The organism is Marinomonas epiphytica (genome assembly GCF_054780655.1).
Genome location: NZ_BAAGVX010000009.1, coordinates 1 through 57,671, shown reverse-complemented (window position 1 = coordinate 57,671; position 57,671 = coordinate 1). Strand labels below are relative to the sequence as shown.

The following is a 57,671-nucleotide window of genomic DNA, read 5'->3' as shown; positions in this document are numbered from 1 at the left end:
ACTGGCGAACGCACTTGAGTACGCGACACTTTATCTTCTAAGGAGACACTCGATTCTTTAATTTGATCCAGTTTACCCCGAACATTCGTCAGGTCTTCTTGGGCCTCAGCACGAAACTTAGCAGCACTTTCTTTAAGCTTATTCTGAGCTTCTTTTAAAGCTGACCGCGCTCTTGGAATTGCCAGTTGCGTGGCTTCAAGATCACCTTTCAATTGGTTTACTTGACGTTCCAATTGCAACAATTCAACCCTTGAAACAGCCCCTTGTTCAAAAGCTGGGCGAGTCAAGTTTAGCTCTTCTTGGGAAAGTTCAAAGCTTTGTCTTAAGTTAGCAAGCTTAGCTTCTTGTTCTACAATCTCTTGGCGCTTTTGCTCAATCTGCTGTTGAAAAACCAACTGATTCGTTTCTAAAGAAGCCAAACGGTTGTTATACAGATCAATTTCACGATTCACAACATCGGGATAGAGGGCCCTTAATTCTGGATCAAATTCCGGTTCATCACCACTTGATTCTGCTTCCAAACGTGAAGCCCTAACCCGCAAGCTAATGGATTCTGCTTGCTGTTCTCGCAAAGAAGATAAAGCCTCTGTGTTTTCAATGGTCATTAATAGTTGACCACGCTCGACTGTTTGTCCCACTTGGGTGTTAATTTCTTTTAAAATCCCCCCTTCAAGGTTCTGTATTTCCTGAACCTGGCTTGAAGGTATGACTTTACCATCACCAACGGTGACTTCATCTAAAGCAGCGTGATTGGCCCAAACTAGACCCGCTATAACAAACAATAGAATGCACCAAAGAATAATACGCCCTCCTCGCGGAGACTTAAGCATTAAAGCCGCATTTCTATCACTTAAAAACTCTAAATCGTTCTGCGGAGTGCTCATCTTAACTTACCTTCAACTTGCCTTGGCGTAATGCTTCATGTACATGAGCTTTTGGCCCATCTGCAATGAGGCGTCCATTGTCCATAACGATGATTCTATCAACCATATCAAGCATCGACGCTTTATGGGTGATCAATATGAGCGTTTTATCCTTAACAGCCTCCATGAGACGTCTCTTCATACGTGTCTCAGTGGTGTTATCCATAGAAGCAGTTGGCTCATCCAGTATCAATATTGGCGGATCAAATAATAACGCACGAGCGATAGCAACACTTTGACGCTGACCTCCTGATAGTAAGGCGCCACGCTCACCAACAATACTGTCAAGACCACCAGCCTTACGGTTAGCAAACTCCGACACACCAGACAAATCAGCAGCTCGAATAATGGCTTCGTCTTCCATATAAGGGACGCCCATTACTATGTTATCTTTTATGGATCCATAGAAAAGAGTGACATCTTGTGACACAGATCCCACACTTCGACGCAAATCCGTAGGGTTTACCTGTCTTAGATCAACACCATCTATACGGATTGCACCACTCGATGGGGTGTATAAGCCCGTCATCAATTTGCCTAAGGTCGATTTACCAGACCCAATACGTCCAATAATGGCCACTTTTTCGCCTGGCTTAATATTGATATTAATATCATTGATAGCGACTTGCTCTTGTTCTGGATAAGCAAAGTTCACCCCTTCAAATTGAAATTCACCATCAAATTTAGGGCGGTGAACAAACTTCACATCATCTGGGTTTTCAACCGGTGAAGACATGATTTCATTCAAAGAAGAAAAAGCAGATTTCGCTTGGTTATAACGGGTCGCTAAACTCGCAACTTGCGCCATAGGACCAAGAGCTCGGCCAGTAAGCATAACCGCAGCAATCAAAGCCCCCATACTCATGTTACCTTCTGCAATCTGATACACTCCAACAATAACAATGATTACAGTAGTTAGCTGCTGGGCGACCATGGCAAAAGATGAGCAGGATTGAGAAAGCTGGCGAGTCTTAACACCCCAGTCTGCGATATTGCCAACGGCACTTTCCCATTGAGTTTGTAACACCCCTTCTGCATTGTTCAATTTTACGCTCTCAGCGTTGTATAAGCTCTCAATTAGCACCGCGTTTTTCTGTGATGCTGTTTTTTGGCTCTCTTCAATGGATTTGCGTAAGGGAATTTGAATAATTAAGCTATAAGCGACAATTAAAAAGATGGTCACTATGGGAATAAAACCAACTGGTCCACCAATTAGCCAGATCACGCCCACTATCAAGAACATAAAAGGGATATCAACGAGAGTAGTGATGGACGCAGACGTAATAAAATCTCGGATACTCTCAAACTCTTGCAAGTTTTTTGCAAAAGCACCTACCGACTTAGGTCGAGCTGCCATAGTGATATTACTGACTTTCGAGAAAATTGTTGCAGAAACCAGAATATCAGATTTTTTCCCTGCTATATCAATAAAATACGATCTAAGAGTACGCAACAAAAAGTCGAACAAATAAACCACAATAGCACCAATAGCCAATACCCAGAGGGTATCAAATGCACTATTAGGAACCACTCGGTCATAAACATTCATGACAAACAGAGGACTGGCTACGGCAAAAATATTAATTAATAACGAGGCAACAAACACATCTCGGTAAATACGCCAAGACTGGGTCACCGTTCCCCAAAACCAATGGCCTTTTTTTCGTTTTTGGTCAGATTTTTTCTCAGTGCGTTTATCGAACTGGTATTGAGGTTTAACAAAGAAGCAGTAACCGTGATAACTCTGCTGCAATTGATTTAATTTTATGAAAATTTCCCCTTCGCCGGACTCTGGTCGAAGAATTTTAGCCACGCCTTGCTTGGCGTCTTGTTCTAATAAAATGCAGACCTGCTGATCTTCTAACAACAGAACAGCTGGAAGCACCATGTCAGGAATTTTTTTCAGCGGTCTCTTAACCAAGCGCGAGCTAATGCCAATCCGAGAGGCAGCTCGCTGGAAAAGCTCGGGAGTCATGGCGTTGTCGGTAATAGGCAAACCAGCTGCAATCGCATCGGCCGTATAAGGATTGTGAAAATACTTACTCAGTAAGACCAAACAATCTAACAAAGGATTCGGGTATTCTAAGCTTGCAGCATCAATTTGCCACGTCGCTTTGGCTTCATCTTGCATAGGGACGTCATTAGGCAGCTCATGCTCATCATATTCAGACGCAGAAGCCATTTGGCCGTCCGCCAACTTTTTATCTGAATGACCTGAGTCAGACATGCTCTTTTCTCCTATAATATAGAAAAATCTATAAACTTTATGAACTTATGTTCGATTAACTCTAGCCTAGCATAATGTTTATTAAGTAAGATGGGAAGATAACAGGCGCATTGCTACAAAATACTACACAAATAAGGAAAGCATCATGCTGTATGCAAAAGTTAACGAAGAAGGGGATATTCTGGATGTGTCAACCACACCATCCGATGAGTATCAACTCTTGGTCGCACCGGACGACCCGATTGTTGCACTAATTCTTGATGACAAACTCAATAAGAAGAGCGAAGAGAAAGCCGATACCCAGCAAATGCTTTCCAGATCTGATGCAGACATGATGAGGGTGTTAGAGGATTTGGTTGAACTGCTTATTGAAAAGCGTTTAATTCAATTTACCGAGTTGCCTCTTCCTGCTCAGAAGAAACTGCTGAGCCGTAAGTGGGTTCGTGGCATGCACAGCGGCCAAGAAGAAAACTTAATGGCCGATGATGAGTTCGGTGGCGGAGATAGCTTAATTTAATTAAGTTATCTCGCCCCTCTTCAACAATCTTTGCTTAAAACTTACATATCCTGAGCTCGACCCGCTACATACCCTTGACCCGCAGAGAGGTCAAAGCGCTGTAACGCCTCTTGCTGTTTATCACTCTCTATTCCTGTAGCAATCACTTTTATACTTAGGCTGTTAAACATTTTACACAAGGTATGCATAAAGAAAGCCTCAGAATCCTTACCAATAACCATGCGCGTATAGGAAGGATCGACTTTAACATAATCAGGCATAAGGCTTTTAAGATATTGAAATGCTGAAAACTGCTTACCCACATTATCTATACCAAACATCACACCGTGCTTTTTCAACATACCCACCAGTTCAATAGCTTGTTCTTCCGTAGCAAGTACACTTTGCTCAGACACTTCAAAAATCAGTTTCGTTTTAACTTTTTGCTCTAACTCACCAAGCCTGCTATCCAACCAAGCAACAAAGCTTGTTTTTATATAAGCGGATGCCGATAAATTAATCGCCAAAGGTGCTTGATTTGGATGATCAACCAAGTATTGAATGACCTCGTCTATGATCACTTGGTCAATTCGATCACCAATATCAAACTGCTCAGCTAAGCCAATAAAATACCCCGCATGGTAAGTTTTTCCACCAAAGACCAAACTTGAAAACACTTCTTCATGCAATGTCGGTCGATTCTCTTCAAAAGCAAAGACTTTTTGTTTCCTTAAAGAAAATTCTTTATGCTCAATGGCATAGTTAAGAACGTCTTTCCAAGCCATACGACCTAAGGAGAACTCCCGTGTTTCTTTCAGGTCATAGACCTGTACAGTATTCGGCCCCGCAGTCTTAGCTGCACGCAACGCGGTATCAGCCTGAGCCATAATGCCCGACTTATCCACATCACCATCTATGGTGACAGCGCCGATATTGGCCACATGCTCACAATAGCTTATTTTCGCTACATTCAGTTCTAATAAATCTTCCATGAGGGTTTCGACGGCGACTTGCAGTTGGTCCTGGTCAAAATCAGGAATCAAAACTACGAAGTCCGCTCCTGATAAGCGAGCTAATGTTACGTTAGCCGATAACATCGCCACACGTTTGGCAATCACCTCCCCAGCAGAGCGAATAAACATATCAGCGGCTTCATAGCCTTTTTCATTATTTAGTTTGGCAAGATCCGCAAGACTCACCAATATCAAACCATCAAGGGATCTCTGGCGCTCAGCGAAATGTGCCGTCATTTGGCTATCAAAGAAATTACGATTCCCCAAACCACTAACAGGGTCTTTAAAGGCTTTTGCTTGCAACCATTGCGCCGTTTCAACTTCAGAAGCAAACTCTTTCTCAAGCTTGTCTGCCATTCGATTCATGGACTCAACAACAGATTTTAGTTCTCTAGTTTTAGGAATTTTATCCATTTTGACAAAATGACGCTGTTGAATCTGCTGAGCTTGCCTTTCAACTTCTGCTAGTGGCTTAAACAACCAACGTAAAGCGAAGCTACCAATCAGTAGAGTCACTGCACCTATGCACAAGAACCAAGTTAAAAGGTTTTTAGAAGCTAACCACAATTGATAATAGCCATAACCCGCACTACCTGTAATATAGACTTGGCCCAGCTCACTCCAACCATTTGATATCACGGCACTGGCTTCTGGCACTTCAAAATCAATTAGTTGAATAAACCAACTAGGAACACCAATAATATTCATTTCATTGGCACGAACGATATCGCTCTCGGTATCGTAAACATGCACCCTCACCTTCGAGAAATAGCCACTATCAAATACGGCGTTAACACTACTCTCAACCGCGGCATAATCTTCTAGTGCCATAAAGTCTGATATCGACATGCTCAGCGAGGTTGCAGAATCTTGTGTAGTGGATTCAAGCTGACCGATCAAATACCCCTTTGTGGTATTGAAATTGATCCCCATCACTACCACCAGCATGACGGAAAAAATGACCACAATCGTCATCATGAGTTGGCGAAATAGTGTCATCCTGTTCTCCTAATTCTTAAATGTGTCGAATCGATTATTCAAATCTGTCCATAAGCTCAATCGCGATGAGCCCCCTACCAATACACCACGCCCCTTCTCTTTCGATAACCAAAGCTTGGATGCGTTAAAAGAGTATATTGGCAATAAATCTCTACGTTTGGTCGCGGGTTTTAACGTTTTATCAAGGTTATCTAACAGAACAGGAACAGATGTAGGTTTATGATAATAAGCCAGCACCATATGGTGCTCATTTAAAGTTAATGCTTTAACATATACCAAGCGGAGCTTGTCATCTGGTACGCCTAATTCCCGTAATGTAAAGTATTTTGCGATAGTGAAGTCTTCACAGTCGCCAGCTTGTAGACCAAGAAACTCAATTGGGGTTGCCCAATAGTCTTCTTTGCCCCAAATTTTAATGTCATCAGTAAATTCCATTTGATTAAAAAAATCATTCACTACCCGCAGTTTATCTACCACAGACAAGTGCTGAGATTCTTCAATCAGTTTACGCCAGGCTAAAATACGTTTTTCTGCGTATGAGCCATGCTCTAAACCTACTTGATGAGCAATTTTTTTGTACTTATCTGACACATCCGCATGCAAAAGCATGACAGGCAACACCATAGCAATGCACACCATCAAAAAGACGCTACCCATTCGAGATAGTGGTAGAAAAAGGCGGGCGAGGCGGAGATTAGTTTTTATCGAACTGACCATGAAACTTAGCTAAGGCCTCTGGTGACGATGAGGTTTGATACTTGTTCTTCCATTCGCTGTAGGGTTCACCGTAAACAACCTCTCTAGCCGCCTCATAGTCAATATCTTGACCACGCTCTTGAGCTTCAGCCGCATACCATTTACTTAAACAATTGCGGCAAAAACCCGCTAGATTCATCAGGTCAATATTCTGTACGTCTTTTCGACTGTCTAGATGATCTAGCAGGCGACGAAATGCTGCAGCTTCTATTTCTGTTTTGCTGTCCATTTACTAATTGGCCCCATTAATATGTTTATGTTCACTTGGTTGATGCCGCCATTGAAAGCGCTGAGCTGTATACATAAATTGTCTTAACTCGGTCATATCTTGCTGGGTTAATTCTTCTACAGTATAAGCACAAGCTTCCAAAGTAGACAACGCTGTTAGACTAGGCTTTTTTCGTATTTCATAATTGGACACTGGCGGCTCAGAAAAATTCAATGTTTTGAATGAATGCCAACGAGCATCAGACAAATACATTTTCTTTGCTTTACGCCAGGTAGCATCGATAAATATGACGCCTTTTATGGTGTTTTTCTCCTCGGGCTCTAATCCTTCTATAGCTTTAGAGTCCTCACTTGGAAAGATTAAGCGCCAATCTTGATAGTCAATACGACCAAAAAACGCATCCAGTTCCTCTTGGTTAGAACTTTCAATACAATGAGTTTGGGGCAAAGCCAGTTTCAGTAATGACACTGTGTTTTTTGCGTGCCGCGCTTCCTTTGAGTCTTGTACAACTAAGATCTCAAGAGGGCTGAACAAGGTCGGTAACCAAGAGCAAACACACTGCGACATCAAAAAATCGCAGTGCTGACAACGTGGCCTCGAATGTTGCTTAGCCGCGCTCAAAATTACGCTAGCCTTTCTAGGTAAAGGCCTACTACACCATCCCAGCCATATTCTAAAGCTTCAACGGTAAGAGCATGACCAATTGAGACTTCACTAATCAAGCCATTGTCGCACAGCGCTTTCACATTCTCTAAATCCAGATCATGTCCCGCATTGACTCCCAACCCTGCGTCCACAGCAGCTTGAGCAGCGTCAGTATATTGACTCAGCACCTCCTCAAAGCCTTCCTTACCATAAGCATTAGCATAAGCCTCTGTATAAAGCTCTACTCGATCCGCCCCCACTTCTTTCGCTAATGCCATGTTATCAGCATCAGGATCCATAAAAAGAACCGCTCTTATGCCTTTTTCTTGTAGTTTTTGAATAATAGGACGTAGTGCGTCTTGATCACGAGACAGATTCCAACCATGGTCGGACGTAAGCTGGTTAGGATCATCCGGTACTAACGTGCATTGATGAGGCATTACTTCCAGCACGACTTCTAAAAATTTAGAGTCTGGGAAGCCTTCGATATTCAGCTCCGCCTCGGGAAAGCGCTTTAGTAGCTCTTTTAAATCATAACAATCCTGGTAAGTGGCATGACGCTGATCCGGCCTAGGGTGAATGGTTATACCAAATGCACCAAGTGATAATGTACGTTGCGCCATCGTCACCATATTAGGATAATCACGGCCCCGTGAGTTTCTTAATAAACCAATTTTATTTAAATTTACACTCAGATGTGTCATGCCACTTCATTCCAGTATTTTGTGATTTTGTCATTATAAAACAAAGCGATGCTCACCAGAACAAAAAATAGCGGTAATAATAATTCTGCCTCAGGCTATGCTAAAATGCCTCGATTAAAGGAGACCTCAATGCAATACGAAAAATTTGCATCCATCTATCAACGCGCTGCCACTCGGGTAGGCGGCGAAGCGCTGCTTGAGCACCGGCTTCCAAGTACGGCGACTATAACAGAGCTGGAACAACTACCTGATCACCTATGGTTAGCCGCTTTTAGTCAAAAAGTTTTTCAAAGCGGCATCAGTTGGCAAGTGGTTCGTAATAAATGGCCAGGTTTCGAAGACGTTTTCTTTGATTTTGATATCGAAAAAATGATCTTAATGCCTGATGAAATGTGGGAAGAAAAAGCCAAAGACACACGTATTATTCGACACCTAGGAAAGGTTTTAACCATCCGCGACAACGCCTCTATGATTTATGCCTGCCAACAACAACATAAGAGCTTTGCTCACTTTGTGGCTCATTGGCCAACCGACAACATTATCGGGCTTTGGTCTTTTCTAAAGAAACAAGGAAAGCGCTTAGGGGGAAACACCGGCCCTTACACTCTAAGAGTGATGGGGAAAGACACTTTTTTATTAACGAAAGATGTGGAAGGCTATTTGCGACAGCATGATATTATTACCACAGGAAGAGACACTCTCAGTGCCCACCAAGCGGCGCAAACTGCCTTTAACCACTGGCAACAAGAAAGCGGTAGAAGCCTAGCACACATCAGCCAAATTCTAGCCCTGGGCGTTAATTAATTTATTTATTTTGAGGAGCCAACATGGCCGACCTACGCATTGATATTATTTCTGATTTGGTAAACCCATGGTGTTACCTAGGCTACACCAGACTACAACAGGCAATTGAGCAACTAGGTGATGATTATCGCATTGACATTCGCTGGCAGCCTTTTGAGTTACACCCTGATATTCCCGTAACCGGAGCTGATAGAGAAGAGTTTTTAATACCTAAGTTTGGCTCTCCAGAAAAGCTCAATGAATTCAGCCATGCTATTAGCCACGTTGGCAGCGAAGCAGGACTTGAGTTTAATTTTTCTGAAAAAGACAGGTTGCCAAATACAAGGCTAGCCCACCAATTTATATTAGCAGCTGGGCGCTCTAATTTAGCAACTGCTTATGCTCTAGCCGTGTTTGAAGCCTACTTCACCCATGGTAAAGACATTGGCTCGCAGGCCCTTCTTACCAGCCTTGCCAAAGGTTTAGGAATCAAACAAGAAGACATCGATTTTGCAAGAAGCGTTGAAGCGAAGGAAGCAATAGAAAAAAAACTAACCCATTTACGCAGCCTTGATATTCAGTCTGCACCAACCTATGTCATAAACGACAAATACATGATACATGGCCCTCACGAGCCCAAAGACTTCTTCAAAGTATTACTAGACGTCGCTGAAAAAAAATAACAACCAGCCCAACTTGTGTTGGGCTGTATTCTCTTTAATTCACCTTAAAAACATCCCACACCCACTCCACTACAAATCTTTGGAAAAACCTATTAATAAACCAATCTAAATAGTTTTATTGTTGTTGATAATGATTAGCATTAAAAATAGAATCAAATCATAAGAACATTAGTAAGAGTGATTTTCATTTATGTATGTATGTTTATGCAATGGCGTGACTGACAAAGAGATCAAAAGCTCTATCAGAGAAGGTGCGACTACAATGCGTGATCTATATAAAGAGCACAGCATTGGCAGCCAGTGCGGCAAGTGCTGCCAATGCGCAAAGAAAATACTCAATAACGAGCTAATTGAAATCGCTGAAAGCCAATTCCAAGTAGCCTAACAACATAGACACCATTACATTTGCGACTGTAAGTAATTCTCAATACCGGCACTGGTAATCAAGGCCTGCTGTGTTTCCAGCCAATCAATTTGTTCTTCTTGCTCGTCCAGAATCGTTTCTAATGAATCACGGCTCATAAAATCTAATTTTTGCTCACATAATTCAATAGCGGCTTTAAGATCTTTGCGAGTATCAAGCTCAAGCTCTAAATTGGCGCCAATCATTTCTTCGCTGTTTTCGCCAATCCGCAAACGACCTAGATCCTGAAGATTGGGCAGTCCTTCTAAAAATAAAATACGCTCAATCAAACGATCCGCATTTTTCATTTTCTGTATAGAACACTTATAATCCGCTTTATCCAATACGCTAAAGCCAAAATCTTTAAACATGCGGGCATGCAAAAAGTACTGATTGATCCCAACCAGCTCATTAGCAAGAACTTTATTTAAGTGCTTAATAACGTCTTTATCACCTTTCATAGCAACCCCTTACTTTCCAATCTGAGACTGGTGGTAGTTTTGCAAACCGATTTTCTCCATCAAACCCAATTGCTGCTCAAGCCAATAAACATGGTCTTCTTCTGTGTCAAACAAGAGTTTTTCCAGCACTTCACGTGTTTGGTAGTCACCTTCTTCTTCACAGATCGCGATCACTTCACGCACACAAGCAACAACCTCCAACTCTAAGGTAAGATCGTTTTGCATCATAGAGCGAACATCAGAGCCGATAAGCAGCTCACGGCGTTTTGTCATGCAGGGAACACCTTCCAGAAACAAAATTCGCTTAATCAGCCAATCTGAATGCTGAGTCTCTTCTTCCATTTCATGATTCAAGCGCTCATATAGCTTATCCAGCCCCCAATCTTCATACATGCGTGAGTGGATAAAATATTGATCGATCGCGGCTAATTCGTTTTCTAACAATCGATTTAAACTATCGATAACTCGTTGACTGCCTTTCATTTCATCTTCCTCTGTTAGTAATATGATTAGTATATTGACTATGCACCATCATTGAATCTAGACCATCGTCTAAAAATAGCAATTTAGGCTATTAAAAAAGCACACTATTACTTGTATCGCTCGCATGCGCTTTACCCTCTCCAATCTTTACCTCTAAGGAGTCTATCCTCTGGAAACCTCTTGGCAATTTCAAACCACGGCGGCCGCGCTCGCCGAGGTAATCGGCTAAGTCTTTTTCCATAAACGAAATAAAACGTTTACCTGAATAAGCTAATAATAGATCGTTCGGCTGTACACATGCTATGGCAATAACCAACTCTTCTCTTTGTTGTGCCCTAGCGGCTGGAATGCTCAACATTTTATTGCCCTTACCTTTTGCCATTTTAGGTAGAGATGAGACATCAAAAGCAAGCATTCGTCCTTCGTTTGATACTGCTACAACTCGGCCTTGTTCAGGATTATCTACAGCTACAGGAGGAACAATTTGCGCGCCTCTTGGTAAGGTTAATGTTGCTTTACCTGCTTTATTCTTGGCATATAAGTCTTTCAACTGAGCAACAAAACCATAGCCGGCATCACTGGCTAACAGATAATGCTTATCTTCGTTATCCAAGATGGCAGCAACAATAGTCACGTCCTTCTCTAACGAAATTCGACCGGTAATCGGCTCGCCCTGCCCCCTCGCTGAAGGTAAGGTGTGCGCCTTGATAGAATAGGTTCGTCCATTGGAGGCAAGCAAAACTAAAGTCTGGTTAGAGCGCCCTTTGGCACTGATTGAGTACTCATCCCCCGACTTGTAACTCAGTCCTTGCACATCAATATCATGACCTTTGGCAGCTCTTATCCAGCCTTGTTTAGAGATAACAACCGTTATAGGGTCATTTGAGAGTAAATCTTCTTCACTAAATGCTTGCGCTTCTTTACGAGCCACAATAGGCGTGCGACGTGCATCGCCATAATCGTTTACGGCTTGCTGAATTTCATCACTAATCAGCTTTTTCAACTTACGGTCTGAGGATAACAAAGCTTCAAGAGACTGACGCTCTTTCTCCAGCTCATCTTGTTCGCCTCTAATACGCATCTCTTCAAGCTTTGCCAAGTGGCGTAGTTTCAGTTCTAAAATGGATTCAGCCTGAACATCTGTCAACCCAAAACGAGACATCAGTTCCACTTTAGGCTTATCCTCATTACGGATAATTTCGATCACCTCATCGATGTTCAAATACGCGATAAGTAGACCTTCTAGAATATGTAGCCGGTTTAACACCTTATCGAGACGATATTGCAAACGTCTTCTCACCACGTCAATTCGGTAACGTAGCCATTCTGTTAAAAATTTCTGTAATGGTTTGACCTGAGGCAACCCATCCAAGCCAATCACATTCATATTCACTCGGTAGGACTTTTCCAGATCCGTAGTCGCAAACAAATGCGTCATTACAGCATCAATATCAACACGATTGGATTTGGGCACTACAACTAAGCGAGTGGGGTTTTCATGGTCGGACTCATCTCGTAAATCCACTACCATAGGCAGCTTTTTGGCCTGCATTTGAGCAGCGATTTGCTCTAAAATTTTGCTACCAGATACTTGGTGAGGCAATTCACTAATGACTATTTCGCCCTCTTCAAGCTCAAATTTAGCACGCGCTTTAACTTGCCCTTTACCGGTTTCATAAAGCTTTTTAAGGTCAGCCTTAGGAGTAATGATCTCACCGCCAGTAGGGAAATCTGGGCCTTGTACGTATTCTAGTAACTCATCTAGGTCAGCCTTGGGATTAGCTAATAAGTGAATACAAGCTTGACCGATCTCTGTGAGATTATGGGGCGGAATATCGGTAGCCATACCAACCGCTATGCCGGTTGTGCCATTTAACAAAAGGTTCGGCAGTCGAGCTGGAAGCACAGCAGGTTCTTGTATGGTGCCATCAAAATTAGGCACCCAATCTACCGTACCCTGATTCACTTCTTTTAATAGAACTTCTGAATAGCGTGATAGACGAGATTCTGTATAACGCATGGCAGCGAAGGATTTCGGATCATCAGGTGCCCCCCAGTTACCCTGTCCGTCAACCAATGGGTAACGGTATGAGAAAGGCTGCGCCATTAGCACCATGGCTTCGTAACAAGCACTGTCACCATGAGGGTGGAACTTACCCAGCACATCACCCACTGTACGGGCAGATTTTTTGTATTTTGCAGTCGCTTTTAGTCCTAATTCACTCATGGCATAAACGATACGACGCTGTACGGGCTTTAAACCATCGCCTATGTGAGGTAGAGCGCGATCTAAGATCACGTACATGGAATAATTTAGATAGGCTTTTTCCGTATAGTCTTTTAATGAAAGGGTTTCATTAGACTCAAAATTCATCAATTCGCTCAAGGAAAGCTTCCTTCTTCAATCGCATTATTCACTTGGGTTAGCATACCCCAAAATGATTAAGTAATTATGATAACGTAAAAATTATAGCGGCTAACATTAGCACGAATAGCCTTATGACAATACAATCAACGCAAAACTAACGCAGTTAAAACATGATCTTCCCACACTCCATCGATCTTTAAGAAGCGTTTCGCATAGCCCTCTTCAGTAAATTTGAGTCCATGCAATACTGACGCGCTTTTCTTATTCCTTGGCATATAATTCGCTTGGATTCGATCAATCCCCATGTGTTTATGCAAGTACTCAATGCCGTTTTCTAACGCTTCTCTCATCAGCCCCTTACCCTGTTCTGCTTCACGGATGCTATAACCCAAGCTACAAGAACAAAGCACGCCTTTGATCAGGTTAGAATAATTTGAATAGGCCAGCATACGGGTTTGATCTTGATTCAATAAACAAAATACCACTGCTTTTTCTTCTATGAAGTCTCGACGCATTTCTCGAACTCGGAGCTCACAGGTTTCCATAGAATAATAGGCATCACTGCGTTTTGGCTCCCAAGGTTTTAAAAAAGACCTTTCTTCGTTTACATAGTCATAAAGTAAACCGGCCTGCGATTCCTCAAGAATTGTCAATACACCTCTAGGGGTGTTTATTGAAGGAAAACGAGATGGATTAGATACAAGGTGCTCTTGGGCGTAATATTTCTGTGCCGTGACTTCTACGAGCCTTTTAGAATAACTTTGATACCAAAGCCTTTCACCAATCAAACAAGTTTGTGTCTGCATCGGGTGAGCTAACCAAGCTTGAGCTTGATCTTTGGTCTGCCAATAGGTAATAAAAACATCGGTTTCTCCTGACGTCCAACTCCCTTCTATAAAGCCTGATTGCTCTTGGGCCAAAAGCAATAGCTTCTCTATCATCACTCGATATAAAACATCATCAGACAGAAGTTGACTGGTTTGGATTACAGCGTAATAAGGTGCTTCAGGAGCAGACAGTGTTGAACTCATTTATTTTCCTTAACACAACAACCGCAAAACATATTTCGAGATTCCATAAGCCATCCTTGGCTGTATGCTCTCATTATGTCAGGTAGGTAGTTCCGGCCAGTACCTTTTCATACGTTGTCATCAGGTCTTGCTTTTCCTGTGCTGCAAGTGGACTGGCAGCCAACTTATCCTGATAACGTTTGATGAGCTCTACTTCATTATAACTTACGTATTTCAGCACATTTTGCACACTGTCACCTAACAACACATGTTCTATTCTAAAGCCATCGTCTTCTAGATAAACATCAACAGAGCTAGTGTCACCAAACAAATTGTGCAGGTCGCCGAGGGTTTCTTGATAAGCCCCTACCAAGAAAAACCCCATTAGATAGTCTTCCCCTTGGGCTGGTGGAGGAGGTAAAGGCAAAGACGATTCAATACCTTGACCGTCTACATAGTGGTATAAGCAACCATCGGAATCACAGGTAACGTCTTGAATCTTACCGCGGAATGAAGGCGCTTGATCCAAACCTTGCAACGGCAACACAGGGAATACCTGATCAATTCCCCAAGCATCAGGCAATGACTGAAAGACAGACACATTAACAAACAGCTTTTCAGCCAGTCGCTCGTTTAGTTCGTCAATAACCGGACGATGGCCGCGATTGCGATTATCTAACTTGGGTAATAAATTACGGCAAGCAGCTAAAAAGATATTTTCTGCTTGCGCGCGCATCGGTAAGGTCAATTGACCGTGGTTATAAAGAGTCAAACTGTCATTAAAATCATCCAACAAGTCATGGTATATCTCTACCAAAGAGCGAGTATCTTCTTCATCGTTCTGGCGTAAACTTTGATAAGACGACCAAAGGCGCTGCAGTTCGAGCTCACTGTCGTCTTCAGGTTCTTCAAGGGGGAGTAGCTCCGCACCATGTGAGAACACATCGGCAATTACCATAGCATGATGTGCGGTAACAGCGCGCCCCGATTCTGAAATTAAATTTGGACATGGCAAATCATATTGCTCGCACACATTATGAAATGCAAAAACCACGTTATTCGCATATTCACCGATACTATAGTTTGCTGAGTAAGCATTTTGACTACGAGTTCCTTCGTAGTCGACCCCTAGCCCCCCCCCCACATCAACCCATTTAACAGGCACACCCATTTGATGCAATTCGGAGTAGTAACGAGCACACTCTTTAAGACTATTCTGAATGTCTTTAATACGAGTAATCTGTGACCCTAGATGAAAATGAATAAGTTCTAAACAGTCTAATAAGTCCAGCTCCCGAAGTTTGTCGACTGCGCGCAACAGTTGTGAGGTAGTCAGACCGAACTTAGATTTCTCACCGCCGCTATTGCCCCAATGAGTAGAGCAAGTGGACGCGAGTCGAATACGAATGCCAATCCTAGGCTTTACTTGAAGCTTTTTGGCTTCTTCAAGAATCCAGTCTAATTCATGCAGTTTTTCAACCACGATAAACACCTGGTGCCCCATTTTTTCAGCCATAAGAGCAAGATGTATAAACTCGCGATCCTTGTAACCATTGCAGACGATAATACCATCTGGGCTTTTATGCATTGCCAACACAGCCATCAACTCAGGCTTACTTCCCGCTTCTAAACCCACGCTAGAAGGGTTGTTTGGCTGGCAAGCCGCAATTTCTTCTACCACTCGGCGTTGCTGATTCACCTTGATAGGGTACACAATCGCATATTTAGCTTGGTAGTTGTAATGCTCAATTGCTTGGTGAAAAGAGGACGTTATTTTTTCTATCCTAGAGTGCAGAATATCGGGAAAGCGGACTAAACAAGGAGAATGTATCCCCTTCGATTTAAGCTCTTTTGACAATTGGGTTAAATCAACCGCATTTTCTCTATCAGGTAGAGCAATGGCATTTCCTTGCTGGTTGATTGAAAAAAAGCCGCTACTCCAGTGACTTACATTATAAAGCTCAATCGAATCTTTTACTGACCAAGGCTTCATCTTTTCTCCAAAAAAAATATTTGCGTAACATTTTGCAAATTTACAACTGGCATTAAAAAAGCGGAACCGAGATGTTAACCTCAGCACCGCTTCGGTATACCACCTCAACTATTAGGACACTCGTTCACCATGGGCTTGTTTATCCGCATGATATGAAGAGCGTACTAATGGCCCACACGCTGCATGTTTAAAGCCAAGCTCTTTAGCCTTTTGCTCATAGCGTTCAAACTCTTCAGGTGGAACAAATCTTGCCATTGGGAAATGGTGCTTTGAAGGCTGCAGGTATTGACCGATTGTCAGCATATCCACACCGTGGTCACGCAAGTCTTTCATAACTTCAACGATCTCATCGAAGGATTCACCCATCCCCACCATCAAGCCAGACTTAGTTGGCACGTCTGGGCAACGTTCTTTAAATTTTTTCAACAAATCCAGTGACCACTGATAATCCGAACCTGGACGCACTTGACGATAAAGGCGTGGAATAGACTCAAGGTTATGGTTAAAGACATCTGGCGGTGATACCTGCAAGATATCTAAGGCTGTGTCCATACGACCACGGAAGTCAGGTACCAAAACTTCAATTTCAATATTGGGGCTCTGCTCACGTGTTTGATCGATACAATCAACAAAATGTTGGGCACCACCGTCGCGTAAGTCATCACGATCTACTGAGGTGATCACGACGTACTTTAGTTTCATATCTCGAATCGCAATCGCAAGCTCTCTAGGCTCGTCCGGGCTCAACGCATTAGGTCGACCGTGTGCCACATCACAAAAAGGACAACGACGAGTACAAATTTCACCCATAATCATAAAGGTGGCAGTACCATTACTAAAGCATTCGCCTAAGTTAGGGCAGTTAGCCTCTTCACATACAGACGCTAATTTATGCTCACGCAGTGTACTCTTAATACGCGCGATCTCAGGAGAAGCCGGCATTCTAACTCGTAACCAATCCGGTTTTCTTGGGATTTCTTCCGTCGGGACAATTTTTACCGGAATACGCGCCATTTTATCTGCGCCACGTAATTTTTCGCCTTGAACAACGCGTTTGCGTTCTACCGTCATTTTAGTTCCACCCTTGTTGGATAGTCGGACTCTCATATCCGAGACATTCAGCCAGCTGATTGGCCAACTGAACTTTTACATTTGATAATTGGACTTGTTGATTAAGTCCCTTCATGTCTACCATTTGCATACCTTGATAACCACAGGGGTTAATACGGTCAAATGGGGTCAGGTCCATATCGACATTTAAAGCCAAGCCATGAAACGAACAACCTCGGCGGACCCGTAAACCAAGAGACGCTATCTTTTTCTGTTCCACATACACACCCGGTGCATCCGGTTTAGCATAGGCTTGAATATCATTAGCCTCTAGCACACTCACCACTGAGGTTTCCAAGACAGTGACCAAATCTCGCACTCCAATTCCTAAGCGCTTAAGATTTATCAATACGTAAGCCACTAGCTGACCTGGGCCGTGATAGGTAACTTGCCCACCACGATCGACTTGCACAACAGGAATATCACCTGGTGCCAATACATGCTCTGCCTTGCCTGCTTGACCCTGAGTAAATAACGCAGGGTGCTCCAAAAGCCAGATTTCATCTGGCTCTGCATCTCGCTGTTGAGTGAAGCTTTTCATTTTTTCCCAAGATTCAAGGTAGTCAACACCACCCAAATCTCGACATATCAATCCTTGCTTCATCACATTACCATTTTTACAGTTGCAACCTTCTTCAGTTCGGCGTGGATAGCGGCTAGCTGCTCTTCACCCGTAGCGGTAATACGGAAAGTATAACTAATAAAGCGCCCTTTGCTAGAACGATTGATTGCGACATTGCTATCATCAAGCTCAGGAGCATGCTGCTTCAGCGCCGAAAGGATGCCATCATAACCACCTTCCACATCCATCGCCACCACCTTAATAACATAGTTTTCACAAGGAAATTCTATTTTTGGTGCTTGATGTGCTTGGTCGCCATCTTTAGTAATTAGTGCCATGTCACTCCAATAGTCAAAAAAGACTAGAACAAATTCATGAAAAACAATTTAATTTTGTCGAATAGGCGCTTGAAAAGACCGCCTTCTTCAACATTTTCTAGGGCAACAACGTCTTTTTCTAACAACACAGCAGAGTCAGACGCCACCACCAATTTACCCAATACATCCCCAACTGAGATAGGAGCTTCTAGATCAGGAGTTAGATCAAGAGACGCCGTAATAGAGTCATCTTGTTGACGCGGCATAGTGACCAGCACATCCTCAGCAAAACCTACTTGTACTGTATCTTGACTACCACCCCATACTTTCGCAGCATTTAAGGATTGACCTGCGCTGTATAGCTTACGAGTTTCGTAATAACGGAAACCGTAATTTAACAATTTTTGTGATTCTGCCGCACGTGCTTCATCAGAGCTGGTGCCCATCACAACGGTAATTAAACGTGTACCGTTTCGCACCGCTGACGCAGCCAAGCAATAACCTGCCTCTTCTGTATGACCTGTTTTCAAACCGTCTACCGTTTTATCACGCCATAATAAGCGATTGCGATTTGGCTGTTTTATGTTGTTATAAGTAAAGCTCTTTTCCGAGTACATGCGATAATTTTCAGGGAATTGCAAAATAGTCGCTCGGGAAAGCAATGCTAAGTCATGAGCACTGGAGTAATGCTGCTCAGACGGCAAGCCTGTTGCATTCATAAAACGACTGTTTTTCATGCCCAACAGTTGAGCATGTTGATTCATTAAGTCTGCAAAAGCGGACTCACTACCAGCAACATGTTCAGCTGCTGCCACACTAGCATCATTACCCGACTGAATAATGATACCTCGCATAATGTCTTCTAAACTGACCTGAGTTCCCTCGCGAATAAACATTCGAGAACCACCCATGCGCCATGCTTTCTCACTAACGCTCACAAGATCTGACATGGCCAAATTACCACGAGCAAGCTCATACTCGACGATGTAGGCAGTCATCAGTTTTGTCAAACTGGCTGGTGGATAAGGTCGATCAGCGTTTTTCTCCACCAGAATCTCACCCGTATAGGCATCCATTAATATATAGCTGCTGGCAGATAATTGAGGAGGCGCAGGAATTAAAGCTGGCGCTGCAAAAAGCGGATTAGTCACCAAACTCATAATGATAGAAAAGATAACAAGAAATTTTTTCATTCTTAATAAAGCCGTTTGTTAAAAATGTTAAGGGATGATACTAGAGCACGGTGTTAATCTCTAGCCCAATTGAAATTACTCTGCCAGCAAAGCAACCCTGACTGGGCGCCCAAATCCACCTTGCTCGAGTTGATTCTGCCATGATAATAAATCATCGCCATCTTTATAGGGACCTAACAGCACTTTATAAAGGCCATCTTGTGAATAATTTACGCTAACTTTAATTTCAGCATCATACACTTCTAAAAGACGATTCTTTAAATTTTGGGCAGATGACTCAGCAGCAAAGGCACCGACTTGCAAATGGGAAAATACAGCAGGGGAAGGAGCTGTGGGGGTAGCAGTTGAAACGGCGGCACTCGCTACAACAGGTACTAGAGCAGGCTCACTAGCTGGAGCTGGAACTGACGCTGGTGCAGATTGAACTGCATACACTTGACCTTTATTAGGCGTAATAGCCTCTACACGAACTCTAGCCAGTCCTTTTTTATGATAGTCCAATCGCACTGCGGCTGCGTATGACAAATCGATTAAGCGGTCACCGTGAAAAGGCCCTCTATCGTTAACACGTACGATCACACTGCGTTGGTTATCTAAATTGGTCACTTTCAAATACGTTGGTATAGGAAGAGACTTATGGGCAGCAGAGAATGCATACATGTCATAAATTTCTCCGTTTGAAGTTTTGTGGCCATGAAACTTCTTACCATACCAAGAAGCTGTTCCCTGAGCGGTATACCCTACAGCGGAATCCATTACCCAATACTTTTTTCCCCATACTTCATAGGGGCTTTTATTTCCTCCCCGACTCTTAGCTTCCCACTTAGGAACCAAGTCAGGCAGATGGTCTACATCCACATCATCAGATGGGCCATGGTCCTGCAAAATAGTATAACGGCCACCCCCTGAAGCTTTATCGTAGTCAATATCATCCTTACCAAGCACATGTTTGGTACTCATACAGCCACTGAGAGCCAGTGAAGACAGGACACATAGCGCCACCAGGTAATTAGTTTTGAGCATGATTTTTTATCTTTTCTGACAATTCAAATACCGACATGGCATAACGACGACTGGGATTATAGTCCATCACGGTAAAAAAGTTTTCGTAAGCAAGCCAGTAACTCACTTCATCTTCTGCAGTGCGCAAAGACAAAAGGCCTGCCGCATCGTTTTCAAACGTCTGGGTTGGTAAAACATGATAATGCGACCAGTCAGACACGCTAAACAATGGTGCTCGACCATGGTTTATTTTATCTTTTAATGACTTTATATCTCCCTTTATCATGGCATTAATATAAGCGGGTTTGCCGGTTTGCCAACCGTGATGCTGCAAGTAGTTCGCAATACTGCCAATCGCATCAGCAGCAGAACGCCATAAATCAACTTCGCCGTCTTGATCATAGTCAATAGCAAGTGATCGATAATTACTTGGCATAAATTGGGTCATCCCCATAGCGCCACTGTAAGACCCTTTAGTTTGCCCGATCTCCCAGCCTTGCTCTCTTACCAATAATAGATAAGCTTTTAGCTCACTTTGAAAAAATGTCTTACGGCGAGGATAATCAAACGCCAAAGTCGTTAAAGATGTAAAAACATCACGAGACCCAGTGATGCGGCCATAAAAGGTTTCCACCCCCATCAAGGCAACAATAACATTGGCATCAACGCCAAACTCTTGTTCCGCTTTTTGTAGCCAAGCACCATGTTGTTGAGCAAACTTAACACCAGCTTGCGCCCTGTCTTGAGAGACAAAACGTGTTTTATATTCATAATAAGGAGTAATTTGTTCTGGTTGATTATTCGATTTTTGAATAACCTTTGGTCGCACTTTGATTAATGAAAAAGCGGTTTGCAATTGCTGTTCATCATATTGATACTCTTCAACCATCATGTCGATGAAAGCTTGAACTTCTGGATTCGCCCCATACGAAGCCGCTTTTGTAGCTGGCTTATCTTTTAACAATGTCTTACTCACCCCTTCGTGAATGGGGGTCGACGTTTGATCTATTGCCGCACTAGTGCATGCACTTAGGCTAACGGCTAATGCTACCCAAATCAGCTGTTTCATTATCTCGCCCTCTTATGAGTTTGAATTGACATCAGTATACCGAAAGTTGCCATGATAGTAATAATGGATGTACCCCCATAACTAACTAAAGGAAGAGGTACCCCCACTACAGGCAAAATTCCTGAAACCATACCAATATTAACAAACAAATAAACGAAGAAGGTCAGGGTCAAACTGCCTGCCAACAAACGAGCATAATTGTCCTCTGCTGTAGCAGAAATATATAAGCCGCGAGCAATCACCAAAAGATACGCAAACAATAAGACACAACAACCTAACAGACCAAACTCCTCAGCCAATACCGCAATAATAAAATCAGTGTGACTTTCAGGCAAAAAGTCCAACTGGGCTTGGGTGCCTTCCAGCCAACCTTTGCCATATACACCACCAGAACCGATGGCTGTCTTAGATTGTATAATATTCCAACCCGATCCTAATGGATCACTCTCTGGATTTAAAAAGGTTAAGACTCGCTGACGCTGATAATCATGCATTACCTGCCACAAGCTATAGCCAGCCACAGGAGCCAGCGCAGCAGCCCCCAATATATAGCGCCACCCCAGCCCAGCTAAAAACAACACAAACAGCCCGGACACTGCCACCAACAATGAAGTTCCTAAATCAGGCTGTTTGGCAATCATTAATACTGGCACTAACACCAGCACTAACACCACGCCAATTTGTTTTAAAGTGGGTGGCAAATGACGCTCTGAAAAGTACCAAGCAATCATCATAGGCATGGCAATTTTCATAATTTCAGAAGGCTGAAATCGCAAACCACCGGGCAACGGCAACCAGCGCTGGGCCCCTTTCGCCCCAACACCAAATAAGAGCACTCCAATCAACATGGAGACTAGGATTAAGAAGAACAAAGGCGACAAACGGCGCAGGTACTTTGGTGGTAATTGGGCTAACATCAAACAGACACCAAAACCAATCGCCAAACGTAGCACCTGCCTTTCGACCATAGCAACATCTTGCCCAGAGGCAGAATAAAGTACAAATAAACCGCCACTGATCAAAAGAAGTAAAGAGCACAGAAGTAGGACATCAATATGCGTTAAACGCCATAAACGAGCGTTCGTAAAAGAGACAAACCTCCTGTATAGGTTATCCTCCATCTGCGTCCACCTTTAAATAATCGTATTTGCTGGGATATTTACCCGTTAAATAAGCATCGAACAATTGTTTGCTTAAATCAGCAGGTTTAGAACTACTGCCCCCGTTTTCGAAAATCGCGAAGACAGATATCTTAGGTTTGTCTGCAGGGGCAAAGCCCACAAACAAGGCGTGATCATGAAGGCGCTTCTCAAGCTTATCGGCCTCATACTCTTGGTCTTCTTGCAAACTAAATACCTGGCCTGTACCGGTTTTTCCCGCTATGCGGTAGTCCGTTCCACGCAGGCGACGAGCTGTACCACGAGGATCAGTAATGACTTTCTCCATCGCTTTCACCATGCGCTGCCAGTTACGTTGATTTTTTAAAACCACGTCTTCACCACGAGGATCTTGCTCAAATTGCGCCGGTTCGGAATCAATAGTTCGAGCTAAGCGAGGTTTATAATATGCACCTTGGTTCGCTAAAATATTTGTCGCTGAGGCAATCTGCATGGGGGTTGCCACCATGAACCCCTGACCTATCCCGACATTGACCGAGTCTCCAGGATACCAAGGCTCATTGTATTTGGCTTTTTTCCATTCATTAGAAGGCAACAGACCTGAACTCTCACCATTAAGGTCTAAAACCACCCGTTGACCAAAGCCAAAGCGAGTCAGAAAGTTATGGATAGGCGTAATGCCCATTTTATTCGCCAGTTGGTAATAATATGTATCTACCGACTCAATAATTGAGCGTTCAAGATCGATCCATCCATGACCTGTTCTTAACCAATCACGATATCGCCGTCCACCTGGATTGATTTGATAATAGCCTTGTGCATAGTAGCGCTCTTGCCAACTGGAAAAACCATAATCTAGCCCCGCCAATGCCATGAAAGGCTTGATGGTCGATGCTGGAGGGTAACCACCTCTTAATGCGCGGTTAAACAAAGGTAGGTCTTTAGACTCACGCAGGCTAGAATAATCTTTGTAAGAGATACCACGCACGAACAAGTTCGGGTCAAAACCAGGCTTTGAAACCATTGCCAATACGCCCCCTGTGACAGGGTCCATGGCAATGACTGCACCACGATAGTCTCCTAATAGATCATAGGCGTATTGTTGCAAGCGGGCATCCAAATGCAACTGAATGTCTTTGCCTGGCGTCGGATTTTGCCGATCAACTTCCGACATGATTCGTCCACGAGCATTCACTTCAACCGTACTGATGCCGGTTTTACCGAACAAAGTATCTTCGTAAAAACCTTCTATGCCCGTTTTACCAATAAACAAAGCCCCTTGATAGGCGTCTTCGTCTACACGCTCTAAATCTTTTGCGGTAATGCGGCCCACATAACCTATGGCATGAGCAAAGGCTTCCCCATAAGGATAGTAACGGGTTAACTGAGCTTGAACTTGTACACCATCAAAGCGATACAGGTCCACCGATACCCGAGCCCACTCTTCATCCGTTAATTGCGACTTTAACGTAATTGGCTGGTAAGGACGGCGATAAGATTGGCGCTTTTTATGAAACTGTTCCCACTGGGCATCCGTGATGTCTAGCACTTTTGACAAGGCAGTTTGCAAAGCAGCCATATCTTTCACCCGCTCAGGGGTAACCGTTAAACTATGAATAGGTCGGTTATCCGCAAGTACTAAGCCATTTCGATCATAAATGAGCCCCCTAGGTGGCTGCTCAGTCACCAGCATCAAACGGTTTTTATCTGCTCGGGTTTGATACAGATCATATTCAATAACTTGTAGATACACTAAACGGCTGACCAGGACTCCCACCAGAATAAGCACTAAGATAGCCGCAACAATTACTCGAGATTGAGTTATGGCCTTTTCTTGTGAATAGTTTCGAAACTTCTGATGGGGGCGGTTCAAGGGAATTGCCTATCTATGATAAGGGTGGTTATTCATCAATGTCCAAGCTCGGTAGATCTGCTCTGCCAACATGATACGTACCATAGGGTGCGGTAAAGTCAGCCGAGAAAGCGACCACAGCTGATCTGCTTTGGCACTACACCTTGGGTCTAAGCCATCTGGGCCACCCACTAACAAGCTGACATTGTAACCCTCCATGCGCCAGTCTTGGGTTTGTTCAGACAGTTGTTCTGTGGACCACTCTTTACCTAACACTTCCATTGCAATGACTTTATCGCCAGAGGGAATAGCCTCCAACATTGCATCGCCTTCTTTACGAATTGCTTTCGCTATATCCGTGTTTTTGCCACGCGGTGCCATGGGCAACTCCACCAATTCTAGTGAAAAATCACGGGGTAAGCGCTTGGCATAATCCTCATATCCCTGCTCAACCCATTTTGGCATTTTTGTACCAATTGCAATTAAGCGTATACGCATGATCGTCCCTTACAGAGCTTCCGGCTTAATGTCCCACAGCTTTTCAAGATCGTAAAACGCTCTCGCTTCTTCTGTCATTACATGAACAACCACATCGTGCAGATCAATCAAAATCCAATCGCTAGACATACCACGACCTTCACTTCCTAAGGGTTGCAAACCATTTTGCTTAAGGTGTTCAACAACGTTCTGACCAAGACCTTGCACATGGCGTTTAGACGTACCGGTACAGATCACCATAAAATCCATCATGTCAGTATGTTGACTCACATTCAGTACAGTGATCTTATCCCCTTTTACTTCTTCCAGAGACTCTACAGCTAAAGCTAAGATTTCTTCACCAGCAAGTTGTGGTTGACTCATAAGTTTCTTTATTCCTATTGATATAAATTATTGTCACAAATATATTTTTGCACGGGTTCGGGCAACAGGTAGGCAATCGATGATGACTCACGGTGCAGCGAACGTATCATACTTGACGAAATCCCCAGTGGGGTTAATGTTTTCATTAATATTCGACCAGCAGGCGCGCATTGTAACTCAGCGATAGACAGGGCACGACTCTTTTCACACAGCTCACTCAGTTCAGTGATCAAATCTGGCTCCCAACCAGGCCTTGAGACCACTAATATATGAGCGTAGTCCAAGAGTTTTTGCCAATTCTGCCAAGTGGGTAAAGACAGAAAGCTGTCCATCCCCAATACCATCACGATAGGGTGTGATACACCAACCTCTTGACGAATGGAAGCAAGCGTATCAATGGTATAACTGGGCCCTGAGCGTAAAATTTCACGATCATCTACTTGCAAACGTGCATCGCTACTGATGGCCATTTTCACCATGGTTAGGCGTTGCTGTGCAGAAACACTAGGTCGTCCTTTGTGCACCGGCTGAAAACAAGGAATCAGTTTTAATTGCTCAAAACCATATAGGTCTAATATTTCAACAGCGGTTCTCAGATGGCCATTATGGATAGGATCGAATGTCCCTCCCATAATGGCCAAGCCAGTTGAGTTTCGGCTGCCAGATAAATCATTAGCCTTAGTTGTCACGGGTATGACCATCACCTAACACAATAAATTTTTGGCTCGTCAAACCAATTAACCCAACTGGACCACGGGCATGAATTTTATCGGTTGAAATGCCAATTTCAGCGCCAAAACCATATTCAAACCCATCAGCAAAGGCTGTCGAAGCATTAACCATCACAGAGGAAGAGTCTACCTCGGTCATAAAATCACGGCTTTTCGTGTAGTTTTGGCTGACAATAGCGTCCGAATGATGGGAACCATAAAAATTGATGTGCTCAATAGCCTGAGCCATAGATTCAACGACTTTTATCGACAACTTAGGCGCCAAGTACTCGGTAAACCAATCTTCTTCAGTGGCTAATGCGGCTGAAGATAAAACACCCTTGGCTTGCTCACATACGAAGAGCTCCACGCCTTTTTCTTCAAGAGAAGAAGCAAGCTTTGGCAATATTTCTTGAGCGACGGCTTTATGTACTAAGAGGGTTTCCATTGCATTGCAAACACCATAACGACGAGTTTTAGCATTCATAGCAATAGCAAAGGCTTTTTCCAAGTCCGCTTCATCGTCTATGTAAACATGGCAATTGCCATCTAAATGCTTAATCACTGGCACCTTCGCATCTTCACTGATACGAGCAATCAGCCCTTTGCCACCACGTGGCACAATGACATCCACATACTCAGGCATGGTGATCAAACGCCCCACAGCTTCTCTATCCACCGTATTAATCACCTGCACAGCATCCTCAGGAAGCCCCGCTATCGCCAGACCTTTGCGCACAGCCTCAGCAATGGCTTGATTTGAGTAAAAGGCTTCTGAGCCGCCACGCAAAATCGTTGCATTACCTGATTTAAGACAAAGGCTAGCAGCATCAATCGTCACATTCGGACGCGACTCATAAATAATACCCACCACACCTAATGGCACGCGCATTTGCCCTCTTTGAATGCCTGACGGCAAAAACACCATATCGGAAATCTCACCGATAGGGTCTGGCAAGCTCGCCACTTGTTTCAGCCCTTCAATCATGCCGTCAATACGCTTATCATCTAATAGTAAGCGCTCAAGCAGCGGTGTATCTAAGCCTTTTTGCTGACCATTAACAATGTCCTTTTGATTCTCTTCGATCAACTGGGGTCGAGCGACCTCAAGCGCTTCAGCCATAGCAAAAAGAGCGGCATTTTTCTGCTCTGTTGATGCTTTTGCCAATAATCGCGAAGCTGCACGAGCCTGCTTACCCACTTGATTCATATAGTTATCTAAAGACATATTACTTCTCTAATTAAATAAAACCACGGCCAAAGTAAAAAAGTCGCCGACTAAAACTTAATGCCAGTATAATAACACATTATTTTCAAGCCATTAGAGTTGTTTACAAGAAATGAGCCAAGCTTCTAACACGGAATCAAGCTATCCGTTTAAACCCATTGGAATAGTACATTCTTGCTATAAAGAAAAATTCGGTATTCCTAGGCAACCGGGCCTTGTGACTCAAGCAACAGGCCACATAGAACTCCTCCCTCCCTATAATCGCTTAGATGTTTTAGACGGGTTGAGTGACTTTTCACACATTTGGATTCAATTTATTTTTCACGCCTGCTTACAAGACAAGTGGAAAGCAAAAGTCAGACCCCCGCGCCTTGGGGGCAAAAAAAAGGTTGGTGTGTTTGCCAGTCGCACTACTCATCGCCCAAACCCAATAGGCCTATCTGTCGTAAAGCTAGGCAAGATCACAAATCACAATGACAAAATATTAATTGAACTACAGGGCGCTGATCTGTTAGATGGCACACCTGTGTTAGACATCAAACCTTATTTACCCTACGCAGACCAAATAAGCCATGCCAGCGGCGGCTTTGCTCCTAGTGCATCTCATACTAAAGAAGTGCGCTTTAGCCCAATCGCATTAGAACAATGTCATTCTCACCAATCTCACTGTCCTGGTAATTTAAAAGAGCTGATCGTTGAAGTAATCAGCCAAGACCCTCGCCCCGCCTACTTACAAGAACAGACAGGACGAATTCATGGTAACCGCTTATGGCACCTGAACATCACATGGCAGGCACGCCAGGATCACATAGAAATCATTGAAATCACTCCATATTAAAAAAGGCGATATTGATTCCTCAATATCGCCTTCGTCTAATCCAAATAGGCTTAGCCGATTATTTCACCGTCTTCACGGGAAATAGCAATTACACTTGAGCGCGGCATGCTGCCGTTTGGCCAAGTTGAGTTACCCTTCTCTCCTGGGTGCTGAACACTGACAAACATAGTTGATCGGTCAGCACTCCATGCTGCGCCAGTAATCTCACACTCTTTAGGACCTACCAAGAAACGCTTAATTTCGCCTGTTTCAGGATCAGCAACCAGCATTTGGTTGTTACCCTGACCAGCAAAGCCCTTTTCATTCGAGTAGTTACCGTCTGTTTGAATCCACAACAAACCACGCTGATCAAACTTCAAGCCATCTGGTGAATTAAACATGTTATCTTGATTCACATTACTTGAACCAGCATTGGCATCATCATATACCGCAGGGTTACCGGCCAAAACAAACAAATCCCAGTTAAAAGCCTGTGCAGTATGGTCTTGATTCGCTGGACGCCAGCGAACTATCTGACCAAAGTTATTTTTAACACGAGGGTTAGGGCCTTCAGCTGGCGTTTCATCACCACCGGCATTCGGCTTAACACCACGGTTCTTGTTATTTGTTAACGCACAGTAAACCTCAGCCTTAACAGGGTTAGAAGCAACCCATTCTGGGCGATCCATTGTTGTTGCACCAACTTTAGAAGCCGCTAGGCGAGTATAAATTGCAATTTCTGCCTCTGTCATACCGGTAGTCGCTGGCGTTAACGCCAACCATTCACCCGTATTATCGTCGTTAAATTTCGCAACATACAAGGTACCTTCTTCAAGCAGGTCTTGGTTGTTACCACCGACTACAAACTTATGTTTGGACACAAAACGGTAAAGAAATTCGCCACGCTCATCATCTCCAAGATAAACCACAACATGACCATTTGCCGCCACCTCTACTTCCGCATTTTCATGCTTAAAACGACCTAGGGCAGTACGCTTCTTAGGACGAGCAGTTGGATTTAAAGGATCAATCTCTACAACATAACCTGCACGGTTCGGCTCTTGAGGGTCTTTAGAAAGATCAAATCGAGAATCCGCCATTGCCCACTTGTATCCCCAGTCTTTATGACTGATACCGTAACGTTTCATTTGCGGTGTTAATGGGAAGTTCGCGTTACTTGATGAGAAGTAACCGTTGAAATTCTCTTCACAAGCAAGGTAAGTACCCCAAGGCGTTTGACCATTACCACAGTTGTTCCAAGTACCTTTCGCCAATACACCTTCTGGATCCGCTTTCGTTTTAAGCAGCTCATGACCACGCGCAGGCCCCGTGATATCCATTTCAGTATCCACTGTAATACGGCGGTTAAACTCTGAATCTTTAACAATATGCCATTGACCAGCTGTACGAGCGACCTCTACGACACTAACACCATGAGCGGCCTTACTTTTACGAATATCATCCGCTGTCGTTGGTACACCACCATCACGGTTTACGTGTAATGTTTTAAGATTGGTGTATTCGTTGTTAACACACAGAATCTGACGACCATTGTGTGAAAACAGTGCCATTCCATCACAATGATCACCGAAAGACATCTCTTGAGAAGATCCTGTTCCACCAGTTGATTCATTAAACTCTGGCGCATTTGAGAACAATGGCTCACCCCAAGAAGCTAATACTTCCCACTTATAACCAGCAGGCACTGTTACGGTGTCTTGTGCGTTGGCCTGCACCATATCAAAAGCAAGGCGAGTCATATCCATACCAGAATCGGCTAAGGCTTTGCTCGCCGCAAGAGTCGTTGACCCCATAACAAAGGCCGTTGCACCAACAGCTGCACCACCACTTAGAAAACCACGGCGTGACACCATTCTTTTGGCCGTTTCTTCAAACTCCACCATTTCTGGTGCAGGACGTACTAACTCATCGTGCTCATCAAAGCCCATTACTGTCTCTTGCTTAACTGGCATTACATTGTCCTCTGAATTAAAAATATAACGAGATCATTCCAGCTTTCCACCACTAGAAATCATCTAAACAGGATTATTAGGCCAAACTAAGATGACGATAAAATGTTTTTTACATGACAATTAAAAGTCACTTTTATGAAACATAATAACGGCCACAATTTTGCAATATTGAAGTGAGTTACATAAACTGAACATTATTAGCTTGCGAGAGCATAAAATGAATAAGAAGCAATTTCTAAAAACCTACCAATCTGTTCAGACATTAAAAAAACCTAACAACGTAGAAAGTAAGCAAGAAAAGCCCCTTTATCGCAGCTTACAAGATGAGCGCCTAATAAAAGAAATGCATTATGCTAAATTCTTGAACAACCAGAATAAAATCCAGCAAAACAAAGAGTTCAGAAGCTTGGTTGAAAAAGAAGAATGGGATGAGGACGATATAAAGACACTTCTGAAAAGCTTAAACAACTAACCAGAGTCTATACCCAGAGTTATCCACACATTATATGTATAAATTTCCTGTCAATCACTTAACAAAAATTGATGGAAAAAAGATAAAAAAAAGCGGACCCGAAAGTCCGCTTTTTACACAAGTCAAAAACTGAGCAAAACTTAGTTTTGGTTTTCTAGTTGCGCTTTAATTAGGTCACCGATAGTAGTTGGACCATTTGCAGTTGCTTCAGCCTGCTGCTTCTCAGAGTGAGACTTAAGCGCCGCTTTTTCTTCAGTTGCATCTTTCTGCTTGATAGAAAGAGTGATAGTGCGAGCTTTACGATCAACATTAATGATCGCAGCTTCAACAGCTTCACCTTCTTTCAATACAGCGCTTGCATCTTCAACACGATCACGGCTGATTTCAGATACTTTAAGAGTCGCTTCAACACCTTCCGCTAGAGCAACAACCGCTCCTTTCGCATCAACAGAAGCAACAGTACCAGAAACAACAGCACCCTTGTCGTTTTCAGCAACGTAAGCTAAGAAAGGATCTTCTTCTAGTTGCTTAACACCTAGAGAGATACGCTCACGTTCAGCATCGATAGACAATACAACCGTTTCTAGCATATCGCCTTTCTTGTATTGACGTACGGCTTCTTCGCCAGCTTCGTCCCAAGATAGATCAGATAGGTGAACCAAACCATCAATGCCACCGTCCAAACCAATGAATACACCAAAGTCAGTGATAGACTTGATAGCACCAGAGATTTTGTCGCCCTTGTTGAAAGAAGTAGCAAACTCTTCCCATGGGTTCATTGTACATTGCTTGATACCCAAAGAAATACGACGACGCTCTTCGTCGATATCAAGAACCATAACCTCAACTTCGTCGCCAATTTGAACAACTTTAGATGGGTGGATATTCTTGTTAGTCCAGTCCATTTCAGAAACGTGAACAAGACCTTCAACACCTTCTTCTAACTCAGCAAAACAACCGTAGTCAGTAAGGTTAGTAACACGTGCAGTTACTTTAGTGTTTTCTGGGTAGCGAGCTTTGATAGCAACCCATGGATCTTCACCTAGTTGCTTAAGACCTAGGGATACACGGTTACGCTCACGGTCGAACTTAAGTACTTTAACATCGATTTCATCACCAACAGCAATGATTTCGCTTGGGTGCTTAATACGCTTCCAAGCCATATCAGTGATGTGTAGAAGACCATCAACACCACCAAGATCAACGAATGCACCGTAATCAGTAAGGTTCTTAACGATACCTTTAACTTCTTGACCCTCTTCAAGAGAAGCAAGTAGTGTTTCACGCTCAGCGCTGTTAGTCGCTTCCATAACGGCACGACGAGATACAACAACGTTGTTACGTTTTTGATCAAGCTTGATAAGTTTGAACTCTAGATCCACACCTTCCAAGTGAGACGTATCGCGGATTGGGCGAACATCTACCAAAGAACCAGGTAGGAAAGCACGGATGTTAGCGATATCAACTGTGAAACCACCTTTCACTTTACCGTTGATCACACCGTTAACGATGGCACTTTCTTCGTAGGCTTTTTCAAGAACAGCCCAAGTTTCAGCGCGTTTCGCTTTTTCGCGAGACAATTTAGTCTCACCAAAACCATCTTCAACAGCATCAAGTGCAACTTTAACTTCGTCACCGATGTTAACGTTGAACTCACCACTTTCCGTTAGGAACTGAGAACGAGGAATTACGCCTTCAGATTTAAGACCTGCATGAACAGTTACCCATTCGCTATCGATGTCAACAACGATACCAGTAACAATTGAGCCTGGCGCCATTTCTACGCTTTGTAGGCTTTCTTCAAACAGTTCTGCGAAGCTTTGAGTCATTGTATTTCCTATATAAATGGCCTATAAAACAACTAGGCCGTAACCATATCACCAGCAAATATGGGTCAATTTTAATGAAAAATGCAATGTGGTTTTGCTGGCCCCACATTGGCTAAAATAAAATCCGGCTGAGTATAGCACATTTTGCGAGCAAAAAAAGAACAGCTTAAGCAAATCCAGCCTTTACCGTTTCGGCAAAGATCATTTCGACTACCTGTTCGATGGACAAGTTTGTGCTATCGATTACCAGGGCACCAGCCGCAGGCACTAGAGGGGCTACTGTTCGGTTAGCGTCACGCTCATCTCGCTCTTTAATAGTGCTAACTAGAGCATCAAAATCTACTTCATCGCCTTTTGCTTGCAATTGCAGCATGCGGCGTTGAGCCCTCTCTTCTGCCGATGCAGTTAAAAATATTTTTATAGGGGCAGAAGGAAACACAATGGTCCCCATATCACGACCATCTGCCACCAAACCTGGCTCCTGTGCAAAATCGCGCTGACGCAATAACAACCCTTCTCTTACTTCTGGAATAGCTGCCAACTTAGAAGCATTATTACCCACCTCTTCTGTGCGAATTGCCTGTGTAACGGCCTCCCCCTCAAGAACAATCTCTACCTTATTCTCGGCTTTAGGAATAAATTGAATGTCCAAATGCTCCGCCAGTACCTTGAGGGAGTCCACCTCATCTAAACACATACCATGATGGGACACGGCCAACGCCAATAGTCGATACAAAGCCCCACTATCAAGAATATTCCAGCCTAACTTTTCCGCCACCAATTGGCTTACTGTTCCCTTCCCGGCGCCACTTGGGCCATCTATCGTAATCACCGGAGATTGGTTAATCATACAACTACCTCTTAAAATACTATTGCGCAGGTGCGCAACGAAAACCTAATTCTTCTGAGCGGTTCGTCAACTCATTAAATTCTTCCAATAACGCCTGACAATCGCGCACTAGGGTAACTTCTCTACTTCGGACACCAACGGCCAACATAGCCAGCCCCACATAAATATCACCAGCACAATCTAGATCCCCACCTTCAGGCAGGCCACCGCAGACAATAAGCGTATCTTGTTCATACGAGCATTTAATCTTCATGTGCTTAAGCGCATCCACTAAATCTTGCACTCTATCTTCGTAAACGTAAGACAAATTACGAATACCTTTTATTCGGCTCTCACCTTTAGCATAAGCCGCGGCCACACAAATAAACGGCAAATACTTACACCAACGCGCTGTTTGCTCAGCAGAAAGCACAAAACCTTTGAGTGGAGAAAAAGCAACCTTCATGCCACTGCCACCTGCTTTGTATTGAGCACTCTGAACCGTTAAAGGCACGCCAGCATAATGTAAAAATTCATTAAAAGTACTCTCTGAGAACGCACTGCAAGCATTTTTCACGAGTAAATTTGAGCCTGGAGACAAAGTGGCTAATAAACTAAAAAAAGCCAATAAATCTGCATCTGCTGGCAAATCTACGTCATTCGCCAACCAAGAACCAGGGTTAAACATCCGCCCAACTATGTTTATGCCGAAATGGGCAAACAAACCTAAATCCGCCGACAAACCTGGCATATTATCGGGTATACAATAAGAGCTTTGAGCAAAGTTAGCCGCCAATAGAGTCGCTGTTGTCATTTTTTCGGAGCGCGCACTTGGAGACACCTCAAGCACCTCAAAAGAGTTAGACCGAATAAAAACAGGCAGACAATCCGCATCCGCACTTTCTACTTGCGCCCCCATTCCTTTCAGCAACCCTAGCAGATCCGTAAAAGGGGTCGTGGACAAAGCGTCATCGCCACACACAGCAACACTAAAGTTTTGCCCCGCCAACACTGGCAATAAGACATACAAAGTTTCAACAGAGTCATGCACATTAATAGCTGCTATAGGCTCGCGCAACCCCGTTTTACCAACACCACGAATACGCAATTGGTTCGCAGACATCTCATCGATTACCACCCCCATATCTCGCAACGCTTGTATCGTAATACGCACATTGCCAGCAATGTTAATATTGCTTAGTAACGTATTACCCTCACTCAGGGCCGCCATTGTAATTGCTTTATGTGACAAAAATCTGTCGCCAGGCAAAGACACCTCACCTTTAATGGAGGTGGCAGGTGACACCGCTAGATTTATTTGCTTAGGATCTTTAGTAGAGCGCGCACCTGTACGTTGTTCCAGCAACCGTAAAAAGTGATCACGTGCGGATTTAGCACGAGTAAAGACACCGAACATGCTAGCACCATCGCCCTCTTCAATGGCTTTCCTCATGACTTGCAGACGATCGGTGAATTGATCTAGAGTTGCTAATGTCGCGTCTTTATTCGCTAAAAAAACATCTCGCCACATTACAGGATCACTGGATGCAATGCGCGTAAAATCTCTAAAACCGCCTGCTGCAAATTTAAACACATCTTGGCTACGCGAACTGTTAGCTAGGGCATCAACCAAGGTGTAAGCCAGCAAATGAGGCAAATGACTGGATGATGCCAACACATGGTCATGATGCTCTACATCCATACTAACCACGTCTGCACCAACGGCTTGCCACAACCTATGTAGGCGATCTAACAGCACAGGGTCACTTTCAGAACTTGGGGTTACTATGGCCATGTGCTGTTCGAACAAGTGTGGATTGGCGGCTAACACGCCACTCTTTTCTGCGCCTGCAATAGGGTGACCGGGGATAAAGTTATCCGGCAAAGCGCCAAATACACGAACGGCCGCCTGCACAACACTCCCTTTGGTAGAACCTGCGTCAGTTAAAAGCGTTGTCGCCTTTAAAAGGGGCTTTAACACCTCTAACACCGATTCCATTGCTCGGACTGGAGTTGCTAAGAAGATAACGTCCATTTTTTCAACAAATTCAGCCGTCAGTTCTGCAGGGTAGTCAATCACGCCATTAGCAACACCCAGCGCCAACTCCCCTTCTCGACGATCAACGCCATATAAAGTCGCTAATCCTTGATCCTTCAGCGACTTCGCAAAAGAGCCACCTATCATACCAAGACCCACGATCATGACATTGCCAAATTTTTTCACACCAACTTTCCTTTTTACTTCAATTTCAGGCAGAACAGTGTGCTGTTAAAGCACCGCAATAGGGTAAGAACCCAATACTTTCACTTCCGAAGCACGTTCATACAGCTCATTAATAACAGCTTGGCTTTGGGTATCCTGATAGTGACCATAAAAGTCGATGTAAAAAATATAACCCCAGCGACTCATGAGTGAAGGACGAGTCTCCAAACGGGTCATATCAAGATTGTGTCGCTCGAAAGCTTCCAATAGGCGATACAAGGCACCCGGCTCATTTTTCGCACTAATTAGCAAAGAAGTTTTGTCCTTACCGCTGGCTGGAACATCCTGATTGCCAACAATCAGAAAACGCGTGGTATTGTCTGGTCTATCTTCAATGTTAGCTGAATGCTTAACTAAGCCATACATTTCACTCGCAACCTCGCCCGCTATCGCCGCAACCGCACGCCCTGAACGACCCGCTTCAGCAACCAAACGAGCAGCTTCAGCATTGGAACTTACTGCCACACGCTCTGCATGAGGCCAATAACGATCTAACCAAGAACGGCACTGAGCCAAAGATTGCTGATGCGAATAAATGTGTGTTACATCATCTGCATCAATATTAGGGCTAACCAGCAAGTGATGATGGATTCTTACCTCAACTTCACCGCATATCTTTAACTGAGAATCTCGAAAGCTGTCCAAGGTATGGTTAACAACGCCCTCTGTGGAGTTTTCTACAGGTACCACACCGTAATTGGCCGCCCCAGACTCAACCTCACGAAACACCTCATCAATCGCTGCCATTGGCGCACTGACAATAGAATGACCAAAATGTTTGAGAGCCGCTTGTTGGGTAAAAGTCCCCTCAGGTCCTAAAAAGGCGATGCGCATTGGCTTTTCAAGTGCCAAACAAGAAGACATGATTTGACGAAACACTTTCGCCATCTCTTCATTACCTAAAGGCCCTTCATTACGCTCCATAACACGGCGCAATACCTGCGCCTCACGCTCAGGGCGGTAAAACACGGCGGAATCAGCACCTTGATCACGCATTTTTACTTCTGCCACTTTCTCAGCACAACGCGCTCTCTCATTGATCAATGACTGAATTTGCGAATCGATGAAGTCAATACGATCACGCAATAATGGCAAGGTATCGGGTACTTGAGGTTTCTTTTCAGTCATAGGTTTATCCGTGTTGTTTTTCAAAAGCAGCCATAAATTCAATCAGTGCATCGACACCCGCTAGCGGCATGGCATTGTAAATGCTTGCACGCATGCCTCCCACCGAACGATGGCCTGCTAGTGTTCTAAGACCGGCGGCCTCGGACTCAGCCAGGAACAATGCTTCCAACGACTCATTCGCCAAAATAAAAGGCACGTTCATTCTTGAGCGATATTTCACATCAATAGGGTTGGAATAAAAGGCACTCTGATCAATAAAGTCATACAGTCGACGGGCTTTTTCGATATTAACCTGCTCCACCGCCTCTACACCACCTTGAGACTCTAGCCACTCAAACACCAAATCCGCTAAATAGATAGCAAAAGTAGGCGGGGTATTAATCATAGAGTCATTTGCAGCCAAGTTAGCAAAATTCCAAGTAGAAGGTAACGAGTCGGCACTTCTGCTCAATAAGTCTTTACGGATAATAACAATGACCACACCCGCAGGACCAACATTCTTCTGAGCGCCCGCATAGATTAAGCCATATTGGCTAACATCAATCTTGCGCGACAAAATAGTAGAAGAAAGATCCGCCACAATCGGCAAGTCTGTATCCGGTAGATGATCAAATTCCAAACCACCAATGGTCTCATTTGGCGTGATATGAAGATAAGCCGCATCCGCGTCCAGTTGTGATGAATCCACCTCAGGGACAGTGAGGTACCCCCCCTCTTTAGAGGAGCCCACTAGGTTCACCTTGGTGTACTTTTTGGCTTCTTTAATCGCTTTAGCAGACCAAGTACCAGTGTCTAGGTAACAGGCAGAGTCAAAACCATTTGCCAAATTAGCCGGAATTTGAGCAAACAAGGTAGAAGCACCACCTTGCACAAACAAGACTTCATAGTCGTCATTTATCTCCAGCAAACGCTTCAAGCGCGCTTTGGCAGATGCCAAAATAGATTGAAACTCCGCGCTTCTATGGCTCATTTCCATAACAGAAGTGCCTGCACCATGCCAATCTAGCAACTCTTCTTGCGCCTTTTTTAGAACTGCTTCAGGTAAGGCCGCTGGACCAGAACAAAAATTATAGACTCGGCTCATGCCATTAAACCCTCATACTACTGCTGCGAACGCCGCATTATCATAAATAACAAAAAAAGACGCTCACTAGGAGCGTCGTTGGTAACATCATAAGATTTAGTCTTGTGCAGGACTCTCTACACTTTCACCATTTTCATCTGGCTCTTGAGATTCGTCATCTTCAACAACACGCTCAACACCCACTAGATGCTCATCGTTTGTTAATCGAATCAAGGTCACCCCTTGGGTATTACGACCCTGGCATGACACTTCAGTAACTCGGGTACGAACCAGTGTACCTTGGTCTGTGATTAAAATAATCTCATCCGTTTCATCGACCTGAGTCGCTCCCACAACAGGACCATTACGCTCAGATACTTGAATACCAATGACACCTTGACCACCGCGACCATAGACAGGAAAGTCTTCGGTTAATGTACGTTTACCATAGCCGTTTTCACAAGCCATTAAGACAGCAGCGTTTTCTTGTGGCACGATCAAAGACACCACTTTAGCCCCTTCTGCCAAACGAATACCTCGCACACCAGCAGCGGTACGTCCCATCGCTCTTACATCGGTTTCTTTAAAGCGAATTGTTTTACCCGACGAGGAAACCAACATGATATCGTTGTCACCATTGGTTACCGATACGCCAACCAGCTCGTCTGTTTCATCAAGACTCAAGGCGATCAAACCAGTAGAGCGCGGACGAGCAAACTGAGACATGGCGGTTTTCTTCACAGTACCATTTGCTGTCGCCATGAAGATAAAACGACTTTCTTGTGTTTCTTCCTCATCACCTTCTTCATCAGAAGACTTAACAGGACTCTCCAATGGCAATAAAGCAGAAATGGATTCGCCTTCGCTTAATGGCAACAAGTTAACAATCGGGCGACCTTTGGCATTACGGCTAGCGACCGGAATTTCAAAAACTCGCAACCAGTAGACTTTACCAAAGTTACTAAACAGCATAATGGTGTCATGACTGCTGGTCACCAAAAGGTGTTCTATATGGTCTTCATCTTTCATGCTGGCTGAAGATTTACCACGACCACCACGACGCTGAGCTTGATACTCTTCAAGAGGCTGCGACTTCGCGTAGCCAGTATTCGAGATAGTCACCACCATTGGCGCTTCATCAATCAAATCAGCAATAGTAAGATCTTGGCGAGATGTCAGAATCTCTGTACGGCGCACATCACCAAAGCTATCTCGTACTTCTTCTAGCTCTTCACGAATTACAGCCATTAGGCGTTCAGGATTAGACAGAATTTCCAATAATTCAGCAATCAGCTCAATCAAAGAGCGGTATTCACCCAATAGTTTGTCATGTTCAAGCCCTGTTAGACGGTGTAGTCGCAAATCAAGAATGGCTTGAGCTTGTTCTGGTGACAAATGATAAGCCCCATCAACAAAACCAAAAGCGGCATCTAAATCATCAGGGCGACAAGCATCAGCACCAGCGCGTTCTAACATGGCAATAACATCACCTGGTTGCCAAGCTTCAGAAATCAGTTTTTCTTTTGCTTCAGCCGACGTAGGCGATGTACGAATCAAGTCAATAACACGGTCGATATTCGCTAATGCAACGGCCAAACCTTCTAAGATATGACCTCTTTCACGGGCTTTACGAAGTTCAAAAATAGTGCGACGGGTGACAACTTCACGACGGTGCTTAACAAAACACTCAAGAATTTGTTTAAGATTCAATAGTTGTGGGCGACCATCCACCAAAGCAACCATATTCATACCGAACACAGATTGCAGTTGTGTTTGCGCAAAAATATTATTCACAACCACTTCTGGGTTTTCACCACGGCGCAGTTCCACCACAATACGCATACCGTCTTTATCAGACTCGTCACGCAACTCACTGATACCTTCGAGTTTTTTCTCTTTTACCAACTCGGCAATTTTTTCTATCGCTTTGGCTTTATTCAGCTGATACGGAATTTCGGTAAAAACAATCGCTTGACGGTTGCCTTTTTCCATATCCTCTATGTGGTGACGGGCCCGCATATAAATACGACCACGGCCTGTTTTATAGGCTTCAATAATGCCTGCTCGGCCATTAATAAAAGCGCCTGTTGGGAAATCAGGACCTGGAATATGCTCAATCAAATCATCAATAGAAATGTCGGCATTATCTATTACAGCCAAACAACCTTCGATGACTTCACCCAAATTGTGCGGAGGTATATTGGTTGCCATACCAACCGCTATACCGGCAGAACCATTCACCAGCAAGCCTGGAATTCTAGCTGGCAACACTTCAGGCATGAATTCAGTGCCATCATAGTTAGGCACAAAATCGACGGTTTCTTTTTCAAGATCCATTAATAAGTGGTGCGAGATCTTTTCCATGCGAATTTCGGTATAACGCATGGCAGCGGCATTATCGCCGTCTACAGAACCGAAGTTACCTTGCCCATCGACCAAGGTGTAACGCATTGAGAATGGCTGCGCCATACGAACAATCGTATCGTACACTGCAGAGTCACCGTGAGGGTGATACTTACCAATTACATCACCAACGATACGAGCCGATTTTTTATATGGCTTATTCCAATCGTTTTTAAGTTCATTCATCGCAAACAAAACACGACGGTGAACAGGTTTTAATCCATCACGTACATCTGGCAACGCACGACCCACAATAACACTCATTGCGTAATCTAAATACGAGCCTTTAAGTTCATTTTCGATACTGACGGGAATAATTTCTTTGGCTAATTCACCCATAGATACAACCGATCCTTATGCCTCGGAGTCAGAACGACTTCCAACTATCTTTTTATAAGCCCAGCATTGTAACATATTCTAAAGAATAAACCTCTACAGGAAGCGTCTTTTGTCATCAAAAACAAGCCTCTATTTAGACTTTACTTATCAATACACAGTTTCGGCTTGGTGGTCACACATATAGCCGCTATAATTGCTTTATTATTGGCTAGATCATACACACACCTTTCCATTCAATGATCTCAGTCCCACCTTTTCTTATCACATTTTTAGTATTTGGAAGCAAGATGACAGACACAACCAGCAAAAACGTAGATTTAGACGAAGTTGCCAAGTTTGAGGCCTTAGCCAGTAAGTGGTGGGACAAATCAAGTGAATTTAAACCTCTTCATGATATCAACCCTTTGCGCGCCAACTACATTAATGAAAAAGCCTCAATCAAGGGTAAAAAGGTCATCGACATTGGTTGTGGTGGTGGCATCTTATCTGAGTCTTTAGCTCAATTCGGCGCCCAAGTTAAAGGCATCGATATGGGAGAAGCACCTTTAAATGTCGCTCGCCTGCACTTACAAGAGTCTAAACTCGACATTGATTATGAGCGTATCACGGCCGAGGAAATCGCCAACCGAGAAACCGCACAATACGACGTAGTAACCTGCCTTGAAATGTTAGAACATGTTCCGGATCCAGCCTCTGTCATTAAGGCCTGCTACCAATTAGTGAAACCAGGTGGCCACGTTTTCTTCTCAACGATCAACCGCAACCCTAAGGCCTATCTGTTTGCCATTATTGGTGCGGAATACGTTTTAAACATGCTTCCCAAAGGCACCCACGACTACGCCAAGTTCATCCAACCCGCTGAACTCTCTAATTTCGCCCGCCAAGCAGGCTTAGAAGTAACACATATGACAGGATTAACTTATAACCCTCTCACCAAGGTGTACAAACTTAACGAAAAAGACGTTTCCGTCAATTACATGATGCACACACAGAAACCCAGCACATAGCACTACAGACCTTAACTTAAGGAGATAATATGTTTGATTACCAAGCACCAGCAGCACTCCTAAAAGATAAAATCATCCTAGTAACTGGCGCTGGCGACGGCATTGGCAAAAGCGCCGCACTGCATTATGCCAAGCATGGTGCGACCGTTATTTTACTGGGCCGAACCACCAGCAAACTTGAAGCCGTATACGACCAAATAGATCAATTAGGCTACCCTCAAGCTGCCATTGTACCATTGAACCTTGATGGAGCCGCCGAGCATGACTTTCAAGAGCTTGCCATCACTTTAGAAAAAGAATTTGGTCAACTTGATGGCATCTTGCATAACGCAAGCTTGCTGGGGGATAGAACACACTTGATCGACTACAACCCCAACACCTTCGAACAAGTCATGAGAGTAAACGTAAGTAGCCAACTGCTACTCACTCAAGCCTTATATCCCCTAATCAACCGCTCCTCTCAAGGGCGAATCATTTTCACTTCATCTGGAGTCGGACGAACCGCACGCCCGAATTGGGGCGCTTACGCCATCTCCAAATTTGCTACCGAAGCCATGATGCAACTACTGGCAGGAGAAGTGGCCAGTGACTCAAACATCCGCATTAACGCCATCAATCCCGGTGCCACCCGCACTAGCATGAGAGCGAGCGCCTACCCAGATGAAAACCCTCTCAACCTTCCTAATAGTGACGATATTATGCCGCTCTACCTGTTTTTAATGGGTAAAGACAGCCAAAATATAAATGGCCAATCCCTCAACGCCCAGTAACACCATTAAAAAAGGGAGCTAACTAAGCTCCCTTTTTTGATCAGCAAACTCTACTTTCTAGCCACCAATCAACTGCTCCAACCTTTGTTCATCAGTGAGCGCTGTACTTTCATCTTTACTATCATCAATGGGCGCCACCTCCGAAAAGGCACCCGGATCAATCAACTCAGCCTCAACAGACTCAGTAGCATTCGAAGCATCCTGCTCTGAATCAGGCGCAGCTGGCACTTCCTGCTCATCAAGATAATCACCAAACACACCAACCTCGGCCATCATACGGATGCGTTTTTCTTGAATATCATCCGGCAAGCGCCCCGTAAAAAGCACAGTAAAAGGGTTTTCTTTGGTTCGACGATTTACCTCATCGTAAATTTCTTGCTCTCGGTCAGCCACTTGTGACTGTTCTAAGTAAGACAATTGCTGCCCACTAGCAGACACCACCAGATTACCCACTCCAGCTGGTTTTTCAGCTTGCTCCACAGGAATAATGGTTACTTTTTCAGGTGAGCTTTTCACCACTTGATGCTGCCCTCTAATTACTTGGGTGCCATAAATAATATCCACCGGCACCACCTCTACCGTTTGCCCATAGGAAGTAGAAACCAGTAAAACAGAAACAAGCATTAGGCCTTTCATCATTATTCCAAACCATTCAAATTAGAGACTTAGCAGCCAACCCGTTCACTATAAGAGATTCTCAGACAATAAAAAAGGAGCACTAAAAAATTAGCACTCCTTTTCATTTTACTCAAAACCACTTAAAGAGTAATGACATCAAACTCAGCAACTGGATCCGCTTCTGCTTCGTAATCCACCCCATCGACACCAAAACCAAACAGCTTCAAGAACTCATCTTTATAAAGCTGGTAATCTGTTTCAGCAAATAGATTGTCATCTGTGATCGTTGGCCACAAGTCACGACAAGCTTGCTGAATATCATCACGAAGCTCCCAATCATCAAGGCGTAAACGATTTTTGTCGTCGGTTAATTCAGCTGGTGTTGAATCATTATAAAGGCGCTCAGCAAACATACGATAAATCTGCTCCATACAACCTTCATGCAGATTGTTTTCGCGCATCACCTTGAACACCATTGACAGGTACAATGGCATAACAGGAATAGCGGAAGAAGCCTGAGTCACAACTGATTTCAGCACCGCCACATTCGCGCCACCCCCCAGCTTCGTCAACTCTGAATCAATTGCTGCAGAGGCACGATCAAGATCTTCTTTTGCTTTACCTAAAGCACCGTGCCAGTAGATTGGCCAGGTAATATCAGAACCAATATAAGAATAAGCAACAGTGCGTACACCTTCAGCCAGAACACCTGCTTCAGCTAAAGCCGACATCCATAACTCCCAGTCTTGTCCACCCATTACTGTAGTGGTTGCCGCTACCTCTTCTTCAGTAGCTGGCTCAATTTCTGCCTCAATAATGACATCTTTATTGGTATCAATGGCAGTAGAGCGGTACGGTTCGCCAATAGGCTTAAGTACTGAACGCACGACTTCACCAGTATCAGGAAGTTTACGAACAGGAGAAGCCAAAGAATAAACAACCATATCTACTTGACCTAAATCTTCTTTGATTAGGTTAATAACCTGATCTCTGGCCTCATTAGAAAAAGCGTCGCCATTAATACTTTTAGCATACAAGCCTTCTTCTTTCGCCGCTTTATCAAACGCTGCAGCGTTATACCAGCCTGCTGTGCCTGTTTTTTTCTCAGTACCTGGTTTTTCAAAGAACACACCTATGGTTGCAGCACCAGAACCAAACGCCGCCGCAATTCGAGAAGACAGCCCATAACCACTTGATGCACCAATAACAAGGACTTTCTTAGGGCCGTTATTGATCGCCCCTTTTTGTTTTGTATAAGCAATCTGATCTCTCACATTCTGCTCACAACCCACAGGATGGGTAGTTGTACAAATAAATCCACGAATTTTTGGTTTAATGATCATAGTTTCTTCTCAACATCATATTTAACTAATAGATAAGTCGTAGGCCTGCCCTTCTTTGGCTTGCTCTTACCACACTCATTTACCCGCCATGATACAATAGCTTCACCTATATGTCCTAACCTCAATGACATTCAACAATGTAAAAACCAATAAAAGAGATTCAAAGTGCGCCTTCTAGTAATTGGATACGTCTGGCCTGAGCCAAATTCTTCTGCCGCAGGCAGCCGCATGATGCAACTACTGCATTGCTTTCATAAGCATCAATGGCAAATTCATTTCGCCAGCCCCGCCCAACAAACGGAACACATGGCAGACCTGTCCAAACTCAACATCCAATCAGATACCATTGAGCTCAACAACAATAGTTTTGACGACTATATTGTGAATCTGGCCCCCGACTTAGTCATTTTCGACCGCTTCATGATGGAAGAGCAATTTGGCTGGAGAGTGGAAAAACACACCCCTCAAGCGCTTCGGATACTCAACACCGAAGATCTACACTCACTACGTGATGCTCGCCACCAGGCCGTCAAATCCAACACCCCGTTTGCACTAGAAAAAATGCACAGCGACCTTGGCATACGGGAAGTTGCCGCCATTTTACGCAGTGATTTGACCTTAATGATCTCTCAATTTGAAGAAGAACTATTAATCAACCAGTTCCACGTTCCAAGCAGCCATGTTTTCCACCTTCCTTTTATGCTTCCTCCAAGCCCAACGCCAACCCAAGCACCCAGTTTTGAGGAGCGCAGTAACTTTATTTCAATCGGTAACTTTCGCCACGCTCCAAATTGGGATGCAGTACTCCAATTAAAGCAACGCATCTGGCCCCTTATTCGCAAACAACTCCCACATGCAAACCTATGTGTTTATGGCGCCTACCCGCCACCCAAAGCCACCCAGTTACACCAACCCAAAACAGGTTTTCTGGTAAAAGGCTGGGCTGATGACGCTCACGCTGTGATGAAACAAGCACGCCTATGCTTAGCCCCTTTAAGGTTTGGAGCTGGCATTAAGGGCAAGTTAGTAGAAGCCATGCAGATGGGAACGCCTAGTATCACCACCCCAATTGGCGCGGAAGCCATGCATGGCCACTTACCGTGGAACGGGGTTATCGCAGAGGAGGCAGAAGAATTTGCCAACGCAGCCGTTGCCCTATATGAGGACAAAGCGAGCTGGCAATTAATGCAGAGCAATGGCTTTGAAATTCTTAGCCGCTACTACCAGGCAGATGAGTGGGAACAAAAATTCATGCAACGGATAAAATTACAACTACAACTGAAGGACAAACTGAGAAAGAGCCACTTTTTAGGCGCCATGCTGCGCCACCACAGCTTAAAAAGCACTCAATATATGTCACAGTGGATCGAGCTAAAGAATAAAAAATAAGTTTCAACTAACCCAGATACTGTGCGCTTCTCTCTGGCGCACCTTATCCAACACTTGGCGTTTTTCTTCATCAGTCATGCGTCCCCACTGAGTTATTTCAAGACCAGTGCGGTAACAACCAATACACACATCGTGCTCATCTAAAGAACAGATATGAGTGCAAGGGGAAGCAATTGAACGCTCGGGAGTATCGTCCACAGGAGTTTCCTAAAGAATCACCGCTCTAGCTACCGCTAAGCGGTGATCATTAACCATGAAATTAAAATTCAGCGTTATGATAAACGCGTTGAACATCATCCAGATCATTTAACATCTCAAGAAAGCGCTCGAACTGCTCGACATCTTCACCACTTATCTCAAGAGTGTTTTGAGGAACAAATTGAATTTCATCCACATCAAAATCAATATCACCAAAAGCATCCGTTAGGGCTGTTTTCGCTTTATTATAGTCAGTATTCGGAGCGAAAACAGTTATCTTTCCTTCTTCCAACTCAATATCAGTCACATCCACATCAGCCATCATTAAGGCCTCAAGAACAGCCTCTTCATCGTCCGCCGCAAACACAAAAATCGCGCTATGGTCGAACATATGGCTGACACTGCCCTGTGTACCGATTTTGCACTTTACTTTGTTAAAACAAGTACGCACATCTCCAAAGGTACGGTTAGGGTTATCAGATAAACAATCTACGATAACCATAGTGTTACCAGGACCAAAACCTTCATAACGAGCTGTGTCAAAATCTTCGCCACCGCCACCTTTGGCTTTATCAATCGCTTTATCAATCACATGAGTGGGCACTTGATCTTTCTTTGCTCGATCAATCAAGGAACGAAGCGCCAAATTACCATTGGGGTCAACACCGCCAGACTTTGCACAAACATAGATTTCACGACCATATTTGCTGTACACCTTTGCTTTTTGATCTGACGTTTTAGCCATGGACTCTTTGCGGTTTTGAAAGGCTCTGCCCATTATGAATTCCTATACTGTTCATTTGTAAAAAAAAGATTTTAACGTTTCCCTTGCCAAGAAGGAACTGCTTAACCTGTTTGTGTCCTATAAAAATCTTTGCAGGACAATTAAGTCTCTCTTATTTCTAGAGCATCAGTGCGATGCGCTCTACTGGGAGTGCATTTTTTCAATCCATTGATCTTTTTGCTCCCAAAGCTGGTTGACATGCTTTTGAAACCAATCTCGATACTGATCATCCAGCTGATAATCTCCAAGCCATTCAGGGGTCACAACATGACTTCTCACGTGCACCTTAATAGTAGTCACTTCACCAGAAAGGTATTGCCATAAACTTGGCACACCCTTTGGGTAAACAATACTCACATCCAACAAGGCATCAATTTTTCCTTCCATTGCAGTCAACGCAAAAGACAAGCCACCCGCCTTAGGCTTGAGAAGATTTTTGTATGGAGAAGACTGGGCAAGGTGTTTATCTCGGGTAAACCGAGTACCTTCAAGAAAGTTCATAATTGCTGTCGGCGCGTAACCGAATTTGGCACAAGCTTTTCTGGTTGCTTCAATATCCGCCCCCTTTAGGGCCGGATTTTCTTTTAGTTTTTCTTGGCTATAGCGCTTCATAAAAGGAAAGTCTAAAGCCCACCAAGCCAATCCGATAAACGGCACCCAGATCAACTCTTGTTTTAGAAAAAACTTAATAAAAGGAATTTTACGATTAAAAACCCTTTGTAACACTAATATATCGACCCACGACTGATGATTTGCAATCAACATATAACTTTGCCCAGGAAGCAGATTAGCCTCAAAGTCCAGCTCAAGATAACTACGACCTAGCACTTCGTGATTTAAATTATTAAAAGCAATCCATAAGGTTGCCATTTTATCTAGCCACCCATTCACCTTATGCTGCACACAAGAGAAGGGAAATAAACACTTAACTAGCGCTAATAACATTATGGGTAGAAACCAAAATAGCGTATTAATCATTAGCAACACAAACGACATAATCGCACGCAAATTATGAAACAAACCGCTTTACCTGCTTTAACTCAAAACACAAATATTACTAAAGCCAGCTATAGATGGGAAATCCTCATTATTTACACCGGAAGCCAATAGCATTTTTTCTAATAAAAACGTTATAGTTAATAGGTAACAGGCATAAATGAAATGACAGCCTTATCCATCAAGCATCCAAAATAGGTAACACACAAATGATGTCCATTACTAAAGGGTTTAGAATACGACACAAACTCTTTCTAATATTTGTGCTCAGTAATATTTTGCTGATTGTTTCCATGTGGCAAGTTTTCCAGTGGAGCTTTGATCGTGGCTTTGTATCCTATACAAACGAAAGGGATAGAGATTTCTTAGTTCAAATGTCGAACCGATCTGCCAATTTATACCATTACTATGATAACTGGGGCTTTCTTGTGCGTGAAAGCGAGCTTGAAAAAGCTTGGTTCAAAGCAAAACTGGAAAATTATCATAGCTTATCGACACCACCTAAAACCCCAAACCTAGATATGATCTACCCTTCCCAATACTATCGTAAGCGTTTTCTGCTTTACGATGCGAGTAAAACTCCGATTATAGGAGAAACCCCATTTAAGAATGCAGAAACTCACACAGTAATGGTAAACAACAATGTTGTTGGCTATGTCGGCCTGCGTTCGATTAAAGAGTTAATTCAAGACCAAACATTAAGCTTTGTTAGACAACAAGGGGAAACCTTCCTCTTTATTTCTGCCTTCATGTTGGCTATTACCGCTTTACTCACTTGGCCCTTAGCCCAATGGTTGAGTAATCCTATCTGCATGATACGTGGAGCAACGAAAAAACTTGCTGCAGGCAAGTTTGACACTCGAATCAAAGTAAATGGCAGCGATGAACTTGCCGAGTTAGGAAGAGATTTCAACCACCTTGCCAGCACCCTGGAAAACACTCAAGAAGCCCGTAAACGCTGGGTAGCAGATACTGCCCATGAGCTACGCACACCCGTAGCTATTTTGCGTGGCGAAATTGAAGCCATGCAAGACGGCATTATCCCTGTGAACGCCGACAGTTTGGCCTCATTGCAGCACGAAACCATCCACCTTGCTCGCTTGATCGATGATTTAAATCAACTGTCCATGCACGACACTGGCAACATTAACTACAACATGGATGAATTGAACCTTAATGAATTAGTAGAAAGTGCTTGCCAAAGCATGAAGCTTCCCTTTAGTGATGCAGGCTTAACCCTAGATTTCCATTCAAAAACCAAAAAACCTGTTACTATTTCAGGTGACGCAGATCGTTTATATCAGTTATTCTCTAATTTGATGAATAATTCTTTGAAATATACCGACGCTCCTGGCCATTTAAATGTGTATGTAAAAAAACAAGACCAGAAAGCCCTTGTTCTTTTTGAAGATACCGCACCTGGCGTTAGTGATGAAAACAAAGACAAAATTTTTGACACCTTTTTCCGTATCGAAAACTCACGCAATAGAGCAACAGGTGGACGCGGTTTAGGCTTGGCAATTTGCACTAAAATTATTGCTGGCCACCAAGGAAGTATTAGTGCATACCACTCCCCAGATGGTGGATTGGGTGTAAAAGTTGAATTCCCATTAAAATAACTCAGGAAGTGAGAATATTATGAGCAATGTACTCATTGTAGAAGACGAACCAAAATTAGCTGAATTAATGTCCGCTTACCTAACTCAAGCGGGATACGACAATCACCACCTAGATCGTGGCGACATTGTTGTAAACCATGTAAAAAACAATCAAGTTGACCTCATTCTTCTTGATCTAATGCTACCTGGCCTAGACGGCATTGAGGTGTGCAAACAGGTTCGCCAATTCAGTGGTGTTCCTATCATCATGGTCACGGCGAAAGCAGAAGAGATCGACCGACTCATCGGTCTTGAAATGGGAGCAGACGACTATGTTTGTAAACCTTTCAGCCCTCGTGAAATTGTTGCTCGTGTCAAAGCCAATCTACGCCGAGTAGAGCTTGATCAAACTGAAGCACCTCGCACAGATGGCTTTGATCTTGATGTTGACCGTCTACGTGCAACTTACAAAGGTGAGTTAATCGATCTAACCACCGTTGAGTTCCAACTTCTGCAACTTCTCATTAAAGAGCCTGGCCGCGTTTTTGGTCGAGACCTCATTATGAAAAGCATCTACGCTGATAGCCGTGTAGTAAGTGACCGTACCATTGACAGTCACATCAAGAAATTACGCAAAAAGATTTCTGCTGTTGCTCCTGAGTTGAACGTCATTCACTCTGTCTATGGAGCTGGTTACCGCTTCGAAAATAATGACTAATCCTCTTTGAAAAGCAAGGAAGTGTCGAGTTGAGCAATTTTTTAGATGTACTGGCTTTTTCGCTGTCCATTACCGCGCCAATATTTATCATTATTTTTGTTGGTGTCGTACTGTTGCGAATGCGCATTATTAATGACCAGTTCATAGACAGTGCATCTAAATTAGTTTTCAACGTCACACTCCCTGCTTTACTTTTCATTAGCATTTCAAAAACAAACCTCACTGCAGACACCGATTTTTCACTTGTTATTTACGCCATGTTGGCCGTGTTTCTCACCTATTTGGCAATTGAAGCTCTCGCCACCTATTATGTTAAAGAAAAATCTGACCGTGGCGTCGTCGTACAAGGGGCTTTTCGCTCTAACATGGGCATTATTGGCCTTGCATACTGCGTTAACGCCTATGGCGATGGTGTGTTTTCTATTGCTTCCATTTATTTGGGTGGTGTTACTACTTTATTCAACGTACTTTCCGTGGTCACCTTAAACCGCTCAATGGGAGCCAATAAAAGTGTTAAAGACACCATAGTGGCCCTTTTTAAAAATCCATTAATTATTTCTATCTTAGCCGCACTGGCATTTTCAGCCAGTGGTCTTAAGCTGCCCCAATTGGCCTTACAAGTTGGCAGCTATTTTGCGCAAATGACCCTGCCACTGGCTTTAATTTGTGCGGGTGCGTCCCTTAAATTTAGTGAACTACGTAAAGGCTTGTCCGATGCCGCATTAGCTTCAGTTGCCAAACTTATATTACTGCCCTTTCTCATTACGTTTGGCGGGTATTTACTAGGTTATCGCGATATGACACTGGGAGTTCTCTTCTTAATGTCTTCGGCTCCTTCTGCTTCTGCTGGGTATGTAATGGTCAGAGCAGTGAATGGCAACTCAGCACTGGCAGCTAATATCATTGTGATCACCACCATTGCATCGCTTCTCACTACCAGCATTGGCATAACCTTACTAAGAAGCTTTAACCTCATCTAACAACGTTATACTATTAGCTATAATTTTTGTCTGGATACACACCTTGGTTAATCGTTTAAAAAAGTCCCGCCTAACCTTTATAACGATCAGCGCTTGTCTTTTTGCGGTTATTTTTTGGTTCATTAACACCATTGCTTACCAAGCCCTCATTATAGAGCGTCACTCTTCTGGCCAAGACCGCCTTTTGGATTACATTATCGAATTACGCGGCGAGCTAGAGAGTTATCGAATACTTCCCTACGCTTTAGCTGACAACCCGACTTTACTGCGTTTTATCAGCTCACCCTATACTCAGCCGCAAATAAAACAACAACTAACTCGACACTTAGAAGATCTTACTCATGTATCAAAAACTCAAGATTGGTTGGTGTTATCCCCTATGGGGGAACGACTCTTGTCCAGTAATCAAAACCCTGATTTTGATATCAACGACTATTTTGCGGCCAAAGACCTCCAAAAAGTTCTGAACGAACAACAAGGAGAACCCGTACTTATTTCTGGCTACAACCGCTCATTAAACCAGGCTACACACCTTGCCCTCGCCCCTGTTTATACCAGTGCAGGGTTAGTGGGCGCAGTAGCAGTCAGTATTGATGTTAATGACCTTATTGAACGCTGGAGCCTATCTGGCGACCTTGTCATTATGACAGATCAGAACAACCTGATATTTTTAGCAAACCGCATAAACAATACTTTCAATATGCATTGGATCGATGAAGCAAAACACACTCAGCTTTTTAATTTTATTCAAACCAAAACCTACTTCTACAACCAACAAAATTACTTACTGCAAAGTGTCATACTTGATGACCTAAAATGGCAAATCCACTATTTTTCTGGTCTCAATAACATTGAAAAGAAAGCTCATAACATTGCTTTTATTAGCTTAGGGGTCTGCGCCCTAATTTGGCTGTTTTGGCTTTATCGTCGAGAACGCTCATTAAAAATCCAATCTAAACTGGAAAATGAAGCACTGATTGCCAAAAGCGCTCAATTACAAAGGGCGTTAATTGAAAGAACTCATGTGGGCTTGTTACAACTCAATGCCAATACGGATATCGATTTTATTAACCCCATGGGATTAAGGTATTTTGGCGATAAGACCAACCTAATAGGTCGCAAGCTCAAAACCTTACTACCCGCTCGCGATGAAAACCTCGCAGCCATTGTGTACCTACAAGCACTTGCGGAAAAACAGTTAGAAACCTCCCACTTCCTAGAGCAAGAAGTATTATTACAAAGGGACAATGGAGAACTGTTTCCTGCTTTACTATCCATTTCGTCTCTCGAATGGAGTGACAGTCATGGCCATCTGGTCACTCTCATTAATATCAGCAAGCGAAAAGATGCAGAGCTAAGACTCAAGGAAATGAACGCACAGCTCGAAGAGCGCGTTTTAGACAGAACCATCGCTCTAGAGAAAGCCCAAAAGGAACTACTTAGGTCGGAAAAACTCGCGGCTATTGGCCAAATGTCCACCGCCATTGCCCATGAATTAAACCAACCATTAACAGGCATTAAAACGTTAGCCTACACTGCTGAACTATTGTTAAAGCGCCAGCAATCAGATCAGGCCATTAAAACCCTTATCGATCTTGCCGACCTAGTGAGCCGAATGCAAAATCTTACCAGCGAGCTGAAGGTGTTGGCTTATCGTCGTCCTGAGCAACTCCAAGCCACCTCCATTGAAGACTGCTTGCAAAATGCCATCAAAAGTTTGGGAGAAGGTGCCAGCAAGATTCACTGGCAAGTGTCACTCAGTCAAGCACCTTTAGTTATGGCCGAGCCCATTCGACTTGAACGTATTTTATCTAACCTTATTAGCAACTCTTTACAGGCTTGCAGCGAGCATAACATTAGCCCAATGATCAACATCAGCCTAAACGATCAGGACAGTGTCTTAACATTACATTATTCGGATAATGGCAAAGGCATAGAAGAAGAACAATTAACACATTTGTTTGAACCCTTCTTTACCACCAAACCCATTGGAAAAGGGTTGGGACTTGGGCTGGCTATTAGCGCCAACCTTGCTAAAGACATGAATGGTAAACTTTGCGCAAGACAAACAGATAACTCTCAACTCCTATTCTTACTTACATTACAAAAGGCTAATTATGAGCAATAGCCCTTCTACCCCCATCGAAATTTGGCTAGTCGATGACGATGACATTGTCAGATCAACAACTGCTCAATGGCTTCGTCTGTCTGATTATTCGGTACGTGAATATCAAACTGCTCAGACCTTACTTGAGGACTTCACGCCAGAAAGTCCTTGTATTATTGTTAGCGATATCCGCATGGAGCCCTTAGATGGGCTAACCTTAATGAATCAGTGTTTATCAAAAGACCAAAAGACCCCCATAATTTTAATTACAGGCCACGGTGATGTAGATACAGCGGTGAATGCACTTAGGGACGGAGCCTTCGATTTTCTTGAAAAACCATTTGACCCCAACCGTCTCACTAAAACCGTTGAGAAAGCGATTCAACTACGTGAACTTCAGTACCAACAAGCACAACAAGCTCAGTACCTTGGCGATTTGCAGGGCCTTGAAGAGGTTATTATTGGGCAACATGAGCAGATGGTCAGGGTACGAAAACAAATTCACACTTTCGCCAGTATAGACACTCATGTCATCGTATACGGCAAAACAGGGTGCGGGAAAGAACTTGTTGCGAAAGCTTTACACGATTGTAGCCCTCGCAGCAGCAAATCATTTGTTGCCATAAACTGTGCTGCCATCCCCGCAGATCTTTTTGAAAGTGAACTATTTGGGCACGAAATGGGGGCCTTTACAGGTGCTAATAAACGCCGAATAGGTAAACTAGAACACGCAAGTGGTGGTACTTTATTCTTAGATGAAATAGAAAGCATGCCCCTCGCCATGCAAATTAAACTCTTGCGTGTGCTGCAAGAAAACCAATTAGAGCGTATTGGTAGCAACACAACCATTAGCATCGATTTAAGGGTGGTTGCAGCAGCAAAAAGTGATCTACAGACTCTAGATGACTTTCGCCAAGATTTGTTTTTTCGACTCAATGTATCTCAAATTCACTTACCTGAACTTCGCCATCGTGGTGACGACATCCCCTTACTCTTTGAGCACTTTGCGAGGCAATCCGCCCAAGAGCGCCAAACCCCTTTTCGCTCTTTAAGCCCTATAGACCTTGAAACGCTCACCTTATATGGCTGGCCAGGTAACGTACGTGAACTTAGAAATGTCGCACTAAGATATGCACTGGAGCCCAACACCAGTGTCGCCAAAATATTGGCGGGATATCAAGCTCAAGATGACATTGACACTCAAGCCCCACTACCATTGAGTGTAAAAGTTCAAGAGTTTGAACGTAGTTTAATAGAGTCCAGCCTCAGACAAAATATGGGCAATATTCAAGCGGTTCTCGAGCAACTACAGTTGCCAAGGAGAACCCTGAACCAAAAAATGCAAAAATATGGCTTAAATAGAAACGACTACTTAAGCAATTAAATAAAATTACAAAATATTTAATGAGAATCACTTGCGTTTAAACTCTGTTTGTTTTTTAATAATAACCATTATCAACGAACGGGATGCAAGTAATGCACTTAAATATGCACGAGGTTTATAATAAGGATGGTAAGGTCCACGATGCTTTGGCACCTTTCATCACCGGCCATAAGCGTCGTGTATCATTATTACCGAAACTCCACTTAGTTGATCAACACCTTAACTGTGAAAAAGACATTACTTTTACAGAAACAGCCGCAGCTGGACTGTACTTCTCTTTTTTAGGTGAAGGCCCTATTCAAGATGTGGATGACATTCAATCTGTTCAAATCAGTTATCAAGCAAAAAATGTTTCTGGCGAAGTCAGCATGCCGGCTCAAACCCAACGCAGTCTAATGCAGATCCAAATTACGACGGACCAGCTTGCGAATATCCTGGGCGAAACAGAAGATCAGATTGTTCAGCACTTCTCTGCTATGCAAACAAAATTAGGCTTTGAAAGCCAGGTTATTCGCCTACCTTTAACTGATAAAACAAGCCAAGCGTGTGCTCCTATTTTTAGCCACACAGGCCACTCTATCAGTTTGGCAGGCCACCTCTACAATGTCATATTCAGTTTAATCGAACAATTACAAATGCTTAACCATTTATCTGGTTGTGCTGATTGTCAAAGCAAGGTATTTCAAGCACAAAACTTGCTTGAAGCACCCCTGCAAGGCTACCCAGAACTCAAACATTTGGCTCAAAAGGTCGGTCTAAACCAAGAAGCCCTAGCGATAGGGTTCTACTTCTTGGCAGGGCAAGACATTGAAAGTTATTACCTAAAAAACAAGTTACAGTTTGCTGCCACTCAACTCAGAAAGAATCCAGGCTATAAACAGCACATTTTGGAGCAGAGCGGTTTTTCAGAAGATCAATTTGAAGCCGAATTTCGTCAACATTTTGGCGTCAGCACTCAGCAATACGCACAAATTCACTAAGCAGTAGGAAAAAAATACAATATGGATCAATCCATCGCTCTTATATATGGCACTGACACTAACAACACCGAAGAAGTGGGCCATAAAATTGCGCAGCAATGGCAAGAGTTAGGCGCAACCATTGAACTTTTTAACATTAAAGACATTGAGCCTAGCTTGTTCGAAGAATATGACATGTTAATTCTTGGCATCCCTACATGGGACTTTGGTGGCATACAGTCAGACTGGGAAGACCTAGGTGAGGCATTAAGTGAACTGTCATTAGAAGACAAAACCATCGCACTTTATGGTCTTGGCGATCAATTTGGCTATGGTGATTATTTTGTTGATGCTATGGGCTGGTTGTACGAAAAACTGTTACCGACTAAAGCAACCTTCATTGGTGAATGGCCTACTGAAGGATACGATTTTGAAGCATCAAGAGCATGCGTGAAAGACAAAGAACATTTTGTTGGCTTAGCGATTGATGAAGATCAACAGTTCGACCTCACTGATCAACGCATTGAACAGTGGGTCATCCAACTTTACGCAGAACAGGAGGTTGCAAGCGCTTGATTGTCACTGACTGGCCACTACTAAGAGTTATTGACTCAATTTGGATTTCCACTCATTCGCTGCCCCGAATGGCCAAATTTAACTCTCAATAGTGAGACGATTATAACGCTTATTCCTGTTTGTGTGAAGACTGTGGCTACTCCTTATTTCTCTCTCCTGCTTTGGGAGTAGCCACACGCTTTTTAAAGATGACATACTGCTAGCATCTACTATATCCTTACTTCTCATATTTTATGAGATAGACAATGAACTTCACTCTAACCGAACTTAGTGTTGCCCTGATTTTTTCTTTATTAGTGTACTTTTGGTGGCGCAATTTAACCATTCGAGAAACCGCCCTGAATTACGCTAAGCAGCATTGTAAAAAACATAACCTGCAATTATTAGATGATAGTGTCGCTGGTAAAAAATGGCGCCCTAGTTGGCAACACGGCCAGCCTTGTATCATTCGCACCTATCAATTCGAATTTACCTCTACAGGCAGTGCACGCTACCAAGGTTTCATTACCTTTATTGGACCCAAGGTAAAAGACATTTGGATAAGCCCCCACCATTTTTAAAAAAATATTCTAACTTTAAAAATACGATAAGGTTTTTGACATCCTTCAAACCTAATAATCTTTTTACTGTAAAAAACCCTTACAAATCAGTGAATCAATTAGGCTATTTACTTTCATTTTCACAACATAGTGCTATAGTGTGAAAATAAATTGTTATCTTTCGTAATCATTGTGTTGCTTAAAAATACAAATAATAAAGACAGGTATAGCCATGTTAGAAAACCTAAGTTTCCGCACCAAACTCATTACCTTATTAGGTGCTGCAATAATAGGCTTCGTTGTTGTTGCATTGGTCGCCCTGAACGGCCTTAATGTGCAAAACGATGCTTCTAATAAGTTTGAAAACCTCACTAAGGTCGATAAAAATTTAGATTCAATGACGATCAGCCTTATGGAACAATACGACGCACTAAGTCAGTTAAATGATGAGTCTTACGATGCTTTCCTAACACAATTAGAAACCAGTTTCTCATCTCTCAACACTTCTTTAGACGAGAACCTACAACTTCTAGAAGATGAAGTTTCCAAGCAAAAACTAAACGATGTAAAAATGGCCGTCACGAATTACAGCCAATCACTAACGTCCTTAGTAGCCCAGCAATATAAAGTAGGATTTAGCAGCACTTCAGGAATTAAAAACAAAATTGCCATGCAAGGTGAAACGGTCACCGAAGAGGTTTCTTTCCTGAGTTTAATAAAGCAGGAATTTCTCCCTGTACGTGAAGCTGAAAAAAACTTTATTTTTGAACCTTCAGAAGCAAATCGCACTGAATTTCAAACGAGGTTTGATAAATTTTACGAACGCGTTGTAAATTTTGGCCTTGAAGAACGTTTTGGTCCCATTATCAACAACTACTTAGAGGCTACCAGAGAATTTGAGCAAGAAAGCAATACCCTTAATGCTAATCTTGAGCAATTCAAAGCCAGCCGCCAAGAGTACACACAAATCCGCACTGAAGCCTCTGAGCTCATGCAGGATATGGTAAGCCAAGCCCGTCAACAAGCAGACGAAAGCGCTCAACAGGCCAGTATCAGTTTGATCCTTGTTAGTGTCTTGGTTGCCGTGATTGCTTCTTTAATGATGCTTGGTATTGGCCGCAGTGTGAATAAGACCCTTACACAAATCATTAGCGACCTAGGTAAAGTTAAAAGCGGTGATCTTACTGCTCGTTTAGCTGTGAATAACAAGCGTAATGATGAGTTTGACTCCCTATGTTCTTCTGTCAATGAAATGACCAACGGCCTAGGGTCGGTTATTGGCGATGTGGTGAGCACCACAAGTGATGTCAACAACATGGTGTCTGAGCTTAACCAAGCCGTCACCAACATTGCGAACAGCAACCGTTCAGTGAGCGAACAAACCAACTCCA

The 57,671-nt window shown here is 43.4% G+C and carries 53 protein-coding genes and 1 pseudogene (1 of these 54 running past the window's edge); 18 read left to right on the top strand and 36 right to left on the bottom strand.

What is annotated here, in order from left to right:
* On the bottom strand, positions 1-884 hold the 5' portion of the coding sequence (locus tag ACYVGZ_RS03510; protein ID WP_460751286.1) for an HlyD family type I secretion periplasmic adaptor subunit. 436 nt of this gene lie to the left of the window's left edge; 884 of the gene's 1,320 nt are visible here — the first part of the coding sequence; its start codon is at positions 882-884; the stop codon falls past the left edge of the window.
* A gap of 1 nt (position 885) precedes the next feature.
* Positions 886-3,054 (bottom strand): type I secretion system permease/ATPase, encoded by a 2,169-nt coding sequence (locus ACYVGZ_RS03505; RefSeq protein WP_460751343.1) that lies wholly within the window; start codon positions 3,052-3,054, stop codon positions 886-888.
* Between the two features lie 241 nt (positions 3,055-3,295).
* On the opposite strand from ACYVGZ_RS03505, the gene ACYVGZ_RS03500 reads away from it, so the two are divergent.
* Positions 3,296-3,667 (top strand): hypothetical protein, encoded by a 372-nt coding sequence (locus tag ACYVGZ_RS03500; RefSeq protein WP_460751283.1) that lies wholly within the window; start codon positions 3,296-3,298, stop codon positions 3,665-3,667.
* Positions 3,668-3,708: 41 nt separating this feature from the next.
* Here the strand turns inward: ACYVGZ_RS03500 and ACYVGZ_RS03495 are convergent, their stop codons facing one another.
* Genes ACYVGZ_RS03495 through ACYVGZ_RS03475 form a run of 5 tightly spaced genes read right to left on the bottom strand, consistent with a single transcriptional unit; the run spans position 3,709 to position 7,992 of the window.
* Positions 3,709-5,658 (bottom strand): bifunctional diguanylate cyclase/phosphodiesterase, encoded by a 1,950-nt coding sequence (locus ACYVGZ_RS03495; protein WP_460751280.1) that lies wholly within the window; start codon positions 5,656-5,658, stop codon positions 3,709-3,711.
* A gap of 9 nt (positions 5,659-5,667) precedes the next feature.
* Positions 5,668-6,315, bottom strand: a complete 648-nt coding sequence (locus ACYVGZ_RS03490) for a transglutaminase-like cysteine peptidase (RefSeq protein ID WP_460751278.1) — start codon at positions 6,313-6,315, stop codon at positions 5,668-5,670.
* 37 nt (positions 6,316-6,352) lie between these two features.
* Positions 6,353-6,643 (bottom strand): DUF1244 domain-containing protein, encoded by a 291-nt coding sequence (locus ACYVGZ_RS03485; RefSeq protein WP_460751275.1) that lies wholly within the window; start codon positions 6,641-6,643, stop codon positions 6,353-6,355.
* Positions 6,644-6,646: 3 nt separating this feature from the next.
* The gene (locus ACYVGZ_RS03480) at positions 6,647-7,264 is read right to left on the bottom strand and encodes a tRNA-uridine aminocarboxypropyltransferase (protein ID WP_460751272.1); all 618 of its coding nucleotides are present in this window, start codon (positions 7,262-7,264) and stop codon (positions 6,647-6,649) included.
* A 2-nt stretch (positions 7,265-7,266) separates the two neighbouring features.
* Complete coding sequence (locus ACYVGZ_RS03475; protein ID WP_460751269.1) at positions 7,267-7,992, bottom strand: pyridoxine 5'-phosphate synthase; 726 nt, start codon at positions 7,990-7,992, stop codon at positions 7,267-7,269.
* Positions 7,993-8,121: 129 nt separating this feature from the next.
* Between ACYVGZ_RS03475 and ACYVGZ_RS03470 the strand changes: the two genes are divergently transcribed.
* The 3 genes from ACYVGZ_RS03470 to ACYVGZ_RS03460 all read left to right on the top strand — a co-directional run bounded on the left by ACYVGZ_RS03470 (position 8,122) and on the right by ACYVGZ_RS03460 (position 9,843).
* Entirely contained in the window at positions 8,122-8,796 is a 675-nt protein-coding gene (locus ACYVGZ_RS03470; protein ID WP_460751267.1) for a DNA-3-methyladenine glycosylase I, read from the top strand.
* Between the two features lie 23 nt (positions 8,797-8,819).
* Positions 8,820-9,458, top strand: coding sequence for a DsbA family oxidoreductase (locus ACYVGZ_RS03465; protein WP_460751264.1), 639 nt, complete (start codon positions 8,820-8,822; stop codon positions 9,456-9,458).
* A gap of 190 nt (positions 9,459-9,648) precedes the next feature.
* Positions 9,649-9,843 (top strand): (2Fe-2S)-binding protein, encoded by a 195-nt coding sequence (locus tag ACYVGZ_RS03460; RefSeq protein WP_460751261.1) that lies wholly within the window; start codon positions 9,649-9,651, stop codon positions 9,841-9,843.
* Between the two features lie 14 nt (positions 9,844-9,857).
* Here the strand turns inward: ACYVGZ_RS03460 and bfr (ACYVGZ_RS03455) are convergent, their stop codons facing one another.
* The 17 genes from bfr (ACYVGZ_RS03455) to ACYVGZ_RS03375 form a co-directional block, all read right to left on the bottom strand.
* A complete protein-coding gene (bfr, locus tag ACYVGZ_RS03455; protein ID WP_460751258.1) occupies positions 9,858-10,322 on the bottom strand; it encodes a bacterioferritin in 465 nt (154 codons plus the stop codon).
* Between the two features lie 9 nt (positions 10,323-10,331).
* Positions 10,332-10,805 (bottom strand): bacterioferritin, encoded by a 474-nt coding sequence (gene bfr / locus ACYVGZ_RS03450; protein WP_460751255.1) that lies wholly within the window; start codon positions 10,803-10,805, stop codon positions 10,332-10,334.
* 91 nt (positions 10,806-10,896) lie between these two features.
* Positions 10,897-13,191 carry a DNA topoisomerase IV subunit A gene (gene parC / locus ACYVGZ_RS03445; protein ID WP_460751252.1) on the bottom strand — a complete coding sequence of 765 codons (2,295 nt, stop codon included), beginning with the start codon at positions 13,189-13,191 and terminating at the stop codon, positions 10,897-10,899.
* Positions 13,192-13,316: 125 nt separating this feature from the next.
* Complete coding sequence (locus tag ACYVGZ_RS03440) at positions 13,317-14,204, bottom strand: GNAT family N-acetyltransferase (protein WP_460751249.1); 888 nt, start codon at positions 14,202-14,204, stop codon at positions 13,317-13,319.
* A gap of 73 nt (positions 14,205-14,277) precedes the next feature.
* Positions 14,278-16,176 carry a biosynthetic arginine decarboxylase gene (gene speA, locus ACYVGZ_RS03435; RefSeq protein WP_460751247.1) on the bottom strand — a complete coding sequence of 633 codons (1,899 nt, stop codon included), beginning with the start codon at positions 16,174-16,176 and terminating at the stop codon, positions 14,278-14,280.
* Between the two features lie 111 nt (positions 16,177-16,287).
* Complete coding sequence (lipA, locus tag ACYVGZ_RS03430) at positions 16,288-17,247, bottom strand: lipoyl synthase (RefSeq protein WP_460751245.1); 960 nt, start codon at positions 17,245-17,247, stop codon at positions 16,288-16,290.
* Between the two features lies 1 nt (position 17,248).
* Positions 17,249-17,890, bottom strand: a complete 642-nt coding sequence (gene lipB, locus ACYVGZ_RS03425) for a lipoyl(octanoyl) transferase LipB (protein WP_460751242.1) — start codon at positions 17,888-17,890, stop codon at positions 17,249-17,251.
* Positions 17,890-18,186, bottom strand: a complete 297-nt coding sequence (locus ACYVGZ_RS03420) for a YbeD family protein (protein ID WP_460751239.1) — start codon at positions 18,184-18,186, stop codon at positions 17,890-17,892. Before ACYVGZ_RS03420 ends, lipB begins: the two co-directional genes overlap by 1 nt.
* Before the next feature lie 23 nt (positions 18,187-18,209).
* Positions 18,210-19,358 (bottom strand): D-alanyl-D-alanine carboxypeptidase family protein, encoded by a 1,149-nt coding sequence (locus ACYVGZ_RS03415; protein WP_460751236.1) that lies wholly within the window; start codon positions 19,356-19,358, stop codon positions 18,210-18,212.
* 75 nt (positions 19,359-19,433) lie between these two features.
* Positions 19,434-20,318: a septal ring lytic transglycosylase RlpA family protein gene (locus ACYVGZ_RS03410; RefSeq protein WP_460751233.1), complete on the bottom strand. Its 885-nt coding sequence runs from the start codon at positions 20,316-20,318 to the stop codon at positions 19,434-19,436.
* Positions 20,319-20,367: 49 nt separating this feature from the next.
* A complete protein-coding gene (gene mltB / locus ACYVGZ_RS03405) occupies positions 20,368-21,429 on the bottom strand; it encodes a lytic murein transglycosylase B (RefSeq protein WP_460751230.1) in 1,062 nt (353 codons plus the stop codon).
* Entirely contained in the window at positions 21,429-22,550 is a 1,122-nt protein-coding gene (gene rodA, locus ACYVGZ_RS03400) for a rod shape-determining protein RodA (protein WP_460751227.1), read from the bottom strand. The genes mltB and rodA overlap by 1 nt, the downstream gene beginning before the upstream one ends.
* Positions 22,540-24,420: a penicillin-binding protein 2 gene (gene mrdA, locus ACYVGZ_RS03395; RefSeq protein WP_460751224.1), complete on the bottom strand. Its 1,881-nt coding sequence runs from the start codon at positions 24,418-24,420 to the stop codon at positions 22,540-22,542. The genes rodA and mrdA overlap by 11 nt, the downstream gene beginning before the upstream one ends.
* A gap of 9 nt (positions 24,421-24,429) precedes the next feature.
* The gene (gene rlmH, locus ACYVGZ_RS03390; protein WP_460751221.1) at positions 24,430-24,897 is read right to left on the bottom strand and encodes a 23S rRNA (pseudouridine(1915)-N(3))-methyltransferase RlmH; all 468 of its coding nucleotides are present in this window, start codon (positions 24,895-24,897) and stop codon (positions 24,430-24,432) included.
* A 9-nt stretch (positions 24,898-24,906) separates the two neighbouring features.
* The gene (rsfS, locus tag ACYVGZ_RS03385) at positions 24,907-25,260 is read right to left on the bottom strand and encodes a ribosome silencing factor (RefSeq protein ID WP_460751218.1); all 354 of its coding nucleotides are present in this window, start codon (positions 25,258-25,260) and stop codon (positions 24,907-24,909) included.
* A gap of 14 nt (positions 25,261-25,274) precedes the next feature.
* A complete protein-coding gene (nadD, locus tag ACYVGZ_RS03380) occupies positions 25,275-25,949 on the bottom strand; it encodes a nicotinate-nucleotide adenylyltransferase (protein WP_460751215.1) in 675 nt (224 codons plus the stop codon).
* Positions 25,939-27,198 (bottom strand): glutamate-5-semialdehyde dehydrogenase, encoded by a 1,260-nt coding sequence (locus ACYVGZ_RS03375; protein ID WP_460751212.1) that lies wholly within the window; start codon positions 27,196-27,198, stop codon positions 25,939-25,941. The genes nadD and ACYVGZ_RS03375 overlap by 11 nt, the downstream gene beginning before the upstream one ends.
* 112 nt (positions 27,199-27,310) lie before the next feature.
* Between ACYVGZ_RS03375 and tsaA the strand changes: the two genes are divergently transcribed.
* A complete protein-coding gene (gene tsaA, locus ACYVGZ_RS03370) occupies positions 27,311-28,036 on the top strand; it encodes a tRNA (N6-threonylcarbamoyladenosine(37)-N6)-methyltransferase TrmO (protein WP_460751210.1) in 726 nt (241 codons plus the stop codon).
* A 50-nt stretch (positions 28,037-28,086) separates the two neighbouring features.
* Here the strand turns inward: tsaA and ACYVGZ_RS03365 are convergent, their stop codons facing one another.
* Complete coding sequence (locus ACYVGZ_RS03365) at positions 28,087-29,988, bottom strand: PhoX family protein (protein ID WP_460751207.1); 1,902 nt, start codon at positions 29,986-29,988, stop codon at positions 28,087-28,089.
* A gap of 217 nt (positions 29,989-30,205) precedes the next feature.
* Between ACYVGZ_RS03365 and ACYVGZ_RS03360 the strand changes: the two genes are divergently transcribed.
* On the top strand, positions 30,206-30,460 hold the full coding sequence (locus ACYVGZ_RS03360; RefSeq protein ID WP_460751204.1) for a hypothetical protein: 255 nt from the start codon (positions 30,206-30,208) through the stop codon (positions 30,458-30,460).
* A gap of 140 nt (positions 30,461-30,600) precedes the next feature.
* Here ACYVGZ_RS03360 and rpsA read toward each other — a convergent pair whose 3' ends face one another.
* From rpsA to gyrA, 6 genes are all read right to left on the bottom strand, one after another.
* Complete coding sequence (rpsA, locus tag ACYVGZ_RS03355; RefSeq protein ID WP_460751201.1) at positions 30,601-32,289, bottom strand: 30S ribosomal protein S1; 1,689 nt, start codon at positions 32,287-32,289, stop codon at positions 30,601-30,603.
* Between the two features lie 166 nt (positions 32,290-32,455).
* Entirely contained in the window at positions 32,456-33,139 is a 684-nt protein-coding gene (gene cmk / locus ACYVGZ_RS03350) for a (d)CMP kinase (protein WP_460751198.1), read from the bottom strand.
* A 19-nt stretch (positions 33,140-33,158) separates the two neighbouring features.
* Positions 33,159-35,342: a prephenate dehydrogenase/arogenate dehydrogenase family protein gene (locus ACYVGZ_RS03345; protein ID WP_460751195.1), complete on the bottom strand. Its 2,184-nt coding sequence runs from the start codon at positions 35,340-35,342 to the stop codon at positions 33,159-33,161.
* Positions 35,343-35,387: 45 nt separating this feature from the next.
* Positions 35,388-36,509, bottom strand: a complete 1,122-nt coding sequence (gene pheA, locus ACYVGZ_RS03340; protein WP_460751192.1) for a prephenate dehydratase — start codon at positions 36,507-36,509, stop codon at positions 35,388-35,390.
* Between the two features lie 4 nt (positions 36,510-36,513).
* On the bottom strand, positions 36,514-37,593 hold the full coding sequence (gene serC, locus ACYVGZ_RS03335; RefSeq protein ID WP_460751189.1) for a 3-phosphoserine/phosphohydroxythreonine transaminase: 1,080 nt from the start codon (positions 37,591-37,593) through the stop codon (positions 36,514-36,516).
* 96 nt (positions 37,594-37,689) lie between these two features.
* Complete coding sequence (gene gyrA / locus ACYVGZ_RS03330; protein WP_460751186.1) at positions 37,690-40,314, bottom strand: DNA gyrase subunit A; 2,625 nt, start codon at positions 40,312-40,314, stop codon at positions 37,690-37,692.
* Between the two features lie 287 nt (positions 40,315-40,601).
* On the opposite strand from gyrA, the gene ubiG reads away from it, so the two are divergent.
* Both ubiG and ACYVGZ_RS03320 read left to right on the top strand, forming a co-directional pair.
* Positions 40,602-41,321, top strand: coding sequence for a bifunctional 2-polyprenyl-6-hydroxyphenol methylase/3-demethylubiquinol 3-O-methyltransferase UbiG (gene ubiG / locus ACYVGZ_RS03325; protein WP_460751183.1), 720 nt, complete (start codon positions 40,602-40,604; stop codon positions 41,319-41,321).
* A gap of 29 nt (positions 41,322-41,350) precedes the next feature.
* Positions 41,351-42,091, top strand: a complete 741-nt coding sequence (locus tag ACYVGZ_RS03320) for a YciK family oxidoreductase (RefSeq protein WP_460751179.1) — start codon at positions 41,351-41,353, stop codon at positions 42,089-42,091.
* A gap of 57 nt (positions 42,092-42,148) precedes the next feature.
* Here the strand turns inward: ACYVGZ_RS03320 and ACYVGZ_RS03315 are convergent, their stop codons facing one another.
* Positions 42,149-42,730, bottom strand: coding sequence for a hypothetical protein (locus ACYVGZ_RS03315; protein WP_460751175.1), 582 nt, complete (start codon positions 42,728-42,730; stop codon positions 42,149-42,151).
* 119 nt (positions 42,731-42,849) lie between these two features.
* On the bottom strand, positions 42,850-44,052 hold the full coding sequence (gene fabV / locus ACYVGZ_RS03310) for an enoyl-ACP reductase FabV (protein WP_460751172.1): 1,203 nt from the start codon (positions 44,050-44,052) through the stop codon (positions 42,850-42,852).
* A 165-nt stretch (positions 44,053-44,217) separates the two neighbouring features.
* On the opposite strand from fabV, the gene ACYVGZ_RS03305 reads away from it, so the two are divergent.
* Positions 44,218-45,441: a glycosyltransferase family 4 protein gene (locus tag ACYVGZ_RS03305; RefSeq protein ID WP_460751170.1), complete on the top strand. Its 1,224-nt coding sequence runs from the start codon at positions 44,218-44,220 to the stop codon at positions 45,439-45,441.
* Between the two features lie 3 nt (positions 45,442-45,444).
* On the opposite strand, the gene ACYVGZ_RS03300 is transcribed toward ACYVGZ_RS03305, so the two are convergent.
* The 3 genes from ACYVGZ_RS03300 to ACYVGZ_RS03290 all read right to left on the bottom strand — a co-directional run bounded on the left by ACYVGZ_RS03300 (position 45,445) and on the right by ACYVGZ_RS03290 (position 47,443).
* Positions 45,445-45,639, bottom strand: a complete 195-nt coding sequence (locus ACYVGZ_RS03300; protein ID WP_460751167.1) for a DUF1289 domain-containing protein — start codon at positions 45,637-45,639, stop codon at positions 45,445-45,447.
* 61 nt (positions 45,640-45,700) lie between these two features.
* On the bottom strand, positions 45,701-46,417 hold the full coding sequence (locus ACYVGZ_RS03295; RefSeq protein ID WP_460751164.1) for a YebC/PmpR family DNA-binding transcriptional regulator: 717 nt from the start codon (positions 46,415-46,417) through the stop codon (positions 45,701-45,703).
* 147 nt (positions 46,418-46,564) lie between these two features.
* On the bottom strand, positions 46,565-47,443 hold the full coding sequence (locus ACYVGZ_RS03290; RefSeq protein WP_460751161.1) for an acyltransferase: 879 nt from the start codon (positions 47,441-47,443) through the stop codon (positions 46,565-46,567).
* A gap of 185 nt (positions 47,444-47,628) precedes the next feature.
* On the opposite strand from ACYVGZ_RS03290, the gene ACYVGZ_RS03285 reads away from it, so the two are divergent.
* The 9 genes and pseudogenes from ACYVGZ_RS03285 to ACYVGZ_RS03245 all read left to right on the top strand — a co-directional run.
* The gene (locus ACYVGZ_RS03285; protein WP_460751158.1) at positions 47,629-49,038 is read left to right on the top strand and encodes an ATP-binding protein; all 1,410 of its coding nucleotides are present in this window, start codon (positions 47,629-47,631) and stop codon (positions 49,036-49,038) included.
* Between the two features lie 19 nt (positions 49,039-49,057).
* Positions 49,058-49,735, top strand: coding sequence for a response regulator (locus ACYVGZ_RS03280; RefSeq protein WP_460751155.1), 678 nt, complete (start codon positions 49,058-49,060; stop codon positions 49,733-49,735).
* Positions 49,736-49,764: 29 nt separating this feature from the next.
* The gene (locus ACYVGZ_RS03275; RefSeq protein WP_460751152.1) at positions 49,765-50,715 is read left to right on the top strand and encodes an AEC family transporter; all 951 of its coding nucleotides are present in this window, start codon (positions 49,765-49,767) and stop codon (positions 50,713-50,715) included.
* Between the two features lie 43 nt (positions 50,716-50,758).
* Complete coding sequence (locus ACYVGZ_RS03270; protein ID WP_460751149.1) at positions 50,759-52,843, top strand: sensor histidine kinase; 2,085 nt, start codon at positions 50,759-50,761, stop codon at positions 52,841-52,843.
* Positions 52,833-54,206: a sigma-54-dependent transcriptional regulator gene (locus tag ACYVGZ_RS03265; protein ID WP_460751146.1), complete on the top strand. Its 1,374-nt coding sequence runs from the start codon at positions 52,833-52,835 to the stop codon at positions 54,204-54,206. The genes ACYVGZ_RS03270 and ACYVGZ_RS03265 overlap by 11 nt, the downstream gene beginning before the upstream one ends.
* A gap of 92 nt (positions 54,207-54,298) precedes the next feature.
* Positions 54,299-55,186, top strand: a complete 888-nt coding sequence (locus tag ACYVGZ_RS03260; protein WP_460751143.1) for a helix-turn-helix transcriptional regulator — start codon at positions 54,299-54,301, stop codon at positions 55,184-55,186.
* A 21-nt stretch (positions 55,187-55,207) separates the two neighbouring features.
* Positions 55,208-55,741 carry a flavodoxin gene (locus ACYVGZ_RS03255; protein WP_460751140.1) on the top strand — a complete coding sequence of 178 codons (534 nt, stop codon included), beginning with the start codon at positions 55,208-55,210 and terminating at the stop codon, positions 55,739-55,741.
* Positions 55,742-55,986: 245 nt separating this feature from the next.
* Complete coding sequence (locus ACYVGZ_RS03250) at positions 55,987-56,301, top strand: DUF3301 domain-containing protein (protein ID WP_460751137.1); 315 nt, start codon at positions 55,987-55,989, stop codon at positions 56,299-56,301.
* Positions 56,302-56,512: 211 nt separating this feature from the next.
* Positions 56,513-57,671: pseudogene (locus ACYVGZ_RS03245) on the top strand (methyl-accepting chemotaxis protein); the annotation flags it as partial.

Excerpts from the sequence above, each read along its gene's own strand:
- ACYVGZ_RS03490 (WP_460751278.1), bottom strand. The coding sequence starts at position 6,315 with ATGGGTAGCGTCTTTTTGATGGTGTGCATTGCTATGGTGTTGCCTGTC.
- ACYVGZ_RS03285 (WP_460751158.1), top strand. The coding sequence starts at position 47,629 with ATGATGTCCATTACTAAAGGGTTTAGAATACGACACAAACTCTTTCTA.
- bfr (WP_460751255.1), bottom strand. The coding sequence starts at position 10,805 with ATGAAAGGCAGTCAACGAGTTATCGATAGTTTAAATCGATTGTTAGAA.
- fabV (WP_460751172.1), bottom strand. The coding sequence starts at position 44,052 with ATGATCATTAAACCAAAAATTCGTGGATTTATTTGTACAACTACCCAT.
- cmk (WP_460751198.1), bottom strand. The coding sequence starts at position 33,139 with ATGATTAACCAATCTCCGGTGATTACGATAGATGGCCCAAGTGGCGCC.
- ACYVGZ_RS03375 (WP_460751212.1), bottom strand. The coding sequence starts at position 27,198 with ATGTCTTTAGATAACTATATGAATCAAGTGGGTAAGCAGGCTCGTGCA.
- bfr (WP_460751258.1), bottom strand. The coding sequence starts at position 10,322 with ATGAAAGGTGATAAAGACGTTATTAAGCACTTAAATAAAGTTCTTGCT.
- ACYVGZ_RS03315 (WP_460751175.1), bottom strand. The coding sequence starts at position 42,730 with ATGATGAAAGGCCTAATGCTTGTTTCTGTTTTACTGGTTTCTACTTCC.
- ACYVGZ_RS03465 (WP_460751264.1), top strand. The coding sequence starts at position 8,820 with ATGGCCGACCTACGCATTGATATTATTTCTGATTTGGTAAACCCATGG.
- ACYVGZ_RS03485 (WP_460751275.1), bottom strand. The coding sequence starts at position 6,643 with ATGGACAGCAAAACAGAAATAGAAGCTGCAGCATTTCGTCGCCTGCTA.
- serC (WP_460751189.1), bottom strand. The coding sequence starts at position 37,593 with ATGAGCCGAGTCTATAATTTTTGTTCTGGTCCAGCGGCCTTACCTGAA.
- ACYVGZ_RS03255 (WP_460751140.1), top strand. The coding sequence starts at position 55,208 with ATGGATCAATCCATCGCTCTTATATATGGCACTGACACTAACAACACC.
- ACYVGZ_RS03500 (WP_460751283.1), top strand. The coding sequence starts at position 3,296 with ATGCTGTATGCAAAAGTTAACGAAGAAGGGGATATTCTGGATGTGTCA.
- rpsA (WP_460751201.1), bottom strand. The coding sequence starts at position 32,289 with ATGACTCAAAGCTTCGCAGAACTGTTTGAAGAAAGCCTACAAAGCGTA.
- ubiG (WP_460751183.1), top strand. The coding sequence starts at position 40,602 with ATGACAGACACAACCAGCAAAAACGTAGATTTAGACGAAGTTGCCAAG.
- ACYVGZ_RS03260 (WP_460751143.1), top strand. The coding sequence starts at position 54,299 with ATGCACTTAAATATGCACGAGGTTTATAATAAGGATGGTAAGGTCCAC.
- ACYVGZ_RS03295 (WP_460751164.1), bottom strand. The coding sequence starts at position 46,417 with ATGGGCAGAGCCTTTCAAAACCGCAAAGAGTCCATGGCTAAAACGTCA.
- ACYVGZ_RS03265 (WP_460751146.1), top strand. The coding sequence starts at position 52,833 with ATGAGCAATAGCCCTTCTACCCCCATCGAAATTTGGCTAGTCGATGAC.
- ACYVGZ_RS03365 (WP_460751207.1), bottom strand. The coding sequence starts at position 29,988 with ATGCCAGTTAAGCAAGAGACAGTAATGGGCTTTGATGAGCACGATGAG.
- mltB (WP_460751230.1), bottom strand. The coding sequence starts at position 21,429 with ATGAAACAGCTGATTTGGGTAGCATTAGCCGTTAGCCTAAGTGCATGC.
- ACYVGZ_RS03505 (WP_460751343.1), bottom strand. The coding sequence starts at position 3,054 with ATGCAAGATGAAGCCAAAGCGACGTGGCAAATTGATGCTGCAAGCTTA.
- ACYVGZ_RS03250 (WP_460751137.1), top strand. The coding sequence starts at position 55,987 with ATGAACTTCACTCTAACCGAACTTAGTGTTGCCCTGATTTTTTCTTTA.
- ACYVGZ_RS03410 (WP_460751233.1), bottom strand. The coding sequence starts at position 20,318 with ATGAGTACCAAACATGTGCTTGGTAAGGATGATATTGACTACGATAAA.
- pheA (WP_460751192.1), bottom strand. The coding sequence starts at position 36,509 with ATGACTGAAAAGAAACCTCAAGTACCCGATACCTTGCCATTATTGCGT.
- ACYVGZ_RS03415 (WP_460751236.1), bottom strand. The coding sequence starts at position 19,358 with ATGAAAAAATTTCTTGTTATCTTTTCTATCATTATGAGTTTGGTGACT.
- rodA (WP_460751227.1), bottom strand. The coding sequence starts at position 22,550 with ATGGAGGATAACCTATACAGGAGGTTTGTCTCTTTTACGAACGCTCGT.
- ACYVGZ_RS03420 (WP_460751239.1), bottom strand. The coding sequence starts at position 18,186 with ATGGCACTAATTACTAAAGATGGCGACCAAGCACATCAAGCACCAAAA.
- ACYVGZ_RS03470 (WP_460751267.1), top strand. The coding sequence starts at position 8,122 with ATGCAATACGAAAAATTTGCATCCATCTATCAACGCGCTGCCACTCGG.
- ACYVGZ_RS03320 (WP_460751179.1), top strand. The coding sequence starts at position 41,351 with ATGTTTGATTACCAAGCACCAGCAGCACTCCTAAAAGATAAAATCATC.
- ACYVGZ_RS03440 (WP_460751249.1), bottom strand. The coding sequence starts at position 14,204 with ATGAGTTCAACACTGTCTGCTCCTGAAGCACCTTATTACGCTGTAATC.
- rsfS (WP_460751218.1), bottom strand. The coding sequence starts at position 25,260 with ATGAGTCAACCACAACTTGCTGGTGAAGAAATCTTAGCTTTAGCTGTA.
- ACYVGZ_RS03280 (WP_460751155.1), top strand. The coding sequence starts at position 49,058 with ATGAGCAATGTACTCATTGTAGAAGACGAACCAAAATTAGCTGAATTA.
- ACYVGZ_RS03475 (WP_460751269.1), bottom strand. The coding sequence starts at position 7,992 with ATGACACATCTGAGTGTAAATTTAAATAAAATTGGTTTATTAAGAAAC.
- ACYVGZ_RS03360 (WP_460751204.1), top strand. The coding sequence starts at position 30,206 with ATGAATAAGAAGCAATTTCTAAAAACCTACCAATCTGTTCAGACATTA.
- rlmH (WP_460751221.1), bottom strand. The coding sequence starts at position 24,897 with ATGCGTATACGCTTAATTGCAATTGGTACAAAAATGCCAAAATGGGTT.
- lipA (WP_460751245.1), bottom strand. The coding sequence starts at position 17,247 with ATGACGGTAGAACGCAAACGCGTTGTTCAAGGCGAAAAATTACGTGGC.
- ACYVGZ_RS03495 (WP_460751280.1), bottom strand. The coding sequence starts at position 5,658 with ATGACACTATTTCGCCAACTCATGATGACGATTGTGGTCATTTTTTCC.
- lipB (WP_460751242.1), bottom strand. The coding sequence starts at position 17,890 with ATGAAGCAAGGATTGATATGTCGAGATTTGGGTGGTGTTGACTACCTT.
- speA (WP_460751247.1), bottom strand. The coding sequence starts at position 16,176 with ATGAAGCCTTGGTCAGTAAAAGATTCGATTGAGCTTTATAATGTAAGT.
- gyrA (WP_460751186.1), bottom strand. The coding sequence starts at position 40,314 with ATGGGTGAATTAGCCAAAGAAATTATTCCCGTCAGTATCGAAAATGAA.
- ACYVGZ_RS03460 (WP_460751261.1), top strand. The coding sequence starts at position 9,649 with ATGTATGTATGTTTATGCAATGGCGTGACTGACAAAGAGATCAAAAGC.
- tsaA (WP_460751210.1), top strand. The coding sequence starts at position 27,311 with ATGAGCCAAGCTTCTAACACGGAATCAAGCTATCCGTTTAAACCCATT.